We start from the raw sequence: 56,422 nt of genomic DNA on the forward strand, positions 1-56,422 counted from the left end.
GGCGGCGCCCTGCGCGCCCGCCGCCCCACGCGCCCGGCGGCGCCCTGCGCGCCCGCCGCCCCCCACACGACCGGCGGCGCTCCGCGCCCGTCGGCGGCAGGGCTAAAAAGCCAAAACATCAAAATTCCAAATGCATGAACATAGAAAAATATTAATTGTTTGAATATATCAACGCCCGTAGCCTAGCCGGAAATCAATAAAAGCATTTCCGGAGGCATCGCGCAGGGCAATGAATGAATACGTAGACTACATAATCGTCGGCTCAGGCCCGGCGGGCTCCGTCATCGCGAAGCGGTTGAGCGAGCGCACCCACCGCAGTATCTGCATCCTGGAAGCCGGCTGCGAAGACAAGGACTTCTTCATCCGCGTCCCCGCCGGTTTCGTCAAAACCCTTTATGGCGGCAAGATCACCTGGAACCTCCAGACCGAACCCGCCCTCGCCACCCACAACCGCAAGATCGCCATGCCGCAAGGCCGCGTCGTGGGCGGCTCCAGCTCCGTCAACGGCCTGGTCTACTCCCGCGGCCAGCGCGAAGACTTCGACGACTGGGAAAAATGGGGCAACCCCGGCTGGGGCTACGCCGACGTGCTCCCCTACTTCAAGCGTTCCGAACGCCGCCTGGGCCCGGCCGACCCCACCTATCGTGGCACGTCAGGCGAACTTCCCATCACCAACCCCGACTGGACGTCGCCACTATGCGACGCCTTCATCAAGGGCTGTAAAGAGTTCGGCATCCCCGCCAACCAGGACTACAACGGCGCGGAACAAACCGGCGCCGGCTATTTCCAGCGCTATATCTACAAGAACAAGCGCGTCAATTGCTCCGACGCCTTCCTGCGCCCCGCCATCCAGACCGGACGCGTCACGCTCAAGGCCGACGCCCTGGCCACGGAAATCCTCTTCGAAGGCAGGCGCGCCGTCGGCGTGAAATACACCCGCAACGGTACGACGCACACGCTCTACGCCAATCACGAGGTGATCATCAGCGCGGGCGCCGTCAACTCGCCGAAGCTCCTGCAGCTTTCCGGCATCGGTCCGCACGCCCTGCTCGCGCAACACGGCATCGTCGTCAAGCATGCCCTGCCTGGCGTAGGCGCGAACTTTCGCGACCACTACACCGTGCGCAGCATCTCCCGCGCGAAGTCGGTCATCACCCTCAACGAGCTGTCCAAGGGATGGCGCCTGGGCCGGGAAATCATGCGCTGGTTCATGGGCAAGCCCAGCATCCTCAGCCTGAGCCCCTCGATGGTGCACGTCTTCTGGAGCTCCCGCTACAGCCCGGACCGCGGCGACATCCAGGTCCTCTTCACCCCGGCCAGCTACAAACCCGGCAGCAATTACGTGCTCGACGACCTGCCCGGCATGAGCACCGGCGCCCGCCAACAGCGGCCGGAAAGCAGCGGCTACGTCCACATCCAGTCGAAAGACCCCCTATCGGTCCCGCTGGTCCAGCCGAATTTCCTCGACCACGAACTCGACCAGCGCACCATCGTCGAAGCCTTGAAGATCGCGCGCCAATTGATGGCGACATCAGCCATGGCGCCCTACCTGGTGCAAGAACTGCAACCCGGCAAGGACGTCTCCAGCGATGACGAATGGCTGGACTACGCCAGGCAAAAAGGCACCACTGGCTATCACATGGTGGGCACCTGCAAGATGGGACGCCGCGAAGACCCCATGGCCGTGGTGGATGCAACGCTACGCGTCCATGGCCTGGAAAACCTGCGCATCGCCGACGCGTCCGTCATGCCACAAGTCCCGTCGGCCAACACCCTGGCGGCCAGCCTGATGATAGGCGAGAAGGCCGCGGACATGATCCTGGCGAACCAGGCGGGCTGAAGCCCGCGCACACCACCGCCACCACCGCATTCAAATCACAGGAGATAGACAATGTCCCAAAACGCCACCGAGATTCTCAAGAACGTTTCCACGCTCAGCCTGATCGCCGGCGAGCGCGTCAGCAGCGGCGCCACCTTCACCGTCAACGACCGCTATTCCGGCACGCCCATCGCGCAGGTGGACCAGACCTCCCACGCGCACATCCAACGGGCCGTGACCACCGCCCGCGGCAATCTGAAGAAAGTGCCCGACGGCTATGAACGCGCGCGCATCCTGCGCAAGGCGGCGGAAATCATCCAGTCCCGCAAGCAGCAGTTCATCGACATCATGGCGCTGGAGGCCGGTTTTACCGCCGCCGAAACGTCCAATGAAATCGCCCGCGGCCTGGACACCCTGGAAATCTCCGCCGAGGAAGCCAAGCGTATCTGCGGCGAAATGATCCCCATGGACGGCAACCCCGGCCAGAAAGACCGCATCGCGTTCACGCTGCGCACGCCGGTCGGCATCGTCTGCGCCATAACGCCTTTCAATGCCCCCTTCAACGCTCTGCTGCACAAGATCGCACCGGCCATCGCGGCAGGCAATGCGGTAATCCTGAAGCCGTCCGGCTACACGCCCCTGACGGCCAGCCTGATCTGCGACGTGCTGCTCGATGCCGGCTGGCCCGCCGAGCTGCTGTCCCTGATCCAGGGCGAAGGCGCCGAGGCCGGCGAATGGCTGCTGGACGAACAGGACATCAATTTCTACACCTTTACGGGCAGCACCCGCGTGGGCCGCATCATCCAGCAGAAGGCCGGCCGCCGCCGCACCCAGCTGGAGCTTGGCAGCATCGCCTGCACCGTGATCTGCGACGACGCCGATATCGAACTGGCGTTGCCGCGCATCCTGCGCGCCACGTTCCGCAAGGCTGGCCAGGTTTGCACGTCGATCCAGCGGCTGTATGTGGCCAAGTCCCGCATCGAGGAAGTCACGGCGCGGCTGGAACAGGCCACGCGCGCGCTCAAGAGTGGCGACCCGCGTGCCGCCGGCATCGACGTGGGTCCCATGATTGCCGAAAGGGAGGCCATTCGGGCCGAATCCTGGGTGAATGAGGCCGTCGCCATGGGCGCGCGCGTCGTCACCGGCGGCAAGCGCGACAGGTCCGTGCTGGAGCCGACCATCCTGGCCGACGTTCGCGTGGGCATGAAAGTGGTGGATCAGGAAATCTTCGCGCCGGTAGTCACGCTGCTGCCCTTCGACAAAGTGTCCGAAGTCATCGACAGCATCAACGCCACGCCCTACGGCCTGGCCGCGGGTGTGTTCACCAACGATGTCAACACCGCTTTCTACATGGCCCGCCAGCTGCGCGTGGGCGGTCTGCACGTCAACGAGACGTCCAGCTCGCGCAACGACGGCATGCCTTATGGCGGCGTCAAGGATAGCGGCTACGGCTTCGAGGGTCCGAAATACGCCATCCGCGACATGACGGACGAAAAAATCGTCACGTTCTCGCTGCACGACCCGGCCTGACCGAAACAGCGATAACGCCAGACTGAGTAGACAAGACCGCGCACGACGGCACCGCCGTCGTGCGTGACGGCAGCGGCTTGCCGGAAAAAAGAAAAGAGACGGAAGGTGCCAAGGCGCCGCGGGACGGGAGTTCCCATCCAGGCCTCTCGGCCGATGAAAAACAACGAATGCTTTACCAAACCACGCTCGATATCCATTCGCTGGATAGCGCGCGCTAGTCAAAGCCTCATTCCAGGCTATTTTTCCTACAATCGGAGACACACAATATGACATCACGGGAAAACAACAATAATCGCCCCGCCCGCCTGCTGCGCATCGGCGGCGCCCTCCTCGGCATGGCCTTCGCCGTCGCCGCACATGCGGGCAGCTATCCTGAACGGCCCATCAGCCTGGTCGTTCCCTATACCGCCGGTGGCGCCACGGACGTGCTGGCGCGGACCATCGCCGACAATCTGTCCAAGGAATTGAAGCAGACCATCATCGTCGAAAACTACCCCGGCGCCGGCGGCACCGTGGGCCAATCCCGCGTGGCTCGCGGCACCACCGACGGCTATACCCTGCTGCTGGGCAACGTCGGCACGTTGGCGGCCAATGCCTCTGTCTACAAGACCCTGCCCTACGACATCATCAAGGATTTCACCCCGCTGGCTTCGGTCGGTGACGCACCGCAGGTGCTGTCGGTGCGATCCAACTTCCCGGCCGCGAATCTGGATGAGTTCGTCGCCTATGCCAAGGCCAACGCCGCCAAGATGAATTTCGGCGATGCCGGCATCGGTTCCGGCGCATTCCTGGGCGGCATGCTGCTCAACGCCAAGCTGGGTATCAACGTCACGCCGGTGCACTATCGTGGCGCTGCCCAAGCCACGTCCGACGTCATGGCGGGCCAGATCGACTACACCGTGGAAAGCAGCAGCACCGCGGTCGGCTCCATCTCGACCGGCAAGATCAAGGGCTTGATGGTGTTGAGCAACGAAAGGGTCAGCGTTTTGCCCGACGTTCCCGCCGCCAGCGAGACCTCGCACAAGGATCTGAACTACGCGATCTGGAACATGATGCTTGTGAAGAAGGGCGTGCCGGCGGAGGTCGTGCAAAAGCTTAACGCCGCCATCAACAAGACGCTGACCCGGCCTGAACTGCTGCAGCGCTACAAGGAGATGGGCGTGACCGTTCCGGTCGCCGATCACCGCAGCCTGGACGGTTCTCAGAAGCTGCTGGCCGATGAAGTGGCGCGCTGGCATACGCTGCTGACCGAAGCCGGCGTGAAGCCGGAGTAATTTTCCCCTGCGCTTTACGGTGCTTTACGGTGCTACAAGCGGACGCCCCCGGCGTCCGCTTGACGGCGGCATAGCGGCACGGCGGCACCGCGATACACCACCGTGCTCAGCCAAACGTCGATATCGACTTGGCCAGATTCACCAGCTTGCGGATCACCGTCTGGCTTTGGTCCACACTCCACGCGGCATTGAATGGAATCCGCGGAAAGGCCGGCGCGTCTTTCAGAATCACCAACTCACCGCGCTTGAGTTCCGCTTCGACCAGCGGATAGGTCATCAAGCCGACGCCCGTGCCACTGCATATCAATTGCTTCAGGGTCAGGATATTGCTGCAGATATCGACCTTGATCCTCAGGTTATGGTCCCGGATGGTCTTCATCAGGATCGGATACATGGGCGATTCCTTCGACAAGGACCAGACGGGTTTGCTGCATAACAGGTCCAGCCAGTTTTCCTGGGTATGAGCGCCGTCCCGGCCCACCAGGTCCGGTGCGCCGACCAGCAACACGTCGACGGCGCCGATAGGCTCCACATGGAAGCGGTCCGACGTCAGCGAGGGCGTGGCCATGAATACCAGGTCCAGATGCCCAGCCTCCAGCTTGCTCACGCTAAGCGAGGTCTGCCCTACTTCCACATCGAAGCTCAATTGCGGCATGGCGGCACGGGCGGCCGTAATGAACTGGGAAAACCACGTCTGTCCCACCAGGCCAGCGATGCCCAGGCAGATCAGGCCCGAGGCATGTGTCGCGTCATCGAGCGAATAAATCACGTCGTCGATGGCGGCCAGCAGGGGTTTGATCTGCTGGACCAGTTCCCGTCCTTGCGTGGTCAGATCCATCTTGCGGCCGCGTTTGTGGAATACGGGGAATCCCAACCGCCCTTCCAGCTCGCGCATGCGAGCCGAAACCGTGGGTTGGGTCGTATACATATGATCGGCGGCGGCCTGGAAGCTCCCCAATTGTGCGATATGGCACAGTGTCTGGAGATGCACGATATTCAGTTTTGCCATAGCTCCAAGTCGTCGTAATAGACGAAGGCAAATTTTGCCTGAAAAATGCGCGTGGCATGCCGCTTGCTCTACAGCAGAACTTTTTTCGGTACAGGCTATCGAAACCCTAGTTCACCCCGTGGAGAGAACCATGAAGCAAGAACCGACTCGTCATCTGGCCCGGACCTATGCCGGCCGCTCGCAGGCGCAGATCTATCGCCCCCTCATGGTGACCGCCCTGGCCGGCGCCGTGCTCTGGGCCGCCAGCCTGTCCAGCGCCCACGCCGCGCTGCCGGAAACGCAGAAGCAAGGCAATGTCGAGTACGTCACTGGCGGCATCGGCCTGGATGAATCGCAATCCCTCAAGGCCGCGGAAAAAAGCTACCCCCTGTCGTTGCTGTTCGCGCGCAAGCTCGATGGCAAGAACGACTACACCGCCGACGTCAAGGTAGTGATTACTGACAGCAAAGGCACCGCGGTATTGAACGCCACCAGCGGCGGTCCTTATATGCTGGTGAAATTGCCGGCCGGCGAATACAAGGTTTCCGCCACGCTGGACGGCAACGAGCAGACCCGCCAGGTGTCGGTGAAGGGCAATGGCTCGGCGCACGCCGGTTTTGAGTGGAACGCGAAGAGCACCAAGTAGACGCTGCGGGCTTTCACCAGCACGCCAACGTCGCGACGAAGTTGGCGGCTGGGAGCGAAAAGGCGCGGACCGTATGGCCCGCGCCTTTGTCATTCTCCAAGCAGGATAATCAGGCCGCCTGCAAAGCCGGATAGTCGATATACCCTTCTTCCGTGCCCGAATAGAACGTCGCCGGATTCGGCGCGTTCAACGGCGCATTCCGCGCGAAGCGCTCGGGCAGGTCGGGATTGGCGATGAACAAGACGCCGTAGGCAACCGCATCGGCCTCGCCGGCCCGCAGCACGGTCGCTCCGGTGTCCTGGTCGAAACCGTCGTTGGCGAACACCGCGCCACCGAAGGCCTGCTTGAGTTGCGGCAGCAGACGCCCATCGCTCAAGGGTTCGCGGATGCACAGGAAGGCCACGTTGCGACGATTCATCTCGCGCGCGACATAGCCGAACGTGGCAGCCGGATTCGAATCGCTGATCGAATGCGCCTTGCCTTGCGGCGACAGGTGCACGCCCACACGATCCGCGCCCCATACATCGATGCAGGCGTCGGTCGCTTCCAGCAGCAGGCGCGCGCGGTTTTCGATAGAGCCGCCGTAGGCATCGTCGCGATGGTTGGTGCTGTCTTGCAGGAACTGGTCCAGCAGATAGCCATTGGCGCTATGCAGTTCCACGCCGTCGAAACCGGCGCGCTTGGCATTTTCCGCAGCCTTGCGGTAGGCGGCCACGATGCCGGGGATTTCATCCAGGCGCAGCGCGCGCGGCGTCACGTACGGACGCTTCGGCCGCAGCGCGCTGACGTCGCCTTCGGCCGCGATGGCGCTGGGCGCCACCGGCAGTTCGCCATCGAGCAGGCTGGGATCGGAGATACGGCCCACGTGCCACAACTGCACGACGATGCGGCCGCCACGGGCATGCACGGCGTCCGTGATCTTCTTCCAGCCATCGACTTGTTCATCCGACCAGATGCCCGGGGTGTTGGGATAACCCACGCCTTGCGCCATCACCGACGTAGCTTCGGTGATGATGAGGCCCGCTGAAGCACGCTGCGAGTAGTACTCGACCATGCGATCGGTGGGCACGCGGCCAGGACCGGCCTGCATGCGCGTGAGCGGCGCCATGATGACCCGGTTGGGCAGCGTCAGGCTGCCCACTTGGAGGGAAGAGGAAAAGGTGGTCATGGAAAAAGGGAACCTTGAACAGGGAATGCGTCGATTCTAATTAACACCACGGGGGAAAATTGGACGGATCACGCGACAACAGTTGTCAGGCTGGCCTCGGCCACCCGCCCGATCCCCTGCATCGTATCCGTGGCCAACGTCCGGCCCCGGCCGCCCGTCCTGACAGGAGCCTGTCCTTCAATCTTCGCCCACCCGCCCGCGCAACTGCTTGGTGAGCCCGTGCATCACCTTGCGCTGCACGCGCCGTCGCTGGGACGCGCGCGTGGGCCGCGTGGCCTTGCGCGGTATGACTGGCCGCGCCGCCTGCTGCAGCAAGCTGACCAGGCGCTCCACGGCCTCCGCGCGGTTCTTGTCCTGGCTGCGGGAAGTCTGCGCCTTGATCACCACAACGCCATCCTTGCTGATGCGCCGATCGCCCAGCGCCAGCACGGCCGCCTTAAAATCATCCGGCAGCGAAGAGGCCCGCACGTCGAAACGCATATGCACCGCGCTCGACACTTTGTTGACGTTCTGCCCGCCCGCGCCCTGCGCGCGGATCATGTCGAATTCGATTTCGCGCTCGTCCAACGCGATGTGCTCATTGATGGAAATCATGGCGGCAGTCTACTCCAAGGATCCCGCCCACAACCCGGAAGCCGATAAGGTTGCTGGCCTGTGCACTTGAAATCGCCGATACACTGCCCCAATTAGCGTAGATAACGCCTATCAAGGAATTCTCATGACAGCCCTGTCGGACGTCCCCTTTTCCGTCCTCGACCTGGCCCCCATTGCGCAGAACCATACCGCCGCGGACGCATTCCGCAACACGGTGGAGTTGGCGCAACACGTGGAGCGCTGGGGCTACAACCGGTTCTGGCTGGCCGAGCACCACAATATCAACGGCATCGCCAGCAGCGCGACCGCGGTCCTGATCGGACACGTGGCCGGCCATACGAAGACGCTGCGGGTGGGCTCGGGCGGCGTGATGCTGCCCAATCACGCGCCGCTGATCATCGCGGAGCAGTTCGGCACGCTGGAAACGCTGTACCCCGGCCGTATCGACCTGGGCCTGGGCCGTGCACCCGGCAGCGACGGCTTGACGCAGCGCGCCCTGCGCCGCGATCCTCGCAGCGGCCTGGAATTCCCCGCCCTGCTGGACGAACTGCGCGGCTTCTTCCGGGCGACGCATCCGACGCAGGCGGTACGTTCGATTCCCGGCGAAGGCTTGAACATTCCCATCTGGCTGCTGGGCTCGAGCGACTTCAGCGCGCGCCTGGCTGCCCATCTGGGCCTGCCGTTTTCTTTCGCGGGCCACTTTTCACCGGAAGGCATGCAGGCGATGCGTCTTTATCGCCAGCTGTTCCAGCCCTCGGAAACCCTCAAGCGCCCGTACTCGATGATAGGCGTGCCGGTTATCGCCGCCGACACCGACGAGGAAGCGCGCCGCCAGTCCACCACCCAGCAGCAGAAATTCCTTTCGCTGATCCGCGGCAACCGCCTGCAATTGCAACCGCCGGTCGACGATATGGAGCAGCGCTGGAACGAGTGGGAACGCGCCGCGGTCCAGCAGAAACTGGGCGCTTCCATCGTGGGCGGGCCGGCCACCGTCAAGCGCGAACTGGAAGCGCTGATCGAACGCACGGAAGCCGACGAAGTGATGATCGTGTCGGATTTCTACGACCTGAAAGATCGTTTGCGCTCGTATGAAATCCTCGCCTCGCTGAGGAATGCGCCGTCGGAAAACACGTCTGCCACGGCGGGCGCGGCGGTTGCTGGCGCCGCCTGAGCTTGTTAAACGGGGCGTCGTCCCCACGTTAATACCCAAGCAGGCATTGCCGTTTTTTACCAAGCCCGGCCTTCTGCATTCGGCCTCGGCTACCAGCGCCGCTAACGCGGCAAGGATGTGTCAAATGAGCGTAGTGGAAATGAACAAGGACTCGTTCCAGGATGCCGTCGCGGGTGACGGAACTGTGATCGTCGACTTCTGGGCTCCCTGGTGTGGCCCCTGCCGCGGATTCGCGCCGGTGTTCGAGAAAGCCGCCGAAAGCCATCCCGATGTCACCTTCGCCAAGGTGAATACCGACGTCGAGCAGGAACTGGCGGGCGCGCTGAACATCCGCTCCATCCCCACGCTGATGGTCTTCCGCGAACAGGTTCTGCTGTTCTCCCAACCGGGCGCCCTGTCGCCGGGACAGCTGGAAGAACTGCTGACCAAGATCAAGTCGCTGGACATGGAAAAGGTCCATCAGGAAATCGCTACCGCGCAGGCCCAGGCCGGCGAAGCGCAGCCTTGAACAGCACGGTCCAAGGCCTGGGCATGGTCCCAGGCCGGACTGTTTTCAAGCCTCGTCTTCAAGCCTTTTATTGAGCCTGGTCCTGACCCAGCTCCAGGCTGCTGCGTCCCCGCGTCGCATCGGTGATGGCCTGCGCCAGGTCCGCCACCGCCACGCGGGGAATATCCAGCGTCAATGTCGCGCCCTCGCCGTCGAAGTTTTCGGAGACGACGGCCGCGCCGGCTGCCACCAGGCGCGACTGCAGCCATTGCAGATCGCCGTAGGCGCAGTGGCAACTTGCGCGCACCATCTCGATGATCTCCACCCGCGGCGCCAGCCGCAGGCAGTTGGCAGCGCAACCGCCATAGGCGCGCACCAATCCCCCCGTCCCCAGCTTGATGCCGCCATACCAGCGGATCACCAGCACGGCCACGCGGTCGCACTGCTGGCCGTCGATGGCCTGCAGAATGGGCCGTCCGGCACTGCCGCCCGGTTCACCATCGTCATTGAAGCGATACTGGTCGCCTACGCGGTAGGCCCAGCAATTGTGGGTAGCATCGGCATCGCTGCGGCTGGCGATGAAATCCATCGCTGCCTGCGCGTCGGCCACCGGCGCCGCCAGCGCCAGGAAAAGACTCTTCTTGATCGTTTCCTGGTATTCGCCAGGCTGCGCCAGCGTCGTGGCCATGGTCTTCCGGTCCGTCAAGTGCCGCGGTTGCCGCGCTCAGGCACTGCCCGTACCGCGCACCACGGCGGCACGCCGGGCAGCCTTGAGCAGCAGCGTGATGATGCCGATGGACAGCACCGAAGCCAGCGCCGCCAGCAGGAAAATCGAAGGATAGCCGTAGGTTGCCACCGCCAGCCCCACCACGGGGCCGGTGATGCCCAGGGACAGGTCCAGGAAGACAGAATACGCGCCCAGGGCCGCGCCGCGATTGCCGGCCGGCACGCGCGCTACCGCCTCCACGCCCAGCGCCGGAAAGACCAGCGAGAAACCGAAGCCGGTCAGCGCCGCGCCCGCCAGCGCGACGCTGGGCTGTGGCGCCAGCCACAGGCACAGCAAGCCCAGGACTTCCACCGAGATCGAGCAGATGGCCACGCGGAAGCCGCCGAAGCGCGGGATCATATTGGCCAGCAGCAGGCGCGCGCCGATGAAGGCGCAGCCGAATACGCTCAAGGCCAGCGCCGCGCCTTCCCATTGGAAGGACCCGTAGTACAGCGTGATGAAAGTGGCGATGGACCCGAAGCCCACGGACGCCAGGCCCAGTGCCAGGCCGTGCGGCAGTACCTGCGCCATCACGTGCTTGAACGCCATGCGGGCGCCGCCCACCACCGCCACCGGCGCGCGTGGGAACGCCATTGCAATGCCGACCAGCCCCACGCCCAGCACGGCGGCCCCCACCGCCCCCATGCTCCAGCGCGACTGCAGCAGCACGCCCAAGGGCGCGCCTATCGCCAAGGCACCGTAGGTACAAATGCCGCTCCAGGAGATCACGCGGCCGGTGTGGGCCGCGCCCACCTTGCCTATGCCCCAGGTGAGCCCGCCCGTGCCCACCCAGCTTTCACCGAAGCCCAGGATCAGACGGCCCAGCAGCAGCGCGACCAGGCTGACGGTGGGTGACCGCTCGAAGGCGTAGGCCATCAACAGGAATACGCCACTGGCGGCGCACGCCGCCAAGCCGACCAACACCGTTTTTCGAGGCCCTACGCTGTCGGACATGCGCCCGGCATGCGAACGGCTCAACAAGGTGGCCAGGTACTGGATGCTGATCACCAGCCCGGCCAGCACCGAGCCGTAGCCCAGTTCGTTGTGCACGTATCCGGGCAGCACCGCCATGGGCAGGCCCACGGTCAGGTAGCCCAGGAAGTTGAAGACGAGAATGGACAGGATCTGCCCGGTTACCTTCACGGAACCGGGCGCCGCGGCCGCAGCGCGTGGCGTGTCTGGGGAAGACATGGCTTAAGCGATGGAAAGCAGTGGCCTCAAGCGTCCAGGCCGCGCGAAGTCAGGTAGTCCTCGTAGCCGCCGCGGTAATCCATGATTTCACCGTTGGGCAGGATTTCGATCACGCGGGTGGCCAGGCCGGACACGAATTCGCGGTCATGCGAAACGAAGATCAGCGTGCCGGCGAACTTTTCCAGCGCGAACTGCAGCGACTCGATCGATTCCATGTCCAGGTGATTGGTCGGCTCGTCCATCAGCAGGACGTTGTGCCGGCCCAGCATCAGACGGCCGAAGGTCATGCGGTTCTTCTCGCCGCCCGACAGCACCTTGGGTGCCTTGGGCAGGTCGTCGGAGGAAAACAGCAGGCGGCCCAGCACCGAACGGATGGCCTGGTCGTCATCGCCCGTCTGGCGATGATCGGTCATCCAGTCGAACAGGTTGATGTCGGTCTGCTGGAACTGGTCCGACACGTCCTGCGCCATATAGCCCTTGTCGGCGTTGTCCGACCACTTCACGCTGCCCTTGTCCCCCGCCAGATTGCCCTCCAGCAAGCGCAGCAGCGTGGTCTTGCCGACGCCATTGGCGCCGACGATGGCGATCTTCTCACCCGCGTCGATCATTGCCGAGAAATCGCGGATGACCGGGGCGTCATAGGCCTTGGACAGATGCTCGATGGTCACCGCCAGACGATGCAGGACCTTGTTCTGCTCGAAGCGAATGTACGGGTTCTGGCGCGACGACGGCTTGACTTCGACCTGCTCCGACTTGATGCGGTCGATCTGCTTCAGACGCGACGTGGCCTGGCGGGCCTTGGACTTGTTGGCGGAGAAGCGCCGCACGAAGTCCTGCAGTTCGGTAATGCGTTCCTTGGCCTTGGCATTGTCGGACGACAAGCGCTCGCGCGCCTGCGTGGACGCCAGCATGTAGTCGTCGTAATTACCGGGATAGATGCGGATCTCGCGGTAATCCAGGTCGGCCATGTGGGTGCAGACCTGGTTGAGGAAGTGACGATCGTGGCTGATGATGATCATCGTGCTCTGGTAGCTGTTGAGCACGTTCTCCAGCCAGCGGATGGTGTTGATGTCCAGGTTGTTGGTCGGTTCGTCCAGCAGCAGCACATCGGGATTGGAAAACAGCGCCTGCGCCAGCAGCACGCGCAGCTTCCAGCCGGGCGCCACTTCACGCATGGGCAGGTTGTGCTGCTCCACCGGCAGTTCCAGGCCCAGCAGCAGCTCACCGGCACGCGCCTCGGCCGTGTAGCCGTCGTATTCGGCGAACTTGGCTTCGAGGTCGGCGGCACGCATGTAGTCGTCGTCGGTGGCGTCGGCGTTGGCGTAGATGGCGTCGCGCTCGGACATCGCGGCCCACATCTCCGTGTGGCCCATCATGACCACGTCCAGCACCCGCAGGTCTTCGTAGGCGAACTGGTCCTGGCGCAACTTGCCCAGGCGCACACCCGGCTCCAGCGAGACGTTACCGGAGGTAGCTTCGAGATCGCCCCCGATGATCTTCATGAACGTCGACTTGCCGGAACCGTTGGCACCGATAAGGCCATAGCGGTTGCCGCCGCCGAACTTGACGCTGACGTTCTCGAACAAGGGTTTGGGGCCGAACTGGATGGTGAGATTGGCGGTTGAGATCACGGGTGTGTGGGGGAAATTTGCGGAAATGCTGAAGGAGGAACCTCACAGTGTACCAACGCCTTACGCTGCACCGCAAAAAGGAGGAACTGCCTGTGCTCCAAAAACGACCACGGATTCAACATCGCGGATTGCTACCTACGACTTAGTTCCTTTCTTAAGACAATTGTCAACGCGGAACAAAGTCTATGTAATAGCAATCTGCTACCCAGCGTGTCGAAGAAAGGAAGCACATCATGCCGCAAACACTCGAAATCGAATATAAGCCCCAAGCGGCCTGGGTGTGGCTTTCCCGGCCCGACGTCCGCAATGCCATCGATCCTCTGATGGTGCGGGAGCTGACCGAGACTTTCCAGGCGCTTGGCCGTGATCCGCAAGTCCGCGCCATCGTGCTGGCCGGCCGCGGCATCGGCTTCTGCGCTGGCGCCGATATCGGCCAGGCCCGCTACGGCACGCAGCCGGGCGAAGCGGACGAGACGGATGAGCGCGCCGACGCGCTGGCCTGCGCGGAAATGCTGCACACCATCTATGCCTGCCCCAAGGCCACTATCGCACGCGTCCATGGCATCTGCATGTCCGTGGGCATGGGCCTGGCCGCTGCCTGCGACATCACCATCGCGTCGTCGCAAGCCACCTTCGCCCTGCCCGAGACCCGGCTGGGCCTGGTGCCCGCGGTGATCTCGCCCTATGTGCTGCGCGCCATCGGCCCGCGCCAGGCGACGCGCTGGTTCCTGACCGGCGAGACCTTCAGCGCGGCGGAAGCGTGGCGCATCGGCTTCGTGCATGACTTGTGCGAGCCGGAATCGCTGGACCTGCGCATCTCGGCGCTGGTGGACACCTTCATGCTGACCGCCCCGGATGCGGTTTCGGCCACCAAGCAGATGGTGCACGACCTGCCCTTGCGTTCGCTCGATGCCGATACGGCAGAGGACCAGCACGACGGGGGTAATAGCGACGGGCGCAGTGGTGGGCGCAGTGACGGGCGTAACGAGGGCCCCGCGGATGGCATCGGCAAGGGCGGCGCCTTGAACACCGCGCCGGCGACGGCGGGCGCGGCCGTGGACGCTATCGGCGCGGTGGCCAGCAGCGCGGCAGTGCTAGGTGCACGGCTGCCGGACTGGGTCGTCGCCGGAGACGCTCCGACGGGATTGACGCCGGTATAGGCGTCGGCGCCATACGATTGACGCCGCTACAGGATTAACGCCGCTACAGGATTGACGCCGCCACAGGTTCGCGCCCGTGGCGGACAGATCGCCGCCCCGTCTTCACACGCCCGGATCGGGCTGTTCAGGCCGTAATTGCGCTTTCTCGATCCGGTGCCGATAGCGGTCCAGCATATTGAACAGCAGCGGATTGATGATGATGGACAGGATGGCGCCGCCCAGAACCAGGTCCTGCGCATCGGTGGGCATGATCTGCTGGGTGATGCCCAGCCCTGCCAGGATGAAGGAGAACTCGCCGATCTGCGCCAGGCTGGCGGAGATCGTCAGCGCCGTCATCTTCGAATGGCGGAACGCGCGCACGATCAGGTAAGCCGCGATGGATTTGCCGACCACGATGATCAGCGTCGTACCCAGCACGCCCCAAGGATCGCGCAAGAAGGACAGCGGGTCGAACAGCATGCCCACCGAGACGAAGAACAGCACCGAGAATGCATCGCGCAAAGGCAGCGACTCGTCGGCGGCGCGCTGGCTGAATTCCGATTCGGCCATGACCATGCCGGCGAAGAAGGCGCCCAGCGCGAAGGACACGCCGAACAGCGCGGTGGCGCCGTAGGCCACGCCCAGCGCACACGCCAGCACGCCCAGGCGGAACAGTTCGCGGTTGCCCGTGTAGACGATACGTTCAAGTATCCAGGGAATGACGCGCCGCCCGAACACCAGCATGATGGCGACGAAGGCGGCCACCTTGACCACGGTCAGCCCCAGCACCCACCACAAGGACGGCCCGCCCTCGGCGCCGCGTCCACCCAGGACGCCGGACAGCGCCGGGATCAGCACCAGCGCGGCGACCATCACCAGATCCTCGACGATCAGCCACCCCACCGCGATGCGCCCTATTCCCGTCTCGACCATCTGGCGATCGTCCAGGGCCTTGATCAGCACCACCGTACTGGCCACTGACAAGGCCAGGCCGAATAACAGGCCGCCTCCGAGGCTCCAGCCCATCACCTGCGACAACCCCAGCCCCATCAGCGTTGCCACGGCAATCTGCACGATGGCCCCCGGAACCGCGATGCCCTTGACCGACAGCAGATCCTTGAGGGAAAAATGCAGGCCGACGCCGAACATCAGCAGGATGACGCCCAGCTCGGCCAGCTCCTGCGCCAGGTGGCCGTCCGCGGTAAATCCCGGCGTGTGCGGCCCGGCGAGGATGCCGGCGAATAGATAGCCTATCAGCGGCGGCATTTTCAGGCGGACGGCAACCGTCCCCAGGATGAACGCCAGTACCAGGCCGCCCACGATGGTCGTGATGAGCGGGGTCGAATGAGGCATCAAGTCTCCAGGAAAAAGATGAACGACAGCACGGCGCACCGTGCACGCCTGGCGGCTTGATCATTCAAACTATTGTCAGGTTGGAAGAATATCACGCGATTTTTACCGAACGGGAACAGTGTGACAGGAGCGACTCGCCGCGACGTGCGATCAGCGAAAAAATAAGGACCGCCGGGTGCGCGCGGGGTTGCCATTACTACGAAAACTTCATCATTCAATGAAAGAAAAATGAAAGCGTGATCGCGCAGCATGGCGATTCGGCAGCGTGGCGATCGACGCCATGCGATTCGGTGGTGTTCGATTCGGGGGCATGGGCGGCCGGCTTGGAAACAGGATGCGTATGAGCAGATCCTTGTCTTGGGACAGCGTCCATGACGGCGCCGCCGGCATCGCAGTGGACGCCATCGTTCGCCTGGACGGTTATCCGGTGTTTCCGGATGCGGGCGTGGCGTCGGATACCTTGTTGTTGACCCAGCAGCCCGCCTGTTGCGCGGCCCATGGCGGCTGGCACGCGGACATGGTGGTGGAGGTCCATGCGGATAGCGCTGTCGACTGGTGCAGCGGCCCGGTCAGCGTACACGGCCGCTGGGAATTGCTGGTCGATGACCCCGCAGGATGGCGCTACCGGATCCGCGCGGCGCGTGTCACCCCGGCGATGGAACCGCGCGCGGCCTGGGCCATCGGCCGGCGCAATGTCCTGGGCCTGGCCGCCTTTGCCGGCCTGGGCGCAATGGCCAGCCTGGCCGGCTGTGCAACGAGCGGCCCCTCGGGCGGCGCTGATGGCGCTGATGGCTCGGACGGCGCGGATACAGCGGGTGGCGCCGCCAGCCGCGCCGGCCATCGCGTAAACGAAAATTCGGCAGCCAAGGTGAAAACCGCTGCCGGCCCCGGAACCAGCGGTGACGCCCACGATGCGTCCGCCCAAACAGCGTCCCAGCCGGCCATCCCTGGCTGGCTGGCAGCCCAGACTACGGTCGATATTCATAGCCATGCCGGCCGCGTCAGCCTGGGCCGGCGCCCGGTGCCCCTGCCCTTCACGGCGCTGGCGGCGCCCATGCGGGCCGGCGCCATGCATGCGGTCTGCCTGGCCATCGTCGCGGACTCCAGCGCCGATGACGTCGTCACCAGCCCGTCCGGCCGGCGCCGCATCGTCGCGTATCGCGACCCCGACCCCGGCGAAATGTCCACGCGCGGCGAAGCCAGCTTCCAGCGTCTGGCGGACCTGGTGGCGCAACAGAACCTGCAAGTGGTGAACACGGCGGCGCAACTGCGCACGGCCTGGCGCAACGGGCCGTCCGTCATCGTATCGGCGGAAGGCGGGGATTTCCTGGAGGGGGACCTGGCACGCCTGGACGATGCCTACCATCGCCATGGCCTGCGGCATCTGCAGCTGACCCACTACCGGGTCAACGAGCTGGGCGATATCCAGACCGCCCCGCCGGTGCACCAGGGCTTGACCGATTTCGGCGCCGCCGTCATCCAGCGCTGCAATGAATTGGGCATCGTGGTCGACGTCGCTCACGGTACTTACGCGCTGGTGCAGCGCGCCGCCCAGGTCACGCGCCGGCCGCTGGTGCTGTCGCACACGTCCCTGAGCCAGAAACCGGGCCGCTATTCACGCACGATATCGCCGGAGCACGCGCGGCTGGTGGCCGCTACCGGCGGCGTCATCGGCGTGTGGCCGGTGGCCGGCACCTACCCCACCCTGGCGGCCATGGCGCAAGGGATGCGGGCCATGGCCGATGTGGTGGGCGTGGCACATGTGGGATTGGGCTCCGACATGCTGGGGCTGCTGGGACCGTCGGTTCTCGACAGCTACCGGAAATTGCCGCTGCTGGCGCAGGCCCTGCTGGACGCGGGCTTCAGCGAGCAGGACGCCAGCGCCATCCTGGGTGGCAACTACGTCCGCGTCTTCACGGCAAGCATGGCTCAGTGAGTTTGTCCGGCCGGGCCAGGATGCGCGTGATCGTGGGCATGACCGTGATCGCCGTCGTGATCATGATCATGCGCAGTGCCGGGGCCGCCGTCGGCCACGTTGGCGGCATCGTTCACAGCCCCCTCGGCGGCACCGTGATCATGTCCATGGTCATGGCCGTGGCCGTGGCCGTGCCCATGATCATCGTCATGGTCGTGGTCATGTTCATCGAGCACCAGGTGCACCAGGCCCGGTTCGGTCGCCAGGCCGATCTTCTTGCCGATCGGCAGCGTCGCCTTGCTGTCGATATGCCCATAAGGCAGGCCGGTGAGCACCGGCACCTTGACGGTCTGGCGCAGCCACTTCACCACTTCCGGATAATCGAAGCCGTTGTCGTTCGGCGCCAGGCGGTAGTTGGTGAAATGCCCCAGCAGAATGGCTTTCTGCTTCTGCAGTATCCCCGCCTGCCATAGCTGGGTCAGCATGCGTTCGGCGCGATACGGATGTTCGGCCACATCTTCCAGGAACAGGATGCCGCCACGGATGCGAGGCATATAGGGCGTCCCCACCAGGGAAGCCACCATGGCCAGGGTGCCGCCCCACAGGATGCCGCGGCAATCCACGGGATCGGCGTCGGCGGTTTCGTAGCTGAGGATTTCCAGTTCGCCGCGCATCAGTTCGCCGAACAGCGCGCCGGTCAGCTCGTCCACCTTCTTGCCGCCGAAGTCGGCGATGGCCGTGGCGCCGGTATAGCTGACGGCCCCCGTCTGCGCCAGCAAGGCCAGGTTGAAGACCGTGAAATCGCTCATGCCGACGAAGCGCTTGCCGCTGTCGGCCACCGCTTTCCAGTCGATCATGGGCAGCAGGCGGCCCAGGCCGTAGCCGCCGCGCGTGGCCATGACGATGGGATGCTTCTGCTTCAGCGCGCGGTCCAGCGCGGCCAGGCGCTGTGCGTCGGTGCCGGCGAAGCGTTGATGCACCGCCAGCGCGTCGCGGTCGACCACCGTGGGGAAGCCCTCGGCCGTCAGGTTCTTCCTGGCGCGTTCCAGCGCTTTCGGATCAGCCACCGCCGACGAGGGCGAGAAAAGATAAATGCCTTGCTTGTTGCTCATGTCTGGATTTCCTTGCGGCGGCGCGCCCGGAAGAAACGCCGCAGCAGGTCGCCGCAGGGTTCCGCCAGGACGCCGCCATGGAAGATGGTTTGATGATTCAGTTGCGGGACCGCGCCGACGTCCAGCACGCTGCCACAGGCGCCGGTCTTCGGATCGGTGGCGCCGTAGCAGACCCGCGCCAGGCGCGCATGCAGCATGGCGCCCATGCACATCACGCAGGGCTCCAGCGTGACGTAGAGCCTGAGCCCCGGCAAGCGGTAATTGTTCAGATGCCGCGCGGCGGCGCGTAGTGCCACCACTTCCGCATGCGCGGTGGGATCGTGATCGATGATGGTGCGGTTGTAGCCGGTGCCCAGCACCTGGCCCTGGCCGTCGACCAGGACCGCGCCCACTGGCACTTCGCCCACGGCGATAGCGGCCTCGGCCTGCGCCAACGCCAGCCGCATCATGGCGGTATCGAATTCGTCTTGCGCGGTCGGGTCAGCCACGATACACCCGCGACTTCAGCGCGATGCGGCCGGCCAGGCTGGCGGCGGCCTCTTCGAGCCATTGATAAAGTTCGGCCTCGTCGTCGTAACGGGCCTGGTTCAGATTCGACACCCGGCCGTCCTCGATGAAGCCCCAGGCGCGGCTGCGCTTGTCCCGATGGCGCGGGTCCCAGACGCCGAAGGCATAGCCGCCGGCACGGCGGATCAGGGAAAAGCAAGGAATGTCGGTGTAGCCGTCGCCGACGAAAATCATCTGGTCGAAGGGAATGCGCAGACGGTCTTCCGGTACTTTGCGATTGACTTCGAAGGGCTTGCTGCGGAAGGCCGGGCCGACGATGCCTTTCTGGATGTGGAAAAGATAACGGGTCTTGTCGGTATAGCTGACGACGCGACGCGGGAAATGGATGCCGCCGTCCGCGCCATAGACGAATTCCGAGGCCCAGATGTCGGTAAATTCGTGTGCGATGGGGGTCGCTCGTACCACATCGCCGATGCCGCTGGAGATCAGGTAGAACTCCAGCATCACTTGCGGATGGGCGGCGCGCACGGCGTCGCGCAGCCGCTGGAACAGGGTCTGGACGCCGGCATGCAGAGGCAGGCGCGCACCCCATTCGGCCAGGCGTTCACGCGTGATCAGGCCGTGCTTGCCGCTCTGCGACAGCTCGATCATGCGATATAGATACGCGGGGACGGGATCCCAATCCTGCTGGAACAGGAGCGGATCGACCTGCTCCTTCCAGAACGCGGCCGTGTCCACGCCCACGCTTTCAAGGAAACCCGACGTGCTGTCGGGCGCCAGCGTGTCGTCGAAATCGAAGATCAGGGCAATGACGTCGGACATGAACCGGGGGACGGAAACAAAACAACCGCCATTTTGCCTGAAAGACGTTGGCCGCAACGTCAGCGTGACCGCCCTGCGCCAAAAGCAAAACCCGGCGGGTCGTAGACGCCGCCGGGTCGATGGCCGCAAAAAGCGCTTAGTAGCGGGGCTGCGAGCCGTAAGGCGTCACGCTGGGCGGCGCCATCGGTGCCGACGGGCGCACGGCGGGCGGGGGCGCCATCGGCGCGGGAGCGCCCGTGGAATAGCCCGAACCGGCAGGATAAGTCGACGAACCGGTGCCAGGCGTGCCGACCGGCACCTGGATCTCGGTTTGACGCAGCACGCCGCCGCCGGCAACGCTGCCTTGCACGGTGGTCTGCCCCTGGCCTGACATCAGCTGCATGCAACCCTGGCGCTGGTCGCTGGGCAGGCGGTCGCAACGCTGCATGGCGTTCTGGGCTTCCGTCGAGGAACTGGGTTCCGTCAGGCCGTTGCGACGGCGTTCCACCTGGGCCGCGCCGGCTTCTCGCAGGCAGGTCGCCTTGGGCTGGGCGCTCTGGCCGCTGTTGCAGCGGGCGACGTCCTGCTTGTACTGTTCGTCGGCGTGGGCACCAGTGCTGACCCCCAGCAAGCCCATCGCGCAAAGCGCAAGGCCAGCAGCGGAAAGACGCAGCCCGCGCCGGGTTTGAGTTTGACCGATAGCCGTTTGGGTAGCCGTTCCGAAGTTCATAGGTTTACCTCCCACATGTTCACATTGGCGCCACGACGCGTGGCGGCAGGCACGACGCCGGCAGCCTTAAAAGCGCCTGACGTCCACAAGTCGCGTACTCAGCAATTAGCGTACCTGCTCCATTGGAATCACTGGATATCCACCCAGGCGTGACCCCTCAGGCGCCGCGTGCCGCCCGTGGGCCATTGAGCAGCGCGCCGTCCATGCGCCGGAAGATCAGCCCCGACACCAGGGTGATCGTCCCCACGATGGCGAACGTCAGCCGGAAGGCCAGCGCCGACGGATGCGCGTCGCCGCCGGAGAACCACCCGACCATGGTGCCGCCCAAGGTCACGCCCAGGCTGATGGCCAGCATCTGCACCATGGAGAACAGGCTGTTGCCGCTGCCCGCGTCCTCCACGCTCAAACCCTTCAGTGTCACCGTATTCATGGCGGCGAACTGCATCGAGTTCGCGCCCCCGAAGATGGCCAATTGGACAATCTGCACGCCCAGCGGCCACCCCGGCGCCAGCGCGGCGAACGAGACGATGGAGGCACCCACCACGATGGTATTGACCATCAGGAAGTTGTCGTAGCCGAAACGCCGCACCATGGGCGCCACCCAGGTCTTGCTGATGACACCGGCGATAGCGGTCGGCAGCATCATCACGCCGGAGTACAGCGGGCTGTAGCCCATCTGTAATTGCAGCAGCAGGGGCAGCAGGAAAGGCACGGCGCTGCTGCCGATGCGGCACACCAGGTTGCCCACCAGGCCGATGCTGAAGTTAGGCTCGCGAAACAGGGCCAGGCGGAACAGCGGCAAGGGCCGCCGGCGCGCGTGGGGAATGTAGAGCAGCACGGTCAGCGCGCTCAGCAGGAACAATCCCACCGCCCATTGGACATGATGCGGGCCGGCCGGCGCATCCAGGGCCAGCGAGAACGCGGCCATGCAGGTGGAAAGCAGCACGAAGCCGATGGCGTCGAAGGCGGGCGCGATGCCGCTGATGCCGGGCGGCAGATAGGCGCGCACGGCGAACAGGCCGATGATGCCGATGGGCAGGTTGATCAGAAAGATCCAATGCCAGCTGATGGCCTGCACCAGCCAGCCACCGGTCATGGGGCCGATCAGCGGCCCCACCTGCCCTGCCACGGAGATGAAGGCGAGCGCCGCGATATAGGCATCGCCGCGCATGGTGCGCAGGATGGACAGGCGGCCGATGGGCAGCAACATGGAGCCGCCCACGCCTTGCACCACGCGCGCCGCCACCAGCTGCGGCAGGTTGCCGGCCAGCGCACAGAACAGCGAACCCAGCGTGAAGATGAGGATGGAGGTGAAATACACCCGGCGGGTGCCATAGCGGTCGGCCAGCCAGCCCGACGCCGGTGTCAGCATGGCCATGGTCAGCGAGTAAGCCACCACCACGGCGCGCATGTCCAGGACGTCCACGCCCAGGCTGTGTGCCATGGACGGCAAAGCGGTATTGACGATGGTCGTATCCAGCGCCTGCATGAAAAACCCGGCGGCAACCACCCACTGCATGCCGCGATGCGATGAACTTTCCTTCATGTCCTCATCTCTGAAACTTTGCCTGGTCGCCGTGCCGGACCGCCGGATCCAGGCGATATTTCCTCGGTCGCGCGCCGGACCGACCGCAATCATAGGCGCATCGCCTATGATCATAAAAGCCGTCGCGTGGGCGGCGGCGACCTTAAGCAACCCGTCAGCCCGCATGCGTTCAATACGCCTTCCCGATGTCGATTTCCTGGAGTTCCCCGGTGTCCAGCAACCTTCCTGAACCGCAAGCCGCGGGCATCGAAATTTTCGGCGCCGCGCCCAACGCCAACGCCACCGCAGGTGCCGGCGCCGTTGCCGTTGCCGGCGTTTCTGCCAACGTAGCGTCCCAAGAAGGTGCCCGCGCCCTCGAGTATCTGCAGGCGCTAGGCCTGGGCGATGTGATCGAGGTGCAGGATGAACAGGCCGATGGCAGCGCACTGACGCGCCTGCGCCTGCGTCCTGCGATCGCCGCCGAATGGACGCCCGGCTTCGACACCACGGGCCTGCGGGCGGTGCTCGACCGGCATTTCCCGGCCGATGCCGGCCGCAACCTGGAGCGCGAGATCGTGGTGGCCATGCTGGTGGCGCCAGTCGCCTTCCGCTACCCCAGCCACGACGAACTGGCCGCCGCCGTACGCATCAAGCGCGACATCGTGCAGGCTGCGTACAAGACCGAACTGGCCTTCGACACCGAAGAAGCGGAACGGCCTGCCGACTACTGGACCTATGCGGAAGAGACCGGCTTCACCGTGCTACCCGGCAAGTCGCTGATCGACGCCTTGCGCAAAGCGTCGCAGCCGGAGGATTCCGGCAAGCTTTATTCCTTTTCCTGCTATCGCGCGACGGAGTACGTGACCCTGCTGGGAATCGCGCAGGAGCTGGAACGCAGCAATCCCGCCCTGCTGGCGCAGTTGCAGCGCCGGTGGGAAAGCCGGGCCATCATGTCGGGCCTGTTCCACGATGTGTTCCTGCGCGAGTACGGATCGATGGAAGCGCCCTTGCCGCCGAAATACTACGTGCCGGGTGACCGGCTGTGGTTTCGCAATCCGGACGAACGGTCGGCCGATGCGGAAGGCTTCGAGGGCTCCTGGGTGTTCTATCTGGGCAGCGGCCTGTTCAACAATTTCTGGAAGCACGAGCAGCCCTTCACGCTGACCACCAAATGCGTGGAGATCTACCACTGGCGCGACGGCGTGTATGTGGACGCGGCCGGCAAGACGCGGCTGGACGAGAGCATCGTCGAGGCCAAGGTGCGGGTGTCGCTGGCGGACCCGGCCGAGGTCGAACGCATCCTGCGGCTGATGGTGCGCCTGCGTGAACCGCGCGGGGTGTATGTCGACGGTGGCTGCATCGACACCACGCGCGAGTGCGTGCGCTGGGTGTGCCCGGGCACGGCCGATCTTGTCATACCGGCGCAATGACGCGCCGCGAGCTGCAATGACGCGCCGCGGGCCGTAGCGCCGGCCGCGGCGCGGACCGCACGGGGGGCTTGCCGGCCCGCGCGGCATGGCGCTCCTTACTGCGTTTGCAGCGCCTTCAGCATGCGGCCACCGGGGCGGCCGTCTTGCGGCAGGCCCAGGCGGGCCTGCTCGGCGGACACGGCCTCGCGGGTCTTGCTGCCAGGGATGCCGTCTGGCGTGCCGACGTCGTAGCCGCGAGTCGCCAGCAGTTGCTGCAATTGCTTGATCTGCGCGCGCGACAAGCCCGGATCATCGGTAGGCCACGGGGTGACCAGCGGACCATCGCCCTTGAGGCGATTGGTCAACAGGCTCACCGCCAACGCATACTTGCGGGCCTGGTTGTAATGCAGGATGGCATCGAAGTTGTTGGTTGCCAGGAACACCGGGCCGCGTGCTCCGGTAGGCGCGAACACGTAGGCCGACACCGACGCCCAGGGCGGGCCGCTGCGCAGGCTGCTCAAGGGCTTGCCGTCGGCCAGCGTGACGCCGGCGGTGGACCATTGCGCCAGGTTGCGCTTGTCGTCCTGGTTCATGATCTCGGCGTCGGGGGTTTGCGGCAGGGTCGCCGCGATGGCGCCAGGCAGCTTCACTTCGATCACCGGCGGCAAGCCACGCGTCCACTTGGCTTTGCGCTTGAGCAGATGGTTGGCGGTGGACGCCAGTGCGTCGGGCAGGGAGTTGTAGAGGTCGATGCGGCCATCGCCGTCGCCGTCGGCGGCCAGTTCATAGAACGAGGTCGGGATGAATTGCGTCATGCCGAAAGCGCCGCTCCATGAGCCGATGAAGTTGTCGCGCTGCACGACGCCGTCACGCAGCAGGCGGGTCGAGGCATAGACGTTCTTGATCCACAGGGGCTTGTTTTCGGTGCAGGCGCGCGTCAGCCAGGCATTGAGCACGTCGACCTTGCCGAATTGCGTTCCGTAGTTGGTTTCGATGCCGAAGATGGCGGCCAGGGGTTCGCTGTCGATCTGGTAGGTCTGGTCGATGGTGTTCAGTTGCGCCGCGTACTGCCGCAGCACCGCCTGGCCTTCGGCGACACGCTGGTCGTCGACCGTCTTGGCGATGTAGTCCCACCAGTATTCCTTGCTTTCCGGTTGCGCCTTGGCGGCGGCCACGGTGACGGCCAGCAGCTTGGAGCCTTGGGTATAGCGATCGAAGTCCGCCACGCTGATGCCATTGGCCGGCGCGTTCACGCGCAGCTTGGCCAGGCAGGCGGCAGGATCCTGGTCCTGCTGGGCTGGCGCCTGCACGGTGGGCGCGACAGCCGGGGCGGGAGCATTGGTCTGGGCCAGCACGGGATAGGACGTGACCATTGCGGCGCTCAGGCCGGCCAGCATCGACAGGCGGGACCAGCGCGAGGAAAACGGATGACGGGACGTAGGCGTAGCTGCGGGCATGTAGTTCCAGGCGTACTCGGTTAGGTGGGCCTTATGGTAACAAGGCGCGAAAAATCAGGTTTACGCCCCGCCAGGCGAAACCACCCCGGCGTTATTTGGCTTGCAGGCGCTCGAGCAGCGCCATCGCGGCGGCGGGGGCTTTTTCCTTGGCGCCATTGATGAAATACAGGTACACGTCACGCCGCCTGGCCTTGCGCTTCGCCGCGGACGGCGTCTCCACGTGCGGCAGCTGGGCCGGCTGCCCCCCCGCCGCCCACGTCCGCACGTGCTCAGCCCAGGCATCCAGTTCGCGCGGCGGATAGCCCGCGCGCAACTTGGCGTTGGCGCACATCAGGCGGACATAGACGAAATCCGCGGTCAGGTCAGCCATGGACGGGAATTCGGGGTTGTCCGTGTACACCGTGGCGACCTTGTACTTGCGCGCCAGCTTCAGATAGGCCGCATCCATGAAACTGTCGTGGCGCACTTCCATGGCGTGGCGCAAGGCGATGCCATCCTGGCGGGCCGGCAGCAGCTCAAGAAAGCTTTCGAAATCGTCGGCGTCGAAGACCTTGGTCGGCGCGAACTGCCACAGGATGGGGCCCAGCTTGGCGCCCAGTTCCGTGATGCCGCTTTCCAGGAAGCGGCTGACGGAATCCGCGCCCTCGGCCAGGACGCGGCGATTGGTGGCGTAGCGCGAGGCTTTCAGCGTGAAGACGAAGCCATCGGGCGTGGCATCGTGCCAACGCGCGAAGGAGGTGGCCTTTTGCGTGCCGTAATAGGTGCTGTTGATTTCGATGGCGGTGACGTGCTGGCTGGCGTATTCCAGTTCACGGCTTTGCGTCACGTCCGCCGGATAGAACTCGCCGCGCCACGGCGCGAAGTTCCAGCCGCCGATGCCAACCCGGATGGTATCCGCGGTAGCCTTCACGGCCGTGGCAGTCTTCGCGGCCTTGGTGGCCTTGGTGGCCCTGGCAGCCCTGGCAGGCTTGGCTGCCTCGGCGGCCTTGGCAGAGCCCTTCCTCGGGCTGCGTGTCGTTGTCATTCGATCAGGGCTCCCAGGACGAGTACCGCCAGGACGATCCAGAAGATGAAGCCTAGCAGGGATCGCCTGACCAGTGCGCTTATCGCGGCCCACAGGAGCAGCAGCCCAAGTATCAGCAGCGCGAAATTGAACAGGGTCGGGTTCATGCCCAAGGCGCGCGCCAGGCCTGCGGAGAATTCCCCGATGGCATGGCCGAAGCCGCCAAGGACGTATTTCAACGCGCTGACGATGGACCGGATGACCTCGCCAATGGTGTTGCCCAGGGAAGTAAAGAAGCTGTCGGATTGCATGAATACCACGCCGCGCGGAGAGGGACGCCCTGCTCAGCAGGAACCATGCCCACCAGATTCCCCACCCGCGCTAACATGCGGACCTGTCGATGCGCCGGCTTCCCGGCGCCAGCAAGGATCTACGCCGGATGGACGAAATCGAACTCAACGACGGCACCGCCGATCGCTTTCTGCTGGACGCGCCCGGCCTGTCGCTGCTCGTGTTCCACAGCCGTACCTGCGCCAACTGCAAGCTGGCGCGCGAGCAGTTGCCGAAGATGGACCTGGGGGTCCAGCGCCTGTGCTGGATAGACGCCGGCGACAACGGCGGCCTGGTGCAGCGCTACGAAGTCTTCCACCTGCCCGCCATGTTCGTCGTGCGCGACGGCGTCTTCTACGGGGCAGTCGCCGCGTCCCTGCAAATGTGGGACATTCGCCGCCAGATCGCCCTGGCCCTCGACAGCTACCCCGCCACCCTGCCCTGACCTCGGTGCAGGCGGGCTTAATTCACTGTCGCACCCGTCTGCTTCACCACCTCGCCCCATTTTGCCAGTTCGCTTTGCAGCAGTTGGCCGAACTGCGCGGAGGTGTCCAGGCTAAGCGTCAAGCCCGCGGTGGCCAGCGCCTTGCGGGCATCGTCGCTCTGCATGACCTGGGCCGACGCATCGTGCAGACGGCTGACGACTTCGGGCGGTGTACCGGCCGGGGCGATCAGCCCCAGCCAGATCGTCGCTTCGTAGCCCTTCAGGCCTGCCTCGTTCAGCGTAGGCACATCGGGCAGGTCCGTCGAACGTTCCATCGTCGTGACCGCCAACGCCCGCAGGCGCCCCGCCCGTATCTGCGGCAAGGCGGCCGTTACCCCGAGAAAGCCCATGGACACCTGCCCGCCCATGATGTCCGCCAGCGCCTGCCCGCTGCCACGATACGGCACGTGCATCAGCTGCACATTCGCCATGCTGGCGAACAGCGCCGCCGCCAGATGCTGGCTGCTGCCATTGCCCGACGACGCGTAATCCAGCCGTCCCGGCTTGGCCTTGGCCAGGGCGATCAATTCAGCGACGCTCCTGGCGGGCACTTTCTGCGGATTGGTGACGAGAACGTAAGGACTGTCCACCAGCTTGGTGATGGGTGCGAAACCCTTGATGGGATCGTAGGGCAAGGTCTTGTACAGCCAGGGCGCAATCGTGTGCGTCGTCGAGATCAATGCCAGGGTGTAGCCGTCGGCCGGCGCCTTGGCAACGTAATCCGTGCCTATGGTCGACCCCGCGCCCACGCGGTTCTCGACCACCACGGGCTGGCCCAGGACGCCACCCAGTTTCTCGCCCAGCAGGCGCGCCACCACGTCGGTGAAACCACCCGCCGCGAAAGGCACGATCAGGCGTATGGGTGCGCTGGGATACGGACCGGTCTGCGCCGGCCCTTGGGCCCGGGCCGGAATGGCCAATGCGTTGACCGACAGCAGGGCGCAGCAGACGGCGCGCGCAAGGGCGCCTGCAAAGCGATGTCGCATTCTCGTCTCCTCGTTTTCACCCGGTGCCGGTATCGGCATCCGGGCGGCGGTCCGGTGGTCCGGACTCGCTTTTCTTCATGGACTGCAACGCGGGGCCCGCACAGGGCGCGGGCCCCTGCTTTCAGCGATAGACCGGCTCCGGCTGCGTATAGAACGCATGCAGGATGTGATAGACCATGTAGTAGTTCTTCTGCTGGAAGCTGGCGTGCGAAATGCCCTGCATCACCGTGAACTGCTTGAAACTATTGGGCAGCCGCGCGAAGAAAGCCATCAGGTCTTCGACCGAGGCGATGCCGTCGAACTCGCCGCGCATGAGAATCACGGGCAAGTCGATTTTTTCCGGATCGACCAGGGGCAGCTTCGAGCACATGTCGACGTAGGTGCCGGTGGGCATCGAATTGTCCAGCGACAGGATGGCGTCGGCGAAGGCGGACACGGTGTTGTCGTCGGCGCAACCCGGATGGTCGCGCGAGAAAATGCTCTGCACGAACGCGCGGTCTATGGGCCGGCGGTTCTTGGCGATGAACTCCGGCAGGCGCTGCTTGCGTTGCGCCAGGGTGGGACTGCCCTCACCCGTCCACACGAAAGCATCCAGCGCCAGGCGCGCCACCCGTTCCGGATGCTGCTGCGCAAACAACGCAGCTTTCAGCGCGCCGGAGGAAATGCCATACATGTGCAGGCGCTTGTCCTTGGCGCGTTCCAGGATGTAGGCGCTGCCGGCGGCCAGGTCCAGCGCGCCGTTGCCGATGTCCGAATTGATCGGCCGATGCTTGCTCGACCGGCCGTAGCCTTCGTTATCCATGCACCAGGTATCGAAGCCGCGCGCGGCGAACCAGTCCATGGCGGATGAATCGGGCCGGCCCGGCACGCTCAGGTCGAACGTCGGTTGCGATGCCATGGAAGAGCCGTGCACGAAGAAAATCGTGCCGGCATGCGGTACGCCAGCGGCGGCCGGCTTGTGCCAGAGAAACAGGTCGACGTCGTCGCGCCGGGTCCAATGCTCTTCACCGCCACGCCAGGTTACGGCGTTGGTGCCGCCCAGGGTGTCGTGCGCGGATGCTGCTGATGCCATGATGTCTCGACCTCTAATCGTCTGCGTTTGGGCTTCCGATGTTGAGCTTGCGTCGACGGCGATTCAACGGCGAACGATGAACAGACTGTTCACGGTTTGGCGTCAAGTGAATCAGCTACAGATTTCGAAGCGGCGAGCGGTCAAGTGTCCACGCCGTGGCAACAGGGGCGAGAGCAAAAAAAAAGAGGGGACGATGGAGGTCCCCCTCATCTATAAACTAGTCTCGCAGGCACTCAGGCCGCGCACCATTTCAATCCCAATAGGGCGTATCGCCGAACTGCTCGGCCAGGAAGTCGACCAGCAGCTTGGTGCAATGCGCCATCGTCGGATTGGGCAGGTAGGCGGCATACAGCGCGCGCTCCGGCAAGTGATACTCCGGCAGCAGGCGCCGCAAGCGCCCGTCGCGCAAAGCCTCGCTGGCCGCGAACGTCGGCACCACGGCAACGCCCAGATCGTTGAGCGCGGCTTCCACCACCGCATCGGCACTGTTGGCCCTGAAATTTCCCTTGGGCTTGACGGCGCACTGGCCGTCGGGCCCCTGGAAATTCCACTCTCCCCGCGCATTGGCGAAATACACCAGGCAGTTGTGCGCCGCCAGGTCCGCCGGTACGCGCGGCGCGGGACGGCGCGCCAGGTACGCGGGACTGGCGCACGCCACCATGCGCATCGGCGCCAGCCGGCGCGCCACCAGCGACAACAGCACCGGCTCGTCAGCCTGGCGGATGACGACATCGGCGCCGCCGGTGATGAGGTCGGGAAACTGCTGGCTGAGGTCGACATCGACCGAGACCTCGGGATAGCGCGCCAGGAAGCGGGCCACCGCGGGCAGCAGATGGCGCCGCCCAAACGTCATGGCCGAACTGATGCGGATGTGGCCGCCGGGCGAACTGCGGAATTGCTCGATTTCGTGGCGGGCGTCCTCCGCATGGGCGACCAATTGCCGGCAGCGTTCATAAAACAGCTCGCCGGCGGGGGTCAGTCCCAGTTTGCGGGTGGTGCGATGCAGCAGCTTGACGCCCAGCGACTGCTCCAGGTCGGCGACATGCTTGCTGGCCAGCGCTTTGGATATGCCCAATTTCTCCGCCGCCCGAGAGAAACTCTTGGTATCGGCGATCACGGAAAACGTCAGGAATTCGTTCAGGTCGAGCATAGGTTGTCATAGTAGCGCAGCAGGCGCGGCGCTTGCGACCCGGCGGCACCCTCGGCCGCGGCCGTGCACAGGAACGGCGCGATGCCCACCATGACAAGCATGAACTCTCCGCAGGCTGCGGACAGCATCACCAGCGACATCCCCGCCCGTCTGGATCGCCTGCCCTGGTCGGGTTGGCACTGGCGCGTCACCATCGCCCTGGGCGTGGCCTGGGTGCTGGACGGGCTGGAAGTGACGCTGGTCGGCTCCATCGGCGGCGTGCTGGAACGGGGCGATACGCTGGGGCTGTCGGCCACCCAGGTCGGCTGGGCCGGCTCGGTCTACATCGCCGGCGCGGTGATCGGCGCCCTGGGGTTCGGCCGCCTGGCCGACCGCCTGGGCCGCAAGATGCTGTTCATGATCACACTGGCGATCTACATGGCGGCGACGTTGGCCACCTCGCTGTCCACCGACTTCGTGTTCTTCGCCGTATGCCGCTTCGCCACGGGCCTGGGCATAGGCGGCGAGTATGCCGCCATCAATTCCGCCATCGACGAGCTGATCCCCGCGCGGGTGCGGGGCCGCGTCAACCTGGCCATCAACGGCAGCTTCTGGTTGGGCGCGGCGCTGGGCGCCGGGCTGAGCCTGGTGCTGCTGGATCCTCGTGTGCTGGGCCCGCAACTGGGCTGGCGCGTCGGCTTCGGCCTGGGCGCGGTGCTGGCCCTGGCCATCCTGCTGGTGCGTCGCGACGTGCCCGAAAGCCCCCGCTGGCTGCTGTCGCATGGGCGCGGCGCCGAAGCGCAGCGCATCATCGAGCAGATCGAGGCGCGCGTGCAGGCCCAGCATGGCGCACTGCCGCCGGCGCACGGCACCATCACCTTCCACCGCCGTGCCGGCACGGGCCTGCGCGACGTCGCCCGCGTACTGCTGCGCCGCTATCCGCGCCGCAGCGTGGTGGCGCTGGCGCTGATGGTGTCGCAGGCCTTCTTCTACAACGCCATTTTCTTTACCTACGCGCTGGCCTTGACCCGCTATATGGACGTATCCGCCGAACGGGTGGCACTGTACGTCTTCCCCTTCGCGCTGGGCAACGTATTGGGCCCCCTGGTGCTTGGCCCCCTGTTCGACCGCGTCGGGCGGCGGCGCATGATCGCCCTGACCTACGCCAGTTCGGGCGTGGCGCTGGCGCTGACGGCCTGGATGTTCCTGCGTGGCTGGCTGGGCGCGGACGGCATGGCAGTGTGCTGGTCGGCGGTGTTCTTCCTGGCGTCCGCGGCCGCCAGTTCGGCGTATCTGACCGTCAGCGAGGTGTTCCCGCTGGAGACGCGGGCCATGGCGATTTCGATTTTCTATGCCCTGGGCACGGGGGTCGGCGGCGTGGTCGGGCCGGCTTTGTTCGGCCACCTGATCGAAAGCGGCAACCGGGCCGACCTGGCGGCCGGCTACGTGGCCGCTGCCGTGCTGGTCATCGGCGCGGGCCTGCTGGCCCTGCGCCATGGGGTGGATGCGGAGCGCAAGCCCCTGGAGGAAATCGCCGCGCCGCTAGGGGCGGAACGCGCAGGGGCTGATTAGACGCCAGGACCCTGCCGGTGCTGAGCCAGAACGGCAGCATCGCCGCGATTTGGCGTTTCTTATGCGCTTTATTGTCAAGTTGCGACCACTTGTACGCCCTCGAACCCGAGGACGTGGCCCATGGTCTATGATCGGGTTTCGTGTTGTCTACGCAAGCCGAGGTATGCATGAACTGGAAGTTCTCCGCTGTTTTTCTACTCGCCGGGCTGACCGCCTGCGCCCACAATGACGATATCTCGTCGACCAGCCAGTCGACGTCCAGCGCCAGCGCCACCACGAGTGGCGGCAGCGACAGCAGCAGCTATGATGGCGGCGGCAGCAGTTATGGCAGTGGTGGCGGTTATGGCGGCAGCAGCAGCGGTGGCAGCTACAGCAGCCCCACCGGCGGCTATGGCGGTAGCGCCATGGGCGGCGGCGGCAGCACTTGCGACGCCCAGTCCGTCCAGAACATGATCGGCAAGACGCTGACCAACGAGACGACGGAGCAGGCGCGCACGGGTTCGCACTCCGCCAAGGTGCGGGTGCTCAAGCCCGGGCAGGTGATGACGATGGAATACGATCCAAGCCGCATCAACCTGATCACCGACAAGAACAACGCCCTGACGGCCTTGCGCTGCGGCTGATTCCAGCTGCCTGATCACGGCTTCCTGATTCCGGCCCCCTGATCTCCCATCGGTCCTGGCTATCCCACGGATACCCAGGACCGTTTCATTGGCCGCCCGATCTTCCCTGCCTACTTCACATCCGTGATGCGGGCCGGTAGCTCGCGGCCGTGGTACTTCTTGTAGATGGCGTTCAGGTTGCCATTCTTCATGTTGGTGACCACCCATTTGTTGACCCATTCCTTCAGGGCCGGCTGGTCTTTCTGCAGGGCGATGCCCAGGTCGAAGTCCTTCTGCTCGAACTTCATCTCCAGGTTGCGCTTGGGCGCGCGCTTCTGCATTTCGGCCAGATTCGACGGCGTGCTGGAGAAGATATCGATCTGGCCCGTCACCATGGACGTGATCAGCGTGGCGTCGTCTTCATAGCGCTGGATGTCCGCGCCCTTGGCCAGCTGCGTGGTGATGGAGTCGTTGACGGTGGCGCGCGTCAAGCCGATGCGCTTGCCGTTGAGGTCTTCATAGCCCTTGATCTTGATGTCCTTGGGCGCGCCGACGATCAGCGAGATGACGGCGTAAGGCACGGAGAAGTCCACCACCTGGGCCCGCTCCGGCGTGATCGACAGGTCGGCGATGACCAGGTCGGCGCGCTTGGCCTGCAGGGTCGGCACGCGCGCGGCGTTGGTGATCTGGACGATTTCCAGCTTGACGCCCAGGTCCTTGGCCACCGCCTTGGCGGTGTCCACGTCCGAGCCCACCGGTTCCAGTTTCTCATCGACGTAGCTGAACAGCGGCGTCCCCATGGCGATGGCCACGCGTATCTTGCCGGCCTTCTTGATGTCGTCCAACTGGTCGGCCAGGGCCGCATGCGCGGTACCCGCCAGCAACACGGCCGCCACGCACCCACGCAGGAAGAATCGATTCAGTTTCAAGGTTGTCTCCTCTTTGGTAATGCTTTTTAAAAAAACCAAGGTTTGGTCAACGCGACAGGCGCCGCTCTTGGCGGGGCTGTCGATGTACTGCTGCCAGTACTTTTCTTCTTATGCTGCCGTTTTCGTCGTCTTCGTCATATCCACCGGTTCCGCTACAGACCGTTCTGCAGGAACGTTCTCAGTTCCGGCGTCTGCGGTGCATCCAGCATGGCGCCCTCGCCCACTTCCCATACCTTGCCCTGGTGCATATAGATGATGCGATCGGCCAGGCGCTTGGCGAAGGCCATTTCATGCGTCACCAACAGCATGGTCATGCCGTCCGCCGCCAGGTCTTCCATGACGCGCAGCACTTCACCCGTCAGTTGCGGATCCAGTGCCGACGTCACCTCGTCGAACAGCATGACCTTGGGTGACATGGCCAGTGAACGGGCTATGGCCACGCGCTGCTGCTGGCCGCCGGACAGTTGTTCCGGGTAGGCATCCGCCTTCTGCGCCAGGCCCACCTGATCCAGCACCTTCATGGCGATGCCGTGCGCTTCATCGCGCGGCAGCTTCTTCACGTGGCGCAGGGCCAGCATGATGTTTTCCCTTACGGACAGGTGCGCGAACAGGTTGTAGCTCTGGAAGACGATGCCGACCTCCAGGCGCAACTGGCGCAGGTCCACCTGGGGATCGTCGACGCGGATGCCGCAGACTTCGATCGAGCCGTCATCGATGGTTTCCAGCCGGTCGATGCAGCGCAGCGCGGTGCTCTTGCCCGAACCGCTGGCGCCGATGATGGCGATCATCTCGCCCTTGGCCACTTCGAAGGACACCCCTTGCAGTACCTGGTTGCTGCCGAAGCTCTTGTAAACCTCGTCCAGCTTAACGATTGCCGACATTCAGCTTGCTCTCCAGCGATTGGCTCCAGCGCGACAGCGGGTAGCACAGGACGAAATAGAACACCCCGACGAGGCCGAAGATCAGGAAGGGTTCGAACAGGGAATTGTTGATGATCTGGCCCGCGCGCGTGAGTTCGATGAACCCGATCACCGACGCCAGGGAAGTCATCTTGATCAGCTGCACCAGAAAGCCCACCGTCGACGGCAAGGCCAGCCGCACTGCCTGCGGAATGATGACCAGGCGCAGGGTCTGCCAGCGGGTCATCGCCAGGCATTCGGATGCTTCCCACTGCGGCTTGGGCATGGCTTCGACACAACCGCGCCAGATATCGCCCAGATAGGCGCTGCTGTAGACCATCAGGGCCATGCCCGCGGCCACCAGCGCCGGCACTTCATAGCCGTAGACCGACAGGCCGTAGTAGACGATGAACAGCAGGATCAGCAGCGGTATGCCCTGGATCAGTTCGATATACACCAGCGCGATGCGGCTGAGCCAGCGGCGCGGCGAGATGCGCGCCAGCATCACCCCGAAGCCGCCGATCGAACCCAGCACGAACGCCAGCAGCGACAGCACCAGCGTCCAGCCTATCGATTGCACCAGGTAAAGCAGGTGCGCCGTGGAAAATCCGCCCATCATGCCGCTCCCCGCTTGATCGTCGAGGTGGGCGAGCCCACCGCGCGAGGCACCCGCTTGCCGGCCTGCAAGGCGGCACGGCGGATGACGCGGCGGCGCTTGAAGGCACACTCACCCACCGCCCACGCCAGCAGCTTGATCACCAGCGACAGGATCAGGTAAAGCGCCGCCACCACGATATAGGTTTCCAGGGAGCGGAAGGTGTCCGACTGCACGGTGTTGGCGATGGCGGTCAGTTCCTCGGCCGATATCTGCGACGCCACGGCGGAGGCCTGCATCATCAGCAGGAACTGGCCGGTCAGGGCGGGATAGACCTTCTCGATGGCCGGCTGCAGCATGACGTGCCAGCCTATGCGCCAGCGCGACAGGCCCAGGCACTCGGCGGCCTCCAGCTGGCCGCGCGGCACGGCTTCCAGGCCGGCGCGGATGATCTCCGCGGCGTAGGCGCCGATGTTGATGGTCATGGCCAGGACGGCGGCCGTGAACGTGGGCATGCGGATGCCGACACTGGCCAGGCCGAAGAACAGGATGAAGATCTGCACCAGGAAAGGGGTGTTGCGCACGGCCTCGATGTACACCGAGCAGGCGCGCGCCAGGCCGCGATGGCGGCCGCGCTTGGCGAACGCCACCAGGGTGCCGAGGATGGTGCCGAAGAAAATGGCCACCGCGGTCATCTTGAGCGTCAGCCACGCCCCCATCAGGAAGACGGGCCAGTACGGCAACAAACTGCCGAAATGCAGGGAAAAGCTCATGGGCGCTGTCTCGTCTTATTGGCCGCATCCGCTTGAATGTGACCTGATCTTTCGGCGGACTATATCACTGAGGTACGACGACGTACATGCCCTCTATCCCTATATTTGCAGAGCTTTCACCAAACTGACAGGAATACTTGGCGCCGCAGCACGGTGCCGTCATACGATGACGGATGAACGGGCACGATTCGCCTGCCGGCTGAGTGCTTACCCCGTAGTGCGCATACCTGTGTTAGCGCGCTCGGCGCTCCCAACGCCGTGCCCATGCCAATCGCAACAAGCGGAGTGCCGCAGCGTGGCACCCGCGCGCACAATGTCGCCATGCCTGCTCCTGCCCTTGCCCCGATTCCTGCCCCGCTCACCGAGCACCTGTCCCGCCTGGATGACGCCGCGCTGGCGCGCGATCTGGACGCGCGCGGCTGTGCCGTCATCGACGGCCTGCTGCCGCGCGCGGATTGCGAGGCGTTGAGCGCGGCCTACGACGACCGCGGCACGCTTGCCCAGCCACGCTATCGCAGCCGTATCGTCATGCAGCGGCATGGCTTTGGCCGCGGTGAATATCAGTACTTCGCTTATCCGCTGCCTGACCTGGTGGCGGCGCTGCGCCATGCCTTCTATCCGCGCCTGGTGGGCATCGCCAATGCCTGGAATGCCCGTATGGGCAACACGGTGCGTTATCCGCTCGACCATGCGGAATTCCTGCGCGCCTGCCACGACGCGGGCCAGACGCGGCCCACGCCGCTGATCCTGCGCTACGACACGGGCGACTACAACTGCCTGCACCAGGATCTCTACGGTGAGCACGTGTTTCCCCTGCAGGTGGCGATATTGCTGTCCGAACCGGGCCGCGATTTCGAAGGGGGCGAGTTCGTGCTGACGGAACAACGGCCGCGCCAGCAATCACGCGTGGAAGTGGTCGACCTGCGCCAGGGCGATGCCGTGGTGTTCGCCGTCAACGAACGTCCCCTGCAAGGTACGCGCGGCGACTACCGCGTGAAGCTGCGCCACGGCGTCAGCCGCCTGCGCGCCGGCCGCCGCCATACCCTGGGCATCATCTTCCACGACGCAACTTGAAGAAGATCGCGCGCGCCGCGGCCGTCAACCGTGCACAGGCAGGGCTTCCAGCAGGAAATCGCGTAGCAGGCGGGCGCTGGGGCCGACGCGCCGGGCATGCAGCAGATAGATGTCCAGCGCCGCCGTCTCGACTTCCGGCAGCACACGCACCAGTTCGCCGGCGGCGAGCAGCGCGGCGGCGTCATAGGCCGGCAGGCGGGCAATGCCTTCCCCCGCAAGAACGAAGACGAGCCGCGACGCGGCGCTGTCGGTGACGACGTCGCCCCGCACGGGAACTTCGCTGCGTTGCTCGCCGCGCATCACGGTGACCGCGCGTTGGCTGGGCGGATAGACCACCCAGCGGTGCTGCGCCAGTTCAGCGATCGTGCGCGGCACGCCCGCATGCCGCAGATAGGCCGGCGATGCGCACAACATGGTGGGTTCGCATACGAGCAAACGGCCCACCTGGTCCGAGTCCGGCAAAGGTCCTGCCCGCACGGCCAGCTCCACCCCGGTACTCACCAGATCCACATTGGCGTCGCTCATGGCCACATGCAGCCTGACGGCGGGATAGCGGCGCCGGAACGCCAGCAAGGCGGGCAGGATGCGCTTATGGCCGAAATGATGCGAACACGTGAGCCGCACTTCGCCACGCGGTTCGGCGCGCAACAGCTCCATGCCGCGGATGCCGTCCGAGGCCTCGTCGAGCAGGCGTTCGCAATGCACCCGGAAGGCCTCGCCGGCCGGTGTCAGGCTGAAGCTGCGCGTGCTGCGCTGGGCCAGGGGGACGCCCAGCCTGGTTTCCAGCGCACGCACATGATGGCTGACCACGGCGCGGGTCAGTCCTAAGGCACGGGCCGCCGCGGCGAAGCTGCCGCTGCGCACGACGGTGGCGAATACCGCCATGCCGCGCAGTTCATCGAGGATGGGGGTGGATTCTTTCATGAGGGGGATTGTCAAATTTTCCCATCCAATGTGTCAATCCTTCGCGCACTACCGGGACTGCCCTGCTTTCTTTAAAGTCTCTCCATACCGAACGTTATCGGTCCTTGCCAACAAATCCTCGCCAACAGACGGAGAGTGCCATGAGTGTCAAACATGTTCTGTTCATTGTGACAAACGCCAGCGAAATCGGCCCCAAGCATCGCCACACGGGATTCTTCTTCCCGGAGATCGCCCATCCCTTCGAGGCGCTGGACAAGGCAGGTATCGCGGTTGAATTCGCTACGCCCCTGGGCGGCAAACCGCCCGAAGACGGCTTCGATGCCAATGACCCGGTGCAGGCGGCCTTCCTGGCCAGCAGCGCCTATCGGCGCCTGGCCCACAGCCGCAAGCTGGCGGAAGTGGACGTGCTGGACTACGACGCCATCTTCATCCCGGGCGGCCTGGGCCCCATGGTCGATATCACGGGCAACCCCGAAGTCCAGGCGGCGGTCCTGCGCGCCTGGCAGGGTGACAAGGTCGTCTCCGCCGTCTGCCACGGCCCCGCGGCCCTGCTGGGCGTGAAGCTGGACGATGGCACGCCGCTGGTGCGCGGCCGCCGGCTGACTGCCTTTTCCACCAGGGAGGAAGACGGCTACGCCCGTGGGGACGTCCCCTTCGACCTGGAAAGTGCCTTGCGCGAAGAAGGTGCCCTGCATGAATCGGCCGAGCCATGGCAGCCCAAGCTGGTGGTCGACGGACGGCTGATCACCGGCCAGAACCCGGCTTCCGGCGGCGTGGTCGGCGAGGCTATCGTCGAGGCGCTGACGCAGCAGGGGTAAGGCGCGCGCAGAGTCCTGATCCTGCCGCCCCGGGATGGCTGGATCGGGACGCTGTCGCCGCGGGCCGGATGGATTACGACGCGGCGGCGGTGGGTCGGATGAATCACGACGCCGCCGGCGCCGGGCGGCTCGGCGCCTGGAAGAAATCGACAAAGGCGCGCAGCGCCGGGCGCATCTGGCGGCGCGACGGGTAATAGATGTAGAAGCCGTCGAAGGACGGGCACCAATCGTCCATCACGCTGATCAGCCGGCCGGCCTCGAGATCGTCGGCGATGAGGTGTTCGAACAGGAACGCCAGTCCCAGGCTGTCCAGCGCGGCCTGCCGCATGAAGGTCTGCTGCGGCAGAATCAGAGTACCTTGCACTTCGACGTTGATGGCCTTGCGCCGCTTCTGCAATTCCCAGCGATAGACCCGCCCGCTGCTGAAACGGCGCCGGATGCAGTTGTGCCGGGCGAGGTCGGTGGGGTGACGGGGCGGCGGATGCGCGGCGAAATACGCCGGCGTGCCGACGATCAGGTTGCGCCTGGGACCGCTGGCGCGCACGGCAATCATATCGGCCTCCAGGCTTTCGCCCAGGCGCACGCCGGCGTCGCATCCGCTCCTCACGATGTCCTCGAAGTTGTCGTCTGCACGGATGTCCAGTTCGATGAGCGGATAGCGTGCGCAGAATTCAGGCAGGCGCCGCAGGATCAGGTCTTCCGCCGCCGCCATGGCCATGGTGACCCGCAGAGGGCCGGAGGGCGGTCCACCCTGTTCGGCCGCCTCCTGCAAACCCGCGGCGATATCGGCAAAAGGCCCGGAGACCCGTGCCAACAGGCGCGCGCCTTCATCGGTGGGCCGTGTCGACCGGGTCGTGCGGGCCAGCAGGCGCACGCCCAGGCTTTGCTCCAGCGCCGAGACGGCATGGCTGACGGCAGAAGGCGCAATGCCCAGTTGCTCGGCCGCGCGCCGGAAGCTGCCCAGTTCCGCAACGCTGACGAAGACCATGAGCTGGGTGGTTTGCGCCCGGTTCATTGTTCTATCCTTTAGATCAAGCCAATCCAAATTATAGGGATTATCGAATCAATCAAAAGTTCTTACCATGATGCCTTTGCTACCGCTTTTCCAGGAGAACTATCGATGCAACAGCGCAAACTCGCACAATTCCAAGTCTCGGCCGTCGGCTTGGGCTGCATGGGCCTGAGCCACGCCTACGGCGCGCAGGACGAATCGGCTTCGCTGCAAACCCTGGACCGGGCGCTGGAGCTGGGTGTGAATTTCTTCGATACCGCGGAAGTCTATGGGCCGCTGCGCAATGAAACCTTGCTGGGCAAGGCCTTCAAGGACAGGCGCGATCAGATCGTCATCGCCACCAAATTCGGTTTCACTTTCCGTAAGGATCAGGACGGGTTCAACGTCACGGGGACCGACGGCAGCCCGGCCAACGCCCGGGCCGTCGCCGAAGCTTCCCTGCGCCGGCTGCAAACCGATGTGATCGACCTGTACTATCTGCACCGCGTCGATCCGGCGGTGCCCATCGAGGAGACCGTAGGCGCCATGGCCAGGCTGGTCGAAGAAGGCAAGGTGCGCGCCATCGGCCTGTCCGAGGTATCGGCCGAAACCCTGCGGCGGGCGCATGCCGTCCACCCCATCGCTGCCCTGCAAAGCGAATATTCGATGTGGACGCGGGACGTGGAAAGCAACGGGGTGCTCGCGGCGTGCCGCGAACTGGGCGTGACCTTCGTTCCCTTCAGCCCGCTAGGCCGCGGCTTCTTGACCGGGAAGCTGGCCCCGGTCGCGGAATTGTCCGACGATGATTTCCGCCGTACCCTGCCGCGCTTCCAACCCGAGCATGCGGAAAACAACCGCAAGCTGGTCAAGGTCATCGAGGACATGGCCGCCAGCAAGGGCGTCAGCGCCGCGCAGGTCGCGCTGGCCTGGGTGCTGGCCCAAGGGCCGGACATCGTGCCGATTCCCGGCGCCAAGCGGATTCCCCATCTGGAACAGAACGTCGCTGCGGTCGACCTGCAACTAAGCGCCGCCGACATCGACCTGCTGGGTGAGACCTTCGCGCCGGACAAGGTTTCCGGGAGCCGTTATCCGGCGGCGCTGGCGGCCATGGCGCAGAAGTAAGCCTATTGGATCTTGATGCCGCGCTCTTTCACCAGCACGGCCCACTGCGCGGTTTCCTTGGCCAGATGGGCGCGCAATTCCTCCGGGGTGCCGCCCACCGGTTCGGCACCGATGGAGGCCAGCGTCTCCTTGACCTTGGGGTCGTCCATCGCTTCGCGCATGGACGCATTCAGCTTTTGCACGATATCGGCCGGCGTGCCAGCGGGCGCGAAGGTGCCGAACCAGGGCAGCAATTCGTAGCCGGGCAAGCCCGCTTCCGCCACCGTGGGAACATCGGGCAAGGCCGAGGACCGCTTCGACGTGGTCACCGCCAGCGCGCGCAGCTTGCCGGCCTGGATGTGCGGCTTGGCCGACGTGATGCTGTCGAACATGTAGTCGACCTGTCCGCCCAGCAGGTCGGCCATGGCCGGACCGCTGCCTTTGTACGGCACGTGCAGCATGTTGACCTGGGCCATGGAGGCGAACAGCTCACCCGCCAGGTGGATGGAAGTCCCTACCCCCGCCGACGCATACGTGTAGTGACCGGGCTTGGCCTTGGCCTGCGCGATGACGTCAGCGACGCTATGCACGTCGTTGCGCTGCGGGTTGGTCACCAGCACATTGGGGACGATGGCCAGCAGGGAGATGGGCGCGAAGTCCTTCTGCGGGTCGTAGTTCATGTCCTTGTACAGGGCGGGATTCACGGCCATGCCGTTGGCGGCGATCATGATGGTGTACCCATCGGGCGCGGAACGCGCCACCGCCGAGGCGCCGATATTGCCACCCGCGCCGGGACGGTTCTCCACGATGAACGAGGTGCCGAGCTTGCGGCCCATGGATTCGGCCAGCGTGCGCGCGATGGCATCCATGGCACCCCCTGGCGGGAAAGGCACTATCCATTTCACCGGGCGCTCAGGGTAACCGGCGGCGTGGGCGCCACCCGCGCCCAAGAGAAAACCGGCCGCCAGCATGGCGCGCGCGAGCACTCGTGTAATACGCATTGAAGTCTCCTGCCTGTTTATTTTGTGGTGATCCAGCGTTGCCCTGCATTCAACAACAGGGGGTCATTCCTTTCTGCGGTAGAACGCCAGCTTGTCCTCATCCAGCGTCAGGCCCAGGCCCGGCCCGGCCGGCACCTGCATCGCGAAATTCTCGTAGCGGGGCGGGTCGACCACGATGTCGTCCTTGAGCAGCAGCGGGCCGAACAGTTCGGTGCCCCAGGCCAGCGTGGGCAAGGTGCGGAAGACATGCGCCGACGCCACCGATCCGATGGAGCCTTCTAGCATGGTGCCACCGTACAGGGCCATGCCGGCGGCGTCGCCGACCGCGGCGCAATTGCGCACGCCGTGCAGCCCGCCCGACTTGGCGATCTTCAGGGCCAGTACATCGGCCGCGCCCAGGCGGGCCAGTTCCAGTGCGTCCGCGGGCGTCGCGATGGCTTCGTCAGCCATGATGGGAATGACGAAGCGGGCCGCCAGGCGTGCCATGCCGGCGCGGTTCTCGCGGGCGATGGGCTGTTCGATCAGGTCCACGCCAGCCGCCTCCAGCCGTGCGATGGCACCGGCCGCATCGGCCTCGTTCCAGGCCTGGTTCACATCCACCGTGACACGCGCGCGCTCGCCCAACGCGGTCTTGATGCGGGCGACGTGACGGACGTCGTCGGCGATGGCACGGCGGCCGACCTTCAGCTTGAAGGTGTCGTGGCGGCCAGCGGCCAGCAACGATTCCGCCTCTTCGATATCGCGCGCGGTGTCGCCACTGGCCAAGGTCCACAACACCGGCAGCGCATCGCGTACATGGCCGCCCAGCAAGGTCGACACCGGCACGCCCAGGCGCTTGCCCTGCGCGTCCAGCAGCGCGGTTTCCAGCGCGGACTTGGCGGTGCGGTTACCGCGCGCGACCTTGTCCATCCTGGCCATGGCGGCGTTGACGTTGCCGGCATCCTGGCCGACCAAAACCGGGGCCAGGTAGGTATCGATGGCCAGCTTCATCCCTTCCGGGCTTTCTTCGCCATAAGCCAGGCCGCCTATGGTGGTGGCTTCGCCCAGGCCTTCGATGCCGTCGCTGGCGCGCAGGCGCACGATCACCAGGGTCTGCTTTTGCATGACGGCCATCGCCAGCTGGTGCGCCCGTATGGTGGGCAGGTCGACCAGCACGGTTTCGATCGACACGATGGTGGGGGGCGCGGCGGAAGGTGTAGGCATACCTGGAATGAGCGTCAAGAAGGATAGGCGCAGTATTGCTCCTGGCTTGCGGGACCGTCCAAGACTATATTGGTTGCTTTCCATACTTCTAAGGTATAGGCATGGAGCTCCGGCATCTGCGCTACTTCCAGGCCTTGGCGCGCGAGGGCAGCTTTACCCGGGCCGCCGCCGCGCTGCACATTGCCCAGCCGCCGCTGTCGCGGCAGATCCGCCAATTGGAAGACGAACTGGGCGTGTGCCTGGTCGAGCGCGGCACGCGCGGGCTGAAGCTGACCGAGGCTGGCCGCTTCTTCTATGAACAATCGCTGCAACTGAATGCCCGGCTGGAGGAAATCGTCGTCGGCACGCGACGCCTGGGGGCGCACGCCGCCCGGTGGTTCGGTATCGGCTTCGTGCCGTCCACGCTGTCCGGCTTCGTGCCGGAATTGATTCGTTATCTGCGCCAGGCCGACGCGCGGGTCGAGGTCGGCTTGAGTGAAATGACCACGCTGCCGCAGATCGAGGCCCTGAAAAGCGGCCGCATCGACCTGGGCATCGGACGTATTCCCTTTGACGATTCCGCCATCGAGCGCCGCGTCTTGATGGACGAGCCGCTGGTGGCGGTGTTGCCGCGCACGCATCCACTGGCCACGCGTAAAAGGCTGACGGTAGCGCAGTTGGCGACGCAACCGTTCGTCCTGTATCCCGCGCGGCCGCGCCCGAATTATGGCGACCATGTGGTGGGCCTGTTTCGTGCCGCGGGTTACCAGCCCGTTGTCGTGCAGGAGGCCAACGAGCTGCAGACGGCCTTGGGTCTGGTCGCGGCGGGCATGGGGGTAACGGTGGTGCCGGCCAGCGTGCAGCGCTCGCTCCGTGCCGACCTGGTCAGCCTTCCGGTCGCCGCTGGCGATGCGGCCTTCACTTCGCCAGTGATACTCAGCTGGCGGCGGGGCGATGCCTCGACGTTCTTGACGCAAGCCATCGCCGCGGCGGAACGGTTGGCGCGCGCCGGGGTGTCTTCCGATCCGCCATAAAACTTTCATTAACGTCAAACAGCTTTTGATTCTCGGCGTTATATGGCGCAACGGGAACGCCCGGCGCATGGCTCCTACCTACAATGCTTGGGCGCCCACTCCCTCCCGCGCCCGAATATATGAGCAGGAGCATCATGGTCCATCATCCCTCTTCCCTTCGTCCCGTCTGGCTGCTGGTCGGCAGCGCAACCCTGGCCGCCCTCATCGCGGCGACCGCCATCGCGCAGACACCGCCCAAGGGTCCGGCGGGCCTCGTGGTCACCGGGCCCGGTCCCGTGATCCTCGATCCCTTGGCCGAATGCCGGAACGCGATAGGTGACAAACCCCGCACTGCCCTCGCCCGCTGCCTGAGCGACGCCCAGCACACCGCGGACAAGCAGATGCGCCAGGTTTATACGGACGTCGAAAAGGATCTGCGCGGCATCGATTCCGCCGCTACGCCCAATGCGGTGCAAACGCTGAAAGAAGCCCAGAAGGCCTTCCTGAAATTCCGCGATGCCGAGTGCAAGCGACAAGGCGCCGCGGTGATGGGCGGCAGCGGCGCCGGCGATATTGAAGCGGCCTGCGTCGTCAGGTTGACACGCTGGCGCACCGCCTCGTTACCTGAAAGCTGAAACGTATCGGTTTGAGCAGCGCAGCAGCCATTGGCGCTGCGTTCTGGCAGCGTCGCTAAGCGTTGCGGCTGGAACACCGCAGAACGCCATGCTACTTGCCTTGCGTGATCAGGCGCGCGCTGCGTTGGCCGCGTGTGTGGATCCACAGCCAGCTGAGCGCCACGCTCAGGCGGTTGCGCATGCCGATCAGGAAGTAGATGTGGGCGATGCCCCAGATCCACCACGCCAAGGGCCCGCGCAGCTTGATGCGGCCGAAATCGATCACCGCCTTGCGCTTGCCTATGGTCGCCAGGTTGCCGCTGTGCTTGTAGCGGAACGGCCCCTGCCCCGGCGCGCCACGCAGCCGCGCCTTGATGGCCGCGCCGACATAGCGCCCCTGCTGCTTGGCGGCCGGCGCGATGCCGGGCACCGGCGTGCCATCCGGTCCGGCGATGCTGACGGTGTCGCCCACCGCGTAGATTTCAGGGTGGCCCGGCACGCTGAGGTCCGGCTCGACCAGCACGCGGCCGGCGCGATCGGCCGGCACGCCCAGCCACTCCGCCGCCGGCGAGGCGCGCACGCCGGCGCCCCACAGCACGGTTTCGGCCTCCAGCCGCGTATTGCCGTACACCACCCCTTGCGCCGAGCACTCCGACACGGCCTGGCCCAGCGCCACTTCGACGCCCAGCTTTTCCAGGGCCTGTTTGGCGTAGGCGGACAAGGACGGATCGAACGCGCTCAGCAAGCGCTGGCCGCCCTCGATCAGCAGCACGCGGGCGCGGCGGGTATCGATGCGGCGGAAGTCCGGCGGCAGCGTGACGTGCGCCATCTCGGCGATGGTGCCGGCCAGTTCGACACCGGTGGGGCCGCCGCCGATGACCACGAAGGTCAGCAGCGCGGCCTGCCGGCGCGGATCGGTTTCGCGCTCGGCGTGCTCGAAAGCCAGCAGGATGCGGCGCCGGATCATGGTGGCGTCTTCCAGGGTCTTCAGGCCGGGCGCATGCGGCATCCAGTCGTCATGGCCGAAATAGGCGTGGCGGGCGCCGGTTGCCAGCACCAGCGAGTCATAGGGGACTTTGGCGCCGTCTTCCAGCAGCACCTCGCGCGTCTGCGTGTCGACACCATTGACCGACGCCAGCAGCGTGCTGACCTCGGGCCGGTCACGCAGCAGGTAACGGATGGGCCAGGCGATTTCCGACGTCGACAGCGACGCCGTGGCAACCTGGTAAAGCAAGGGTTGGAACAGGTGGTGATTGCGCCGGTCTATCAGCGTGATGTCGACGTCCGCTCCCTTCAATCGGTTGATGGCTTCGAGTCCACCGAAGCCGCCGCCAACGACGACCACGCGATGGCGGCCGGTGGCGCCGGATGTCCTGGCTGGAGGGGGAGTAGCGGAGGGAGAGGCGCTCATGATGCGGATTTTCCTTGATGCAAAGGTGGCCGCTCGGTTGCTCGATTCGGGGTCGAGCACTGGTGGAGACCGGCGGCCTTATTGATTCGGCCATGCGCGCCTTGGGTAGGGCGCAGGGCTGTAAATCAGAAGGATACGCTACTTTGCTGCACTGCAAAAAATCAACAATGGACCTCTGGGGGCTGCGTGATCTACCGGCCCGTTTTGCGATCGCTGCGCAAACGTTCCGCCACGTAATCCAGGAAGCAGGCGATACGGGCCGCCAGCTGGGTGTTGCGATAATAGACCGCATTGATGGGTTGGCGCGCGTCGATGGTATCGCGCGCCAGCACCTGCACCAGGTCGCCCCGGCGGCGGTCTTCGTTGGACATGAAGTCCGACAGGCAAACCAGCCCTTCGCCGGCCAGGGCCAGCTGCCGCAAGGTTTCGCCGCTGGAGGCCATCACCTGCGGACGAATGTGCAGGCTTTCGCCCAGGGCGTGGCGCAAGGGCCAATGGTTGAGCGAATCCGGTTCGCTGAAGCCGAGCAGGCTGTGGCGCACCAGGTCTTCAGGGCTACGCGGTTTGCCGTGCTCGGCCAGGTAGGCGGGACTGGCCAGGATGCGCAGGGGCGTGGTTCCCAGCGGACGCGCGTGCAGCGTGGAATCGCGCAGGGGTCCGATGCGGATGGCGATGTCCGTGCGCTGTTCCAGCAGGTCGATGTAGGTGTCGGTGGAATGCAGCGCCAGTTCGATTTGCGGATACTGGCGGCGGAACTCCCCCACCAGCGGGACGATGACGTGCAGCATGAAGGGCGACGCGGCATCCACCCGCAGCAGGCCGGCCGGCTGTTGCCGGCGTAGCGCCATCTGTTCCTCGATGGCCTCGACCGACTCGACGACGCGGCGTGCTTCGCTGAGCAACAGCTTGCCTTCCTCCGTCAAGGCCAGCCGCCGGGTGGTCCGGTGCAGCAGCGTGGTCTCCAGCTTCTGCTCCAGGCGCCCCAGCGTCCGGCTGACCGCCGACACCGTCTGCCCCAGCCGCTCGGCCGCCGCCGTAATGGAACCCGCGTCCACTACCGCGATAAAGGTCTGCATCTCATCCAGTGTCGTTTTCATGGCTGGGAGTATAAGACCCGGGCCGGCCGCGGCCTGCCTGGTTGACGTGCTGGAATTCGCCCCGATATAAGGCAACATGACCTCCCCCGCCGCCCGGGCCGATGTGTTGGATGCGCTGTTCCATCCTGCTGTCGCGGCCTGGTTTCATCGTAGTTATGACGCGCCCACGCCTGCTCAACAGCAAGCCTGGCCCTTGATTCATGCCGGGCGGCCGACGTTGGTGGCGGCGCCTACGGGGTCGGGGAAGACGCTGACGGCTTTCCTGGCGGCGATCGATGAGCTGGTGCGCATGGGGCTGGCCGCGGACGGGGAATTGCCCGATACCACGCTGGTGCTCTACGTTTCGCCATTGAAGGCGCTGTCCAACGATATCCGCGTCAATTTGCAGACGCCCTTGGCCGGCATCGCGCAGGAACTGGCCGCCCGCGGACTGCCGGTGCCCGCCATCCGCAGCGCCGTGCGTACCGGCGACACCACCCAGCAGGAACGCCAGGCCATGCGGCGGCGGCCGCCCCATATCCTGGTTACCACGCCGGAATCGCTGTACGTGCTGCTGGGGTCGGCCAGCGGGCGCGCCATGCTCAATGGCATACGCTCAGTCATCGTCGATGAAATCCATGCCGTGGCCGGCGGCAAACGGGGCAGCCACCTGGCGTTGAGCCTGGCCCGCCTCGATGCACTGACGGCGTTGAACGCCCCGCCGCCAGTGCGCATCGGCCTGTCCGCCACGCAAAAGCCGCTGCAGGCGGTGGCCCGCTTCCTGGCCGGCCGCAACGCCGACGGTACGCCCGCGGATTGCGCCATCGTCGACATCGGCCACGGCCGCGCACGCGACCTGGCCCTGGAAATCCCCCCGGTGCCGCTGGAAGCCGTCATGGCCAATGACGTCTGGGAACGCGTCTACGACCGCATGGCGGAACTGGCCGCCGCGCATCGCACCACGCTGGTCTTCGTCAATACCCGCCGCATGGCGGAACGGGCGGCGCGCCACCTGGCCGAGCGGCTGGGCGCCGAAGCGGTGGCGGCCCATCACGGCAGCCTGGCCAAGGAAGCCCGGCTGGACACCGAACAACGCCTCAAACGGGGCGCGTTGAAAGTGCTGGTGGCAACGGCTTCGCTGGAACTGGGCATCGATATCGGCGAGGTGGAACTGGTCTGCCAGGTCGGCTCGCCACGCGCCATCGCGGCATTCCTGCAACGTGTGGGCCGCGCGGGCCACCAGGTCGGCGGCATTTCCAAGGGCCGGCTGTTTCCCACGTCGCGCGACGACCTGATCGAATGCGCCGCGCTGCTCGACAGCGTGCGGCGCGGCGAACTGGATACCTTGCACGTGCCGCGCGCGCCCCTGGACGTGCTGGCGCAACAGATCGTGGCCGAGGTGTCCAACCAGGAATGGTCCGAGGACGCGCTGTACGCCCTGCTGCGCCGGGCCGAACCTTATGCCGACCTGCCCCGCGCGCGCTACGACGCGGTGTTGCGCATGCTGGCCGCGGGCTATACCGGCCGCAACGGCGTGCGCGGGGCCTATCTGCATCGCGATACGGTCAGCGGTACGGTGCGCGGCCGGCGCGGCAGCCAGCTGACCGCCGTCACGTCGGGCGGCACCATCCCCGATAACGCCGATTACGCCGTGCTGCTCGAACCGCAGGGCCAGCACATCGGCACGGTCAACGAGGACTTCGCCGTCGAAAGCCTGGCGGGCGATGTGTTCCAGCTGGGCAATACCGCTTACCGCATCCTGCGCATCGAAACCGGCCGCGTGCGGGTGGAGGATGCCCACGGCATGGCGCCCAATATTCCGTTCTGGCTGGGCGAGGCGCCGGGTCGTAGCGGCGAACTGTCGCAGGCGGTCGGACGCTTGCGGGCACAGGTCGATGACTGGCTGGCCGCCACCACGGTGAATGAGGCGATCGCCAAGCTGAGCGACACCACCGGCATCGACACCGCCGCGGCCCGGCAGATCGTCGAGTATCTGGCGCGCGCCCGTGCCGCCCTGGGCGCCTTGCCGGCCCAGGACGTCCTGATACTGGAGCGCTTCTTCGACGAATCGGGCGGCATGCAGATCGTGCTGCACGCGCCTTTCGGTAGCCGTATCAACCGGGCCTGGGGACTGGCGCTGCGCAAGCGCTTCTGCCGCACGTTCAACTTCGAACTGCAGGCGGCCGCCACCGAAGACGCCATCGTGCTGTCGCTTTCCACCAGCCACAGTTTTCCGTTGGCGGACGTCTGGCAATACCTGCGCGCGGCGACAGCGCGTGACGTGCTGGTGCAGGCGCTGCTGGATGCCCCCTTGTTCAACGCGCGCTGGCGCTGGAATGCCACCACTTCGCTGGCCATCCCGCGCTACAGCGGCGGCCGCAAGCTGGCGCCACAACTGCTGCGCATGCGCAGCGAAGATCTGTTGGCCTCGGTCTTTCCCGACCAGGCCGCCTGTCTTGAAAACATCGTCGGCGAACGCGACCTGCCGGATCACCCGCTGGTCGAGCAGACCTTGGACGACTGCCTGAACGAGGCCATGGATTGCCAGGGCTGGCTGGACGTCCTGCGGCGCATCGAACGGGGCGAGATCACCTTGCTGTCGCGCGACCTGCCTGCCCCTTCGCCGCTGGCGATGGAGATCCTCAACGCGAATCCCTATGCCTTCCTGGACGATGCGCCGCTGGAAGAAAGGCGCACGCGCGCGGTGCAGTCGCGCCGCTGGTCCGATCCCGCCAGCAACGACGACCTGGGCGCGCTGGATCCGGCCGCCATCGCGGATGTAGCCACGCAGGCCTGGCCGCAAGCGCGCAACGCGGACGAGGTGCACGAGGCCTTGATGACGCTGGGCTGCATCACCGCCGACGAAGCGGCCGGGGTAGGCATGTCGCCGGCCAGCGGCGACGCCAGCCAGCCGGAGCCTGGCGCCGCTGCGGCCGATCATGAGAACGGGAGCAGCGATGACGGCGCCGGCGGCAACTGGCGACCCTGGCTGCAAGACCTGGCGCGCTCCGGCCGCGCCACGCAACTGACACTGCCGGATGGGACACGCCTATGGACGGCGCTGGAACGCCTGCCTTGCCTGCTGGCAGTCCATCCCGCAGCCGCCTGCGGACCGCCGCTGAACCCCGCCAAGGAAGCATGGCAGTTCGAAGACGCCGTCGTCGAACTGCTGCGCGCGCGCCTGGCCGGCAGCGGCCCGCGCACGCTGGCGCAGATCGTCACGCCCCTGGGGCTGGCGCCGGCGACAGGCGCCGCCGCGCTGGCAAGGCTGGAACAGGAAGGCGTGGTCTTGCGCGGCCGCTATACGCCAGGCACCACGCAGGAGCAGTGGTGCGAAAGACATCTGCTGGCGCGCATCCATCGCCTGACCATCGCGCATCTGCGGCGGGAAATCGAACCGGTCACGCGGCAGGACTTCATGCGCTTCCTGTGCCACTGGCAACGACTGGCCCCGGCCACGCGTGGCCAGGGCGCGGCGGCGCTGGGCGAAGTCCTGGACCAGCTGGAAGGCTATGAAGCCGCGGCCGGCGCGTGGGAAGCGAACCTGCTGCCAGCCCGCGTGTCGGACTACCAGCCCGCCTGGCTGGACGATCTGACGCGCGCCGGCCGCCTGGCCTGGCTGCGCATGCCCGCATCTGGCCGTAGCGCGGTTGCGACCGTGCGGGCCACGCCCATCGTGCTGCTGCCGCGCCGTCAATTGGCAGGCTGGCAGGCGCTGGCCGATCCGGCCGATCTGGACACGCTATCGGGCCGTGCCCGCGACGTCCACGACGCCTTGCGGGCCGAAGGGGCCATGTTCTTCGATGAACTGCTGGCCGTCACCCGGCTACTACCCGTCGAACTGGAGAACGCCCTGGTCGAACTGGTGGCAACGGGACTGGTCACCGCCGACAGCTACGACGGCCTGCGCGTCTTGCTGCTGCCCGCTTCGCGGCGGGCGCCTTCAGGAAGCAGCAGCAGACGCCGCCGCGGCGCCCCGCCCCCCGGCCTGGATCAAGCCGGCCGCTGGGCCGTCGTGCGCCGCGCGGCAGCGGCGGATGGGGCCACGAAGACGGACCTGGCGACCGCCCGCGGCCGCGCGCCTGCCCGGGATCCCGCGCAACTGGAGCATCTCGTGCAGGTCTTGCTGCGGCGTTATGGCGTGGTGTTCTGGCGCCTGCTGGATCGAGAGGCCAGCTGGCTGCCGCCGTGGCGCGATCTGCTGCCTGTCCTGCACCGCCTGGAAGCACGCGGGGAAATCCGCGGGGGACGTTTCGTGGCCGGCCTGGCCGGCGAACAGTTCGCCCTGCCAGAAGCCATTCCCGTGCTGCGCGCCCTGCGCCGGCAAGACGGCGACGGCGCCTGGATCGCCGTGTCGGCGGTCGACCCCTTGAATCTTTGCGGCACCCTGCTGCCGGGTGAAAGGATTCCCGCCGTGGCCGGCAATCGCATCGTGCTGCGCGACGGCCTGCCCATGGCCGCATGGGTGGCAGGCGCGTTGCGGGAATTGGCGCCGCTTACAGCCGAAGAGCGGCAAGCGGCCCAGGCCGCGCTGGCATGGCGTGACTGACCGGCCGACCTGATGGCTGATGGAGAGGCTGTTGGGTGGCTGAGGGGTGGCTGAGGGAGTGGCTGCGTGCTGGTTGCCATGCCGTCGGCGACCCCTGGATGGCATTTCCACGGACGTGGAAAAAGCAGCAATCACTGCTTGACAAATACAACACGCCAAATATCAGGGTAAATCCGGGCAGATCCGGCGCGATTTATACAGCCCATTGATTTTTAAGGGCTTTTAAAATTTTCCCAAAACCTATCCCTAGACTTGTCCACAGAAGATGTTGATAAGTCCAGCCCGGAAAAGCGGTGCCTGCCCCCATTTATTCATTAAATCGGGCGGCTCGATGGCGCAATTTTATGCTGTATATTTATCCAGTGCATTCTTTTTTTATACAGCTATTCCAAACCACTGCCTTCACACCGCCATCGCCATGCCTGGCCTTGGCAACCAAACCGTCCGATATCGCCCTTCGTCATGCCCTCCCCAGCCGCCCTCAGCCCCGAGCGCATCCACCCCGCCCTATGGCGTGGGACGCAACTCGCGCGCGGCACCCGGGCGACGGTACGGACAGGCCACCCCCAACTGACGCGTGAACTCCCTGACGGCGGCTGGCCCACCGGTGCCCTGACCGAACTACTGCTGGCACGCCCGGGCATCGGCGAACTGCGCTTGCTGCAACCCGCCCTGGCCGCGCTGCCGGCGGACGGGCCGATTGCCCTGGTACAGCCCCCTTGCGTCCCGCATATCGCGGCCTGGACCAGCGCCGGCCTGGACCCCGGGCGCTTGTGGTGGATAGACCCCGCCCGTGAAACCGACGCACTGTGGGCCACCGAGCAGATCCTCAAAAACGGCAGTTGCGCCGCGTTGCTGTGCTGGCTGCCGCGGGTCCGTACCGCCAGCCTGCGCCGCCTGCACCTGGCGGCCCAGGCCAGCGGCACGCTGCTGTTCGCCCTGCGGCCCGCGCGCGACGCCAGCCAGGCCTCGCCGGCACCCTTGCGGCTGGAACTGCGTACGGTCAGCGGCGGCCTGGCCATCAACCTGCTCAAACGGCGCGGTCCCGTTTGCGCCCAACCCTTGTTCATCGCGCTGGACACCGCCCTGGTGCCACGCCTTCTGCCCACGCATGCCCATTCCGCTCTGGATCGCCGTATCCCTGCCCAGGCTGGCGCTGGACGCCCTGCGTCCGCCCTGGCCACTTGAAAGCACGGCTTGCGCGGTCATGCAGCAGGATCGCGTCCTCGCCCTGACGACCACCGCCGCCGACCTTGGCATCCAGCCAGGCCTGCGGCGGGGCGGCGTCACGGCCATCGCCCCGCAGGTCATCATGCTGGAACGCGACGCCGCCGCCGAGGACGACGCCCGCCAGGCCACCGCCCTGGCGTTGCTGCAATACACGCCGGAAGTGACGCTGGCCAGCGCCGATACCATCCTGCTGAACGTGGGCGCCAGCCTGCGCGCGTTCGGCGGGCCACGCCGGCTGCTGCGCCGCGCCCGCGCCACCGTCGCCAGCCAGGAACTGCTGGCCGTGCTGGCGATGGCGCCCACCGCGGGCGGCGCCTGGCTGCTGGCGCAAGGCCAGGCACACCGGCGCCGGGTCATCCGCCTGGCGGCGCTGGCGCGGCGGCTCGATGCCCTGCCCTGCGATCTGTTGCCGCAGGCCCAGCCTTACCAGGACTGGCTGCGCGGCATCGGCTGCCCCACGTTGCGGCACTTGCGCGCCCTGCCGCGCGCCGGCCTGCAACGGCGCTGCGGACCGGAACTGACGCTGGCCCTGGACCGCGCCTATGGCCAGGCGCCGCAGGCCCATGCCTGGCTGGCGGCGCCGCCCAGCTTCCGGCGCCGCCATGAACTGATCGAACGCATCGAACACACCGACGCCGTGCTGGCGGTGACCACGCGCCTGCTCGAACCGCTGTGCGGCTGGCTGGCCGCGCATCAACTGGCCGTGCCCCGCTTGCGGCTGGAACTGGAACACGAACGCGGCCGGCACGCGCGGCCGCCTACGCCGCTGGACCTGGCCCTGGCCGAACCCGCCTGGCAGGCCGCCCATTTGCAGGCCTTGCTGCGCGAGCGCCTGGGCCGCCTGACACTGGAGGCGCCCGTCATCGCGGTGGTGCTGGACGCGCCCGACACCGTGGCACGGCCGGGCGCCAACACCACGCTGTTCCCCGATCCTTCGCAACAGGCCGGCGACCAGGCGCGCCTGCTGGACCTCTTGGCCGCGCGGCTCGGCCGCGAACGCGTGCGCGTACCCTGCCCGGCCGCCGATCATCGTCCCGAGGCGGCCAATCGCTGGCGCCAGGCCCACGATGCGGCATCGTCCGCCAAGCCTGGCGCGGCCCTGGCGCTGGATCGTCCCTACTGGTTGCTCGAACCGCCGCAAGCCCTGCGGGTACGCGATCAACGGCCCGTCCATGGTTCGCCCCTGACGCTGGTGCGTGGTCCGGAACGGATCGAAAGCGGCTGGTGGGACGAAGGCCTGGCCTTGCGCGATTACTTCGTCGCCGAAGACGCCGAGGGCGCCCGCTACTGGATCTATCGCGAACGCGATGAGCAGGACGGCCGCTGGTTCCTGCACGGCCTGTTCGGCTGAGAGCGAATGATTCATCATGCAGATACTGGAAGAAGACGACGACCGCGATGACGACGATGAAGACGACGGCCTGGCCGCCGTCGTGCCGTCGTTGCCTGGCTATGCGGAACTTTGCTGCCTGTCGAATTTCTCCTTCCTGCGAGGCGCGTCCCATCCGGAAGAACTGGTCGAGCGCGCCGCCGGGCTGGGCTACGAAGCCCTGGCCCTGACCGACGAATGTTCCCTGGCCGGCGTGGTGCGCGCGCACGTGCAGGCCAAAACCAGCGGGCTGCGGCTGATCATCGGCAGCAGCTTCACGCTGGCGACGGGTATCGCGGGTGGCCGAGGTGGCGGAGATGACCGAAATGGCGCGGGTGCCACTGGTAACACGACCGCGCAGGATCCTCCGCCGCGCATCGTGCTGCTGGCGCAAACCCGTGAAGGCTACGGCAACCTGGCGGAACTGATCACGCTGGCACGCACGCGCGCGGCCAGGAAAGGCAGTTATATGCTGGCGCCCGCGGATCTCGAAGCGCCCGCCGCCCCTTATGCGCATCTGCGCCGCATGCCCGATTGCCTGGCCATCCTGGTGCCGGACCATGGCGTCAGCGCCGACGTGCTGGTGCGCCAGGCCCGCTGGCTGGCGGACATCTTCCCCGACCGCGCCTGGCTGGGCCTGGCGCTGCAGCATCACAGCCGCGACGACCTGCACCGCGCGCACGTCGATGCGGCCGCGCAGGCCAGCGGCATGCCGGTGGTCGCGCTGGGCCTGGTCGAAATGCATCTGCGTTCACGCAAGCCGCTGCACGATACGCTGACGGCGATACGCCTGGGCAAGTCGGTGCGCGACTGCGGCTATGCCTTGGCGGCCAATGCCGAACGGCATCTGCGTTCGCGCCTGCGCCTGGGATATCTGTATCCCGCCGCCGCGCTGCGCCAGGCGCTCTTCATCGCGCGCCGCTGCAGCTTCAACCTGGAAGAGCTGCGCTATGAATATCCCGATGAAATCGTGCCCAAGGGCAGCACGCCGGCCACGTATCTGCGCGAGCAGACCTGGCTGGGCGCCCAACGGCGCTACGGCGCCAGCACGCCGCCCGTGGTGGTCGAGCAGATCGAAAAGGAACTGGCACTGATCCAGGAGCTGCACTACGAGGCTTACTTCCTGACGGTCTACGACATCGTCCAGTTCGCGCGCCAGCAGAAGATCCTGTGCCAGGGCCGTGGGTCGGCTGCCAATTCGGCGGTCTGCTATTGCCTGGGCATCACCGAGGTCAACCCGGCGCAAGGCAACAGCCTGTTCGAACGCTTCATCAGCAAGGAACGCAACGAGCCGCCGGATATCGACGTCGACTTCGAGCATCAGCGCCGCGAAGAGGTGATCCAGTACATCTACGGCAAGTACGGCCGGCCACGCGCGGCCCTGACCGCCGTGGTCATCAGCTACCGTCCGCGCAGCGTGCTGCGCGATACCGGCAAGGCGTTGGGGGTAGACCCCGCCATTGTCGATGCCGTGGCCAAGGCCCACCAGTGGTGGGACGACAGGCGCGCGCTGCTGGAAGGTTTCGGCAATTGCGGGCTGGACCCGGAATCGCCCGTCGCCCGGCAATGGGCGGCGCTGGCCACGCAACTGCTGGGTTTCCCGCGCCATCTGTCGCAGCATCCGGGCGGCTTCGTCATCGCGCGCGGCAAGCTGTCGCGCCTGGTGCCGATCGAGAACGCCGCAATGGCCGATCGCAGCGTCGTGCAATGGGACAAGGACGACCTCGACGCCATGCGCCTGCTCAAGGTGGACGTGCTGGCGCTGGGCATGCTGTCGGTGATCCGGCGCGCACTGGAGCTCACCAGCGTGCGCCGCGGCCGGCCCTTCGCGATGCAGGACGTGCCGCAAGAGGACAAGGCCACCTACGACATGATCAGCGATGCCGACACGGTCGGTGTCTTCCAGATCGAGTCCCGCGCGCAGATGACCATGCTGCCGCGCCTGCGGCCAAAAACGTATTACGACCTGGTCATCGAGGTGGCCATCGTGCGGCCGGGTCCTATCCAGGGCGGCATGGTGCATCCCTATCTGCGCCGCCGGCAAGGGCTGGAGCCCATCACCTACCCCAGCGAGAAAGTAAAGGCCGTGCTGGAGCGTACCAATGGCGTGCCCATCTTTCAGGAGCAGGTCATGCAGATCGCCATGGTGGCGGCCGGTTTCACGGGAGGCGAGGCCGATGAGTTGCGCCGTTCCATGGCGGCGTGGCGGCGCAAGGGCGGTGTCGATAAATTCCGCGTCAAGCTTATCGGGGGGCTGCTGGCGCATGGCTATACCAAGGACTTCGCCGAAGCCATCTTCCGCCAGGTCGAAGGCTTCGGCGAATATGGTTTTCCGGAAAGCCATGCCGCCAGCTTCGCCCTGCTGGCCTATGTCAGTTCCTGGCTCAAGCGCCACGAGCCCGAGGCTTTTCTTGCCGCGCTGCTCAATTCCCAACCCATGGGGTTCTATGCGCCGGCGCAACTGGTCCAGGATGCGCGCCGC

The 56,422-nt window shown here is 65.7% G+C and carries 49 protein-coding genes and 1 pseudogene (1 of these 50 cut by a window edge); 21 read left to right on the forward strand and 29 right to left on the reverse strand.

What is annotated here, in order from left to right:
• The first annotated feature begins 229 nt into the window (after positions 1–229).
• The 3 genes from CEY05_RS06735 to CEY05_RS06745 all read left to right on the forward strand — a co-directional run bounded on the left by CEY05_RS06735 (position 230) and on the right by CEY05_RS06745 (position 4,623).
• Positions 230–1,840, forward strand: coding sequence for a GMC family oxidoreductase (locus tag CEY05_RS06735; RefSeq protein ID WP_088597747.1), 1,611 nt, complete (start codon positions 230–232; stop codon positions 1,838–1,840).
• Between the two features lie 51 nt (positions 1,841–1,891).
• A complete protein-coding gene (locus CEY05_RS06740; RefSeq protein ID WP_088597748.1) occupies positions 1,892–3,349 on the forward strand; it encodes an aldehyde dehydrogenase family protein in 1,458 nt (485 codons plus the stop codon).
• Between the two features lie 266 nt (positions 3,350–3,615).
• Positions 3,616–4,623 carry a tripartite tricarboxylate transporter substrate binding protein gene (locus tag CEY05_RS06745; protein ID WP_088597749.1) on the forward strand — a complete coding sequence of 336 codons (1,008 nt, stop codon included), beginning with the start codon at positions 3,616–3,618 and terminating at the stop codon, positions 4,621–4,623.
• A 106-nt stretch (positions 4,624–4,729) separates the two neighbouring features.
• On the opposite strand, the gene CEY05_RS06750 is transcribed toward CEY05_RS06745, so the two are convergent.
• The gene (locus CEY05_RS06750) at positions 4,730–5,632 is read right to left on the reverse strand and encodes a LysR family transcriptional regulator (protein WP_088597750.1); all 903 of its coding nucleotides are present in this window, start codon (positions 5,630–5,632) and stop codon (positions 4,730–4,732) included.
• 130 nt (positions 5,633–5,762) lie between these two features.
• Here CEY05_RS06750 and CEY05_RS06755 point away from each other — a divergent pair, with 130 nt between their 5' ends.
• The gene (locus CEY05_RS06755) at positions 5,763–6,257 is read left to right on the forward strand and encodes a carboxypeptidase regulatory-like domain-containing protein (RefSeq protein ID WP_369825894.1); all 495 of its coding nucleotides are present in this window, start codon (positions 5,763–5,765) and stop codon (positions 6,255–6,257) included.
• Positions 6,258–6,366: 109 nt separating this feature from the next.
• Here CEY05_RS06755 and CEY05_RS06760 read toward each other — a convergent pair whose 3' ends face one another.
• Together CEY05_RS06760 and arfB are read right to left on the reverse strand one after the other, a co-directional pair.
• Positions 6,367–7,425 carry an alkene reductase gene (locus tag CEY05_RS06760; protein ID WP_088597751.1) on the reverse strand — a complete coding sequence of 353 codons (1,059 nt, stop codon included), beginning with the start codon at positions 7,423–7,425 and terminating at the stop codon, positions 6,367–6,369.
• Between the two features lie 177 nt (positions 7,426–7,602).
• On the reverse strand, positions 7,603–8,019 hold the full coding sequence (gene arfB / locus CEY05_RS06765; RefSeq protein WP_088597752.1) for an alternative ribosome rescue aminoacyl-tRNA hydrolase ArfB: 417 nt from the start codon (positions 8,017–8,019) through the stop codon (positions 7,603–7,605).
• 124 nt (positions 8,020–8,143) lie between these two features.
• Here arfB and CEY05_RS06770 point away from each other — a divergent pair, with 124 nt between their 5' ends.
• Positions 8,144–9,190, forward strand: a complete 1,047-nt coding sequence (locus tag CEY05_RS06770) for an LLM class flavin-dependent oxidoreductase (protein ID WP_088597753.1) — start codon at positions 8,144–8,146, stop codon at positions 9,188–9,190.
• Between the two features lie 124 nt (positions 9,191–9,314).
• Positions 9,315–9,698 carry a thioredoxin gene (trxA, locus tag CEY05_RS06775; RefSeq protein WP_088597754.1) on the forward strand — a complete coding sequence of 128 codons (384 nt, stop codon included), beginning with the start codon at positions 9,315–9,317 and terminating at the stop codon, positions 9,696–9,698.
• 67 nt (positions 9,699–9,765) lie between these two features.
• Here the strand turns inward: trxA and CEY05_RS06780 are convergent, their stop codons facing one another.
• The 3 genes from CEY05_RS06780 to CEY05_RS06790 are packed head-to-tail and all read right to left on the reverse strand — an operon-like array spanning position 9,766 to position 13,265.
• The gene (locus CEY05_RS06780) at positions 9,766–10,365 is read right to left on the reverse strand and encodes a YigZ family protein (protein ID WP_088597755.1); all 600 of its coding nucleotides are present in this window, start codon (positions 10,363–10,365) and stop codon (positions 9,766–9,768) included.
• A 36-nt stretch (positions 10,366–10,401) separates the two neighbouring features.
• Positions 10,402–11,634: an MFS transporter gene (locus CEY05_RS06785; protein WP_088597756.1), complete on the reverse strand. Its 1,233-nt coding sequence runs from the start codon at positions 11,632–11,634 to the stop codon at positions 10,402–10,404.
• Positions 11,635–11,660: 26 nt separating this feature from the next.
• Complete coding sequence (locus CEY05_RS06790) at positions 11,661–13,265, reverse strand: ABC-F family ATPase (protein WP_088597757.1); 1,605 nt, start codon at positions 13,263–13,265, stop codon at positions 11,661–11,663.
• A 233-nt stretch (positions 13,266–13,498) separates the two neighbouring features.
• On the opposite strand from CEY05_RS06790, the gene CEY05_RS06795 reads away from it, so the two are divergent.
• Positions 13,499–14,425: an enoyl-CoA hydratase-related protein gene (locus tag CEY05_RS06795; protein ID WP_088597758.1), complete on the forward strand. Its 927-nt coding sequence runs from the start codon at positions 13,499–13,501 to the stop codon at positions 14,423–14,425.
• 102 nt (positions 14,426–14,527) lie between these two features.
• On the opposite strand, the gene CEY05_RS06800 is transcribed toward CEY05_RS06795, so the two are convergent.
• Both CEY05_RS06800 and CEY05_RS30835 read right to left on the reverse strand, forming a co-directional pair.
• The gene (locus CEY05_RS06800; protein ID WP_088597759.1) at positions 14,528–15,757 is read right to left on the reverse strand and encodes a cation:proton antiporter; all 1,230 of its coding nucleotides are present in this window, start codon (positions 15,755–15,757) and stop codon (positions 14,528–14,530) included.
• Positions 15,757–16,008, reverse strand: a complete 252-nt coding sequence (locus CEY05_RS30835; RefSeq protein WP_143220306.1) for a hypothetical protein — start codon at positions 16,006–16,008, stop codon at positions 15,757–15,759. The genes CEY05_RS06800 and CEY05_RS30835 overlap by 1 nt, the downstream gene beginning before the upstream one ends.
• An 89-nt stretch (positions 16,009–16,097) precedes the next feature.
• On the opposite strand from CEY05_RS30835, the gene CEY05_RS31665 reads away from it, so the two are divergent.
• On the forward strand, positions 16,098–17,693 hold the full coding sequence (locus CEY05_RS31665; RefSeq protein ID WP_233161411.1) for a dipeptidase: 1,596 nt from the start codon (positions 16,098–16,100) through the stop codon (positions 17,691–17,693).
• 194 nt (positions 17,694–17,887) lie between these two features.
• On the opposite strand, the pseudogene CEY05_RS06810 reads toward CEY05_RS31665, so the two are convergent.
• The 5 genes and pseudogenes from CEY05_RS06810 to CEY05_RS06830 form a co-directional block, all read right to left on the reverse strand.
• Positions 17,888–18,784 (reverse strand): annotated as a pseudogene (locus CEY05_RS06810) (LD-carboxypeptidase); the annotation flags it as partial.
• A complete protein-coding gene (gene tadA, locus CEY05_RS06815; protein WP_369825925.1) occupies positions 18,781–19,233 on the reverse strand; it encodes a tRNA adenosine(34) deaminase TadA in 453 nt (150 codons plus the stop codon). The pseudogene CEY05_RS06810 and the gene tadA, both read right to left, overlap by 4 nt.
• A 31-nt stretch (positions 19,234–19,264) precedes the next feature.
• Positions 19,265–20,113 carry an HAD family hydrolase gene (locus CEY05_RS06820; RefSeq protein ID WP_088597761.1) on the reverse strand — a complete coding sequence of 283 codons (849 nt, stop codon included), beginning with the start codon at positions 20,111–20,113 and terminating at the stop codon, positions 19,265–19,267.
• Positions 20,114–20,249: 136 nt separating this feature from the next.
• On the reverse strand, positions 20,250–20,822 hold the full coding sequence (locus CEY05_RS06825; RefSeq protein ID WP_143220307.1) for a hypothetical protein: 573 nt from the start codon (positions 20,820–20,822) through the stop codon (positions 20,250–20,252).
• 157 nt (positions 20,823–20,979) lie between these two features.
• The gene (locus tag CEY05_RS06830) at positions 20,980–22,368 is read right to left on the reverse strand and encodes a DHA2 family efflux MFS transporter permease subunit (protein ID WP_088597763.1); all 1,389 of its coding nucleotides are present in this window, start codon (positions 22,366–22,368) and stop codon (positions 20,980–20,982) included.
• Positions 22,369–22,619: 251 nt separating this feature from the next.
• On the opposite strand from CEY05_RS06830, the gene CEY05_RS06835 reads away from it, so the two are divergent.
• Positions 22,620–23,777: a hypothetical protein gene (locus CEY05_RS06835; RefSeq protein ID WP_369825926.1), complete on the forward strand. Its 1,158-nt coding sequence runs from the start codon at positions 22,620–22,622 to the stop codon at positions 23,775–23,777.
• A gap of 95 nt (positions 23,778–23,872) precedes the next feature.
• On the opposite strand, the gene CEY05_RS06840 is transcribed toward CEY05_RS06835, so the two are convergent.
• The 3 genes from CEY05_RS06840 to CEY05_RS06850 all read right to left on the reverse strand — a co-directional run bounded on the left by CEY05_RS06840 (position 23,873) and on the right by CEY05_RS06850 (position 26,527).
• Complete coding sequence (locus CEY05_RS06840; protein ID WP_088597764.1) at positions 23,873–25,213, reverse strand: lytic murein transglycosylase; 1,341 nt, start codon at positions 25,211–25,213, stop codon at positions 23,873–23,875.
• Positions 25,214–25,304: 91 nt separating this feature from the next.
• The gene (locus tag CEY05_RS06845) at positions 25,305–26,237 is read right to left on the reverse strand and encodes a DUF72 domain-containing protein (protein WP_088597765.1); all 933 of its coding nucleotides are present in this window, start codon (positions 26,235–26,237) and stop codon (positions 25,305–25,307) included.
• Positions 26,234–26,527, reverse strand: coding sequence for a hypothetical protein (locus CEY05_RS06850; protein ID WP_088597766.1), 294 nt, complete (start codon positions 26,525–26,527; stop codon positions 26,234–26,236). Before CEY05_RS06850 ends, CEY05_RS06845 begins: the two co-directional genes overlap by 4 nt.
• Positions 26,528–26,655: 128 nt before the next feature.
• On the opposite strand from CEY05_RS06850, the gene CEY05_RS06855 reads away from it, so the two are divergent.
• Complete coding sequence (locus tag CEY05_RS06855) at positions 26,656–26,991, forward strand: co-chaperone YbbN (protein ID WP_088597767.1); 336 nt, start codon at positions 26,656–26,658, stop codon at positions 26,989–26,991.
• Positions 26,992–27,008: 17 nt separating this feature from the next.
• On the opposite strand, the gene CEY05_RS06860 is transcribed toward CEY05_RS06855, so the two are convergent.
• The 3 genes from CEY05_RS06860 to CEY05_RS06870 form a co-directional block, all read right to left on the reverse strand.
• Entirely contained in the window at positions 27,009–28,016 is a 1,008-nt protein-coding gene (locus CEY05_RS06860) for a tripartite tricarboxylate transporter substrate binding protein (RefSeq protein WP_088597768.1), read from the reverse strand.
• Between the two features lie 121 nt (positions 28,017–28,137).
• On the reverse strand, positions 28,138–29,088 hold the full coding sequence (locus tag CEY05_RS06865) for an alpha/beta hydrolase (RefSeq protein WP_088597769.1): 951 nt from the start codon (positions 29,086–29,088) through the stop codon (positions 28,138–28,140).
• A gap of 250 nt (positions 29,089–29,338) precedes the next feature.
• Entirely contained in the window at positions 29,339–30,238 is a 900-nt protein-coding gene (locus CEY05_RS06870; protein ID WP_088597770.1) for a LysR family transcriptional regulator, read from the reverse strand.
• Between the two features lie 81 nt (positions 30,239–30,319).
• On the opposite strand from CEY05_RS06870, the gene CEY05_RS06875 reads away from it, so the two are divergent.
• Complete coding sequence (locus CEY05_RS06875) at positions 30,320–31,789, forward strand: MFS transporter (RefSeq protein WP_088597771.1); 1,470 nt, start codon at positions 30,320–30,322, stop codon at positions 31,787–31,789.
• A gap of 140 nt (positions 31,790–31,929) precedes the next feature.
• Positions 31,930–32,412 (forward strand): I78 family peptidase inhibitor, encoded by a 483-nt coding sequence (locus CEY05_RS06880; RefSeq protein WP_233161412.1) that lies wholly within the window; start codon positions 31,930–31,932, stop codon positions 32,410–32,412.
• Between the two features lie 110 nt (positions 32,413–32,522).
• Here CEY05_RS06880 and CEY05_RS06885 read toward each other — a convergent pair whose 3' ends face one another.
• The 4 genes from CEY05_RS06885 to CEY05_RS06900 all read right to left on the reverse strand — a co-directional run bounded on the left by CEY05_RS06885 (position 32,523) and on the right by CEY05_RS06900 (position 35,587).
• Positions 32,523–33,320, reverse strand: a complete 798-nt coding sequence (locus CEY05_RS06885) for a transporter substrate-binding domain-containing protein (protein ID WP_088597773.1) — start codon at positions 33,318–33,320, stop codon at positions 32,523–32,525.
• Positions 33,321–33,472: 152 nt separating this feature from the next.
• On the reverse strand, positions 33,473–34,201 hold the full coding sequence (locus CEY05_RS06890) for an amino acid ABC transporter ATP-binding protein (protein ID WP_088597774.1): 729 nt from the start codon (positions 34,199–34,201) through the stop codon (positions 33,473–33,475).
• Positions 34,185–34,838, reverse strand: coding sequence for an amino acid ABC transporter permease (locus tag CEY05_RS06895; protein WP_088597775.1), 654 nt, complete (start codon positions 34,836–34,838; stop codon positions 34,185–34,187). The genes CEY05_RS06890 and CEY05_RS06895 overlap by 17 nt, the downstream gene beginning before the upstream one ends.
• Complete coding sequence (locus tag CEY05_RS06900; RefSeq protein ID WP_088597776.1) at positions 34,835–35,587, reverse strand: amino acid ABC transporter permease; 753 nt, start codon at positions 35,585–35,587, stop codon at positions 34,835–34,837. The genes CEY05_RS06895 and CEY05_RS06900 overlap by 4 nt, the downstream gene beginning before the upstream one ends.
• 321 nt (positions 35,588–35,908) lie before the next feature.
• Here CEY05_RS06900 and CEY05_RS06905 point away from each other — a divergent pair, with 321 nt between their 5' ends.
• Complete coding sequence (locus CEY05_RS06905) at positions 35,909–36,661, forward strand: 2OG-Fe(II) oxygenase (protein ID WP_088598530.1); 753 nt, start codon at positions 35,909–35,911, stop codon at positions 36,659–36,661.
• A 24-nt stretch (positions 36,662–36,685) separates the two neighbouring features.
• Here CEY05_RS06905 and CEY05_RS06910 read toward each other — a convergent pair whose 3' ends face one another.
• Positions 36,686–37,585, reverse strand: a complete 900-nt coding sequence (locus CEY05_RS06910) for a LysR family transcriptional regulator (RefSeq protein WP_088597777.1) — start codon at positions 37,583–37,585, stop codon at positions 36,686–36,688.
• Positions 37,586–37,725: 140 nt separating this feature from the next.
• On the opposite strand from CEY05_RS06910, the gene CEY05_RS06915 reads away from it, so the two are divergent.
• A complete protein-coding gene (locus CEY05_RS06915; RefSeq protein ID WP_088597778.1) occupies positions 37,726–38,403 on the forward strand; it encodes a type 1 glutamine amidotransferase domain-containing protein in 678 nt (225 codons plus the stop codon).
• A gap of 103 nt (positions 38,404–38,506) precedes the next feature.
• Here the strand turns inward: CEY05_RS06915 and CEY05_RS06920 are convergent, their stop codons facing one another.
• Positions 38,507–39,418 (reverse strand): LysR family transcriptional regulator, encoded by a 912-nt coding sequence (locus CEY05_RS06920; RefSeq protein ID WP_088597779.1) that lies wholly within the window; start codon positions 39,416–39,418, stop codon positions 38,507–38,509.
• 105 nt (positions 39,419–39,523) lie between these two features.
• On the opposite strand from CEY05_RS06920, the gene CEY05_RS06925 reads away from it, so the two are divergent.
• A complete protein-coding gene (locus tag CEY05_RS06925) occupies positions 39,524–40,516 on the forward strand; it encodes an aldo/keto reductase (protein WP_088597780.1) in 993 nt (330 codons plus the stop codon).
• 2 nt (positions 40,517–40,518) lie between these two features.
• Here CEY05_RS06925 and CEY05_RS06930 read toward each other — a convergent pair whose 3' ends face one another.
• Both CEY05_RS06930 and CEY05_RS06935 read right to left on the reverse strand, forming a co-directional pair.
• Entirely contained in the window at positions 40,519–41,496 is a 978-nt protein-coding gene (locus CEY05_RS06930; protein ID WP_088597781.1) for a tripartite tricarboxylate transporter substrate binding protein, read from the reverse strand.
• A gap of 63 nt (positions 41,497–41,559) precedes the next feature.
• Positions 41,560–42,699: a muconate/chloromuconate family cycloisomerase gene (locus tag CEY05_RS06935; RefSeq protein WP_088597782.1), complete on the reverse strand. Its 1,140-nt coding sequence runs from the start codon at positions 42,697–42,699 to the stop codon at positions 41,560–41,562.
• A gap of 101 nt (positions 42,700–42,800) precedes the next feature.
• Here CEY05_RS06935 and CEY05_RS06940 point away from each other — a divergent pair, with 101 nt between their 5' ends.
• Both CEY05_RS06940 and umoC read left to right on the forward strand, forming a co-directional pair.
• Positions 42,801–43,712 carry a LysR family transcriptional regulator gene (locus CEY05_RS06940; protein ID WP_088597783.1) on the forward strand — a complete coding sequence of 304 codons (912 nt, stop codon included), beginning with the start codon at positions 42,801–42,803 and terminating at the stop codon, positions 43,710–43,712.
• A gap of 134 nt (positions 43,713–43,846) precedes the next feature.
• The gene (umoC, locus tag CEY05_RS06945) at positions 43,847–44,326 is read left to right on the forward strand and encodes a lysozyme inhibitor LprI family protein (protein ID WP_158219266.1); all 480 of its coding nucleotides are present in this window, start codon (positions 43,847–43,849) and stop codon (positions 44,324–44,326) included.
• 91 nt (positions 44,327–44,417) lie between these two features.
• Here the strand turns inward: umoC and CEY05_RS06950 are convergent, their stop codons facing one another.
• Entirely contained in the window at positions 44,418–45,716 is a 1,299-nt protein-coding gene (locus CEY05_RS06950) for an NAD(P)/FAD-dependent oxidoreductase (protein ID WP_088597785.1), read from the reverse strand.
• 191 nt (positions 45,717–45,907) lie between these two features.
• A complete protein-coding gene (locus CEY05_RS06955) occupies positions 45,908–46,813 on the reverse strand; it encodes a LysR family transcriptional regulator (protein WP_088597786.1) in 906 nt (301 codons plus the stop codon).
• 76 nt (positions 46,814–46,889) lie between these two features.
• Here CEY05_RS06955 and CEY05_RS06960 point away from each other — a divergent pair, with 76 nt between their 5' ends.
• The 4 genes from CEY05_RS06960 to CEY05_RS06975 all read left to right on the forward strand — a co-directional run.
• Positions 46,890–51,341, forward strand: coding sequence for a DEAD/DEAH box helicase (locus CEY05_RS06960; protein ID WP_198952715.1), 4,452 nt, complete (start codon positions 46,890–46,892; stop codon positions 51,339–51,341).
• Between the two features lie 462 nt (positions 51,342–51,803).
• A complete protein-coding gene (imuA, locus tag CEY05_RS06965; RefSeq protein WP_088597787.1) occupies positions 51,804–52,529 on the forward strand; it encodes a translesion DNA synthesis-associated protein ImuA in 726 nt (241 codons plus the stop codon).
• Positions 52,459–53,922, forward strand: coding sequence for a DNA polymerase Y family protein (locus tag CEY05_RS06970; RefSeq protein ID WP_198952745.1), 1,464 nt, complete (start codon positions 52,459–52,461; stop codon positions 53,920–53,922). Before imuA ends, CEY05_RS06970 begins: the two co-directional genes overlap by 71 nt.
• A 16-nt stretch (positions 53,923–53,938) precedes the next feature.
• Positions 53,939–56,422, forward strand: partial view of an error-prone DNA polymerase gene (locus CEY05_RS06975; RefSeq protein WP_198952716.1) — the 5' portion only. Its footprint extends 972 nt past the window's final position; 2,484 of the gene's 3,456 nt are visible here — the first part of the coding sequence; its start codon is at positions 53,939–53,941; its stop codon lies beyond the right edge, outside the window.

The organism is Achromobacter sp. HZ34 (assembly GCF_002209485.1).
Taxonomy (GTDB): Bacteria; Pseudomonadota; Gammaproteobacteria; order Burkholderiales; family Burkholderiaceae_B; genus Bordetella_C.

What these genes read in the sequence shown, in the direction of transcription:
- CEY05_RS06735 (WP_088597747.1), top strand. Translation starts at nt 230, where the DNA reads ATGAATGAATACGTAGACTACATAATCGTCGGCTCAGGCCCGGCGGGC.
- CEY05_RS06740 (WP_088597748.1), top strand. Translation starts at nt 1,892, where the DNA reads ATGTCCCAAAACGCCACCGAGATTCTCAAGAACGTTTCCACGCTCAGC.
- CEY05_RS06745 (WP_088597749.1), top strand. Translation starts at nt 3,616, where the DNA reads ATGACATCACGGGAAAACAACAATAATCGCCCCGCCCGCCTGCTGCGC.
- CEY05_RS06750 (WP_088597750.1), bottom strand. Translation starts at nt 5,632, where the DNA reads ATGGCAAAACTGAATATCGTGCATCTCCAGACACTGTGCCATATCGCA.
- CEY05_RS06755 (WP_369825894.1), top strand. Translation starts at nt 5,763, where the DNA reads ATGAAGCAAGAACCGACTCGTCATCTGGCCCGGACCTATGCCGGCCGC.
- CEY05_RS06760 (WP_088597751.1), bottom strand. Translation starts at nt 7,425, where the DNA reads ATGACCACCTTTTCCTCTTCCCTCCAAGTGGGCAGCCTGACGCTGCCC.
- arfB (WP_088597752.1), bottom strand. Translation starts at nt 8,019, where the DNA reads ATGATTTCCATCAATGAGCACATCGCGTTGGACGAGCGCGAAATCGAA.
- CEY05_RS06770 (WP_088597753.1), top strand. Translation starts at nt 8,144, where the DNA reads ATGACAGCCCTGTCGGACGTCCCCTTTTCCGTCCTCGACCTGGCCCCC.
- trxA (WP_088597754.1), top strand. Translation starts at nt 9,315, where the DNA reads ATGAGCGTAGTGGAAATGAACAAGGACTCGTTCCAGGATGCCGTCGCG.
- CEY05_RS06780 (WP_088597755.1), bottom strand. Translation starts at nt 10,365, where the DNA reads ATGGCCACGACGCTGGCGCAGCCTGGCGAATACCAGGAAACGATCAAG.
- CEY05_RS06785 (WP_088597756.1), bottom strand. Translation starts at nt 11,634, where the DNA reads ATGTCTTCCCCAGACACGCCACGCGCTGCGGCCGCGGCGCCCGGTTCC.
- CEY05_RS06795 (WP_088597758.1), top strand. Translation starts at nt 13,499, where the DNA reads ATGCCGCAAACACTCGAAATCGAATATAAGCCCCAAGCGGCCTGGGTG.
- CEY05_RS06800 (WP_088597759.1), bottom strand. Translation starts at nt 15,757, where the DNA reads ATGCCTCATTCGACCCCGCTCATCACGACCATCGTGGGCGGCCTGGTA.
- CEY05_RS30835 (WP_143220306.1), bottom strand. Translation starts at nt 16,008, where the DNA reads ATGCTGCGCGATCACGCTTTCATTTTTCTTTCATTGAATGATGAAGTT.
- CEY05_RS31665 (WP_233161411.1), top strand. Translation starts at nt 16,098, where the DNA reads ATGAGCAGATCCTTGTCTTGGGACAGCGTCCATGACGGCGCCGCCGGC.
- tadA (WP_369825925.1), bottom strand. Translation starts at nt 19,233, where the DNA reads ATGATGCGGCTGGCGTTGGCGCAGGCCGAGGCCGCTATCGCCGTGGGC.
- CEY05_RS06820 (WP_088597761.1), bottom strand. Translation starts at nt 20,113, where the DNA reads ATGTCCGACGTCATTGCCCTGATCTTCGATTTCGACGACACGCTGGCG.
- CEY05_RS06825 (WP_143220307.1), bottom strand. Translation starts at nt 20,822, where the DNA reads ATGAACTTCGGAACGGCTACCCAAACGGCTATCGGTCAAACTCAAACC.
- CEY05_RS06830 (WP_088597763.1), bottom strand. Translation starts at nt 22,368, where the DNA reads ATGAAGGAAAGTTCATCGCATCGCGGCATGCAGTGGGTGGTTGCCGCC.
- CEY05_RS06840 (WP_088597764.1), bottom strand. Translation starts at nt 25,213, where the DNA reads ATGCCCGCAGCTACGCCTACGTCCCGTCATCCGTTTTCCTCGCGCTGG.
- CEY05_RS06845 (WP_088597765.1), bottom strand. Translation starts at nt 26,237, where the DNA reads ATGACAACGACACGCAGCCCGAGGAAGGGCTCTGCCAAGGCCGCCGAG.
- CEY05_RS06850 (WP_088597766.1), bottom strand. Translation starts at nt 26,527, where the DNA reads ATGCAATCCGACAGCTTCTTTACTTCCCTGGGCAACACCATTGGCGAG.
- CEY05_RS06855 (WP_088597767.1), top strand. Translation starts at nt 26,656, where the DNA reads ATGGACGAAATCGAACTCAACGACGGCACCGCCGATCGCTTTCTGCTG.
- CEY05_RS06860 (WP_088597768.1), bottom strand. Translation starts at nt 28,016, where the DNA reads ATGCGACATCGCTTTGCAGGCGCCCTTGCGCGCGCCGTCTGCTGCGCC.
- CEY05_RS06865 (WP_088597769.1), bottom strand. Translation starts at nt 29,088, where the DNA reads ATGGCATCAGCAGCATCCGCGCACGACACCCTGGGCGGCACCAACGCC.
- CEY05_RS06870 (WP_088597770.1), bottom strand. Translation starts at nt 30,238, where the DNA reads ATGCTCGACCTGAACGAATTCCTGACGTTTTCCGTGATCGCCGATACC.
- CEY05_RS06875 (WP_088597771.1), top strand. Translation starts at nt 30,320, where the DNA reads ATGCCCACCATGACAAGCATGAACTCTCCGCAGGCTGCGGACAGCATC.
- CEY05_RS06890 (WP_088597774.1), bottom strand. Translation starts at nt 34,201, where the DNA reads ATGTCGGCAATCGTTAAGCTGGACGAGGTTTACAAGAGCTTCGGCAGC.
- CEY05_RS06895 (WP_088597775.1), bottom strand. Translation starts at nt 34,838, where the DNA reads ATGATGGGCGGATTTTCCACGGCGCACCTGCTTTACCTGGTGCAATCG.
- CEY05_RS06900 (WP_088597776.1), bottom strand. Translation starts at nt 35,587, where the DNA reads ATGAGCTTTTCCCTGCATTTCGGCAGTTTGTTGCCGTACTGGCCCGTC.
- CEY05_RS06905 (WP_088598530.1), top strand. Translation starts at nt 35,909, where the DNA reads ATGCCTGCTCCTGCCCTTGCCCCGATTCCTGCCCCGCTCACCGAGCAC.
- CEY05_RS06910 (WP_088597777.1), bottom strand. Translation starts at nt 37,585, where the DNA reads ATGAAAGAATCCACCCCCATCCTCGATGAACTGCGCGGCATGGCGGTA.
- CEY05_RS06915 (WP_088597778.1), top strand. Translation starts at nt 37,726, where the DNA reads ATGAGTGTCAAACATGTTCTGTTCATTGTGACAAACGCCAGCGAAATC.
- CEY05_RS06920 (WP_088597779.1), bottom strand. Translation starts at nt 39,418, where the DNA reads ATGAACCGGGCGCAAACCACCCAGCTCATGGTCTTCGTCAGCGTTGCG.
- CEY05_RS06925 (WP_088597780.1), top strand. Translation starts at nt 39,524, where the DNA reads ATGCAACAGCGCAAACTCGCACAATTCCAAGTCTCGGCCGTCGGCTTG.
- CEY05_RS06930 (WP_088597781.1), bottom strand. Translation starts at nt 41,496, where the DNA reads ATGCGTATTACACGAGTGCTCGCGCGCGCCATGCTGGCGGCCGGTTTT.
- CEY05_RS06935 (WP_088597782.1), bottom strand. Translation starts at nt 42,699, where the DNA reads ATGCCTACACCTTCCGCCGCGCCCCCCACCATCGTGTCGATCGAAACC.
- CEY05_RS06940 (WP_088597783.1), top strand. Translation starts at nt 42,801, where the DNA reads ATGGAGCTCCGGCATCTGCGCTACTTCCAGGCCTTGGCGCGCGAGGGC.
- umoC (WP_158219266.1), top strand. Translation starts at nt 43,847, where the DNA reads ATGGTCCATCATCCCTCTTCCCTTCGTCCCGTCTGGCTGCTGGTCGGC.
- CEY05_RS06950 (WP_088597785.1), bottom strand. Translation starts at nt 45,716, where the DNA reads ATGAGCGCCTCTCCCTCCGCTACTCCCCCTCCAGCCAGGACATCCGGC.
- CEY05_RS06955 (WP_088597786.1), bottom strand. Translation starts at nt 46,813, where the DNA reads ATGAAAACGACACTGGATGAGATGCAGACCTTTATCGCGGTAGTGGAC.
- CEY05_RS06960 (WP_198952715.1), top strand. Translation starts at nt 46,890, where the DNA reads ATGACCTCCCCCGCCGCCCGGGCCGATGTGTTGGATGCGCTGTTCCAT.
- imuA (WP_088597787.1), top strand. Translation starts at nt 51,804, where the DNA reads ATGCCCTCCCCAGCCGCCCTCAGCCCCGAGCGCATCCACCCCGCCCTA.